The 55,698-nt window shown below is 74.2% G+C and carries 54 protein-coding genes (1 of these 54 cut by a window edge); 37 read left to right on the forward strand and 17 right to left on the reverse strand.

What is annotated here, in order from left to right; all coding sequences use genetic code 11:
* From FHR36_RS33250 to FHR36_RS33260, 3 genes are all read left to right on the forward strand, one after another.
* Positions 1-1,499, forward strand: the 3' portion of a protein-coding gene (locus tag FHR36_RS33250; protein WP_253803425.1) for a phosphatase PAP2 family protein. It extends 340 nt beyond the left edge of the window; the window shows 1,499 of its 1,839 coding nt (coding positions 341-1,839); its start codon lies off the left edge, out of view; it ends in the stop codon at positions 1,497-1,499.
* A 4-nt stretch (positions 1,500-1,503) separates the two neighbouring features.
* On the forward strand, positions 1,504-2,445 hold the full coding sequence (locus FHR36_RS33255) for a LysR family transcriptional regulator (protein WP_253803426.1): 942 nt from the start codon (positions 1,504-1,506) through the stop codon (positions 2,443-2,445).
* A gap of 125 nt (positions 2,446-2,570) precedes the next feature.
* On the forward strand, positions 2,571-3,458 hold the full coding sequence (locus FHR36_RS33260; protein ID WP_308199721.1) for a Gfo/Idh/MocA family protein: 888 nt from the start codon (positions 2,571-2,573) through the stop codon (positions 3,456-3,458).
* A gap of 43 nt (positions 3,459-3,501) precedes the next feature.
* Here FHR36_RS33260 and FHR36_RS33265 read toward each other — a convergent pair whose 3' ends face one another.
* Together FHR36_RS33265 and FHR36_RS33270 are read right to left on the reverse strand one after the other, a co-directional pair.
* Positions 3,502-4,713, reverse strand: coding sequence for an MFS transporter (locus tag FHR36_RS33265; protein WP_253803429.1), 1,212 nt, complete (start codon positions 4,711-4,713; stop codon positions 3,502-3,504).
* A 202-nt stretch (positions 4,714-4,915) separates the two neighbouring features.
* Positions 4,916-6,430 carry an alkaline phosphatase family protein gene (locus FHR36_RS33270; protein ID WP_253803431.1) on the reverse strand — a complete coding sequence of 505 codons (1,515 nt, stop codon included), beginning with the start codon at positions 6,428-6,430 and terminating at the stop codon, positions 4,916-4,918.
* Between the two features lie 196 nt (positions 6,431-6,626).
* Here FHR36_RS33270 and FHR36_RS33275 point away from each other — a divergent pair, with 196 nt between their 5' ends.
* The 6 genes from FHR36_RS33275 (at position 6,627) to FHR36_RS33300 (ending at position 10,753) form a co-directional block, all read left to right on the forward strand.
* Positions 6,627-7,394, forward strand: a complete 768-nt coding sequence (locus tag FHR36_RS33275) for a GntR family transcriptional regulator (protein ID WP_253803432.1) — start codon at positions 6,627-6,629, stop codon at positions 7,392-7,394.
* A 117-nt stretch (positions 7,395-7,511) separates the two neighbouring features.
* Positions 7,512-8,477: a phosphatase PAP2 family protein gene (locus FHR36_RS33280; protein ID WP_253803434.1), complete on the forward strand. Its 966-nt coding sequence runs from the start codon at positions 7,512-7,514 to the stop codon at positions 8,475-8,477.
* Positions 8,478-8,668: 191 nt separating this feature from the next.
* A complete protein-coding gene (locus FHR36_RS33285) occupies positions 8,669-8,995 on the forward strand; it encodes a WXG100 family type VII secretion target (RefSeq protein ID WP_253803436.1) in 327 nt (108 codons plus the stop codon).
* Positions 8,992-10,134 (forward strand): WXG100 family type VII secretion target, encoded by a 1,143-nt coding sequence (locus tag FHR36_RS39665; protein WP_308199710.1) that lies wholly within the window; start codon positions 8,992-8,994, stop codon positions 10,132-10,134. The genes FHR36_RS33285 and FHR36_RS39665 overlap by 4 nt, the downstream gene beginning before the upstream one ends.
* Positions 10,131-10,370: a hypothetical protein gene (locus FHR36_RS33295; RefSeq protein WP_253803438.1), complete on the forward strand. Its 240-nt coding sequence runs from the start codon at positions 10,131-10,133 to the stop codon at positions 10,368-10,370. Before FHR36_RS39665 ends, FHR36_RS33295 begins: the two co-directional genes overlap by 4 nt.
* Positions 10,371-10,429: 59 nt before the next feature.
* Complete coding sequence (locus tag FHR36_RS33300; RefSeq protein ID WP_253803440.1) at positions 10,430-10,753, forward strand: hypothetical protein; 324 nt, start codon at positions 10,430-10,432, stop codon at positions 10,751-10,753.
* Positions 10,754-10,756: 3 nt separating this feature from the next.
* Here FHR36_RS33300 and FHR36_RS33305 read toward each other — a convergent pair whose 3' ends face one another.
* Together FHR36_RS33305 and FHR36_RS33310 are read right to left on the reverse strand one after the other, a co-directional pair.
* Complete coding sequence (locus tag FHR36_RS33305; protein ID WP_407660877.1) at positions 10,757-11,518, reverse strand: class I SAM-dependent methyltransferase; 762 nt, start codon at positions 11,516-11,518, stop codon at positions 10,757-10,759.
* Between the two features lie 75 nt (positions 11,519-11,593).
* On the reverse strand, positions 11,594-12,325 hold the full coding sequence (locus FHR36_RS33310; protein ID WP_253803444.1) for an SDR family NAD(P)-dependent oxidoreductase: 732 nt from the start codon (positions 12,323-12,325) through the stop codon (positions 11,594-11,596).
* A gap of 95 nt (positions 12,326-12,420) precedes the next feature.
* Between FHR36_RS33310 and FHR36_RS33315 the strand changes: the two genes are divergently transcribed.
* The 5 genes from FHR36_RS33315 (at position 12,421) to FHR36_RS33335 (ending at position 19,829) form a co-directional block, all read left to right on the forward strand.
* Positions 12,421-13,272 (forward strand): LysR family transcriptional regulator, encoded by an 852-nt coding sequence (locus tag FHR36_RS33315; protein WP_253803446.1) that lies wholly within the window; start codon positions 12,421-12,423, stop codon positions 13,270-13,272.
* A gap of 129 nt (positions 13,273-13,401) precedes the next feature.
* On the forward strand, positions 13,402-15,090 hold the full coding sequence (locus tag FHR36_RS33320) for an acyclic terpene utilization AtuA family protein (protein ID WP_308199711.1): 1,689 nt from the start codon (positions 13,402-13,404) through the stop codon (positions 15,088-15,090).
* Positions 15,087-16,685 (forward strand): acyl-CoA carboxylase subunit beta, encoded by a 1,599-nt coding sequence (locus FHR36_RS33325; protein ID WP_253803448.1) that lies wholly within the window; start codon positions 15,087-15,089, stop codon positions 16,683-16,685. The genes FHR36_RS33320 and FHR36_RS33325 overlap by 4 nt, the downstream gene beginning before the upstream one ends.
* A gap of 11 nt (positions 16,686-16,696) precedes the next feature.
* Positions 16,697-18,619 (forward strand): acetyl/propionyl/methylcrotonyl-CoA carboxylase subunit alpha, encoded by a 1,923-nt coding sequence (locus FHR36_RS33330; RefSeq protein WP_253803450.1) that lies wholly within the window; start codon positions 16,697-16,699, stop codon positions 18,617-18,619.
* A gap of 43 nt (positions 18,620-18,662) precedes the next feature.
* Positions 18,663-19,829, forward strand: coding sequence for an acyl-CoA dehydrogenase family protein (locus FHR36_RS33335; RefSeq protein ID WP_253803452.1), 1,167 nt, complete (start codon positions 18,663-18,665; stop codon positions 19,827-19,829).
* Positions 19,830-19,857: 28 nt separating this feature from the next.
* On the opposite strand, the gene FHR36_RS33340 is transcribed toward FHR36_RS33335, so the two are convergent.
* Both FHR36_RS33340 and FHR36_RS33345 read right to left on the reverse strand, forming a co-directional pair.
* Complete coding sequence (locus FHR36_RS33340) at positions 19,858-20,481, reverse strand: class F sortase (RefSeq protein WP_253803454.1); 624 nt, start codon at positions 20,479-20,481, stop codon at positions 19,858-19,860.
* Positions 20,482-20,509: 28 nt separating this feature from the next.
* Positions 20,510-21,166: a hypothetical protein gene (locus FHR36_RS33345; RefSeq protein WP_253803456.1), complete on the reverse strand. Its 657-nt coding sequence runs from the start codon at positions 21,164-21,166 to the stop codon at positions 20,510-20,512.
* A gap of 243 nt (positions 21,167-21,409) precedes the next feature.
* Between FHR36_RS33345 and FHR36_RS33350 the strand changes: the two genes are divergently transcribed.
* The 5 genes from FHR36_RS33350 to FHR36_RS33370 all read left to right on the forward strand — a co-directional run bounded on the left by FHR36_RS33350 (position 21,410) and on the right by FHR36_RS33370 (position 28,640).
* A complete protein-coding gene (locus tag FHR36_RS33350; protein WP_253803458.1) occupies positions 21,410-23,038 on the forward strand; it encodes an AMP-binding protein in 1,629 nt (542 codons plus the stop codon).
* 41 nt (positions 23,039-23,079) lie between these two features.
* Positions 23,080-23,700, forward strand: a complete 621-nt coding sequence (locus FHR36_RS33355; RefSeq protein WP_253803460.1) for a TetR/AcrR family transcriptional regulator — start codon at positions 23,080-23,082, stop codon at positions 23,698-23,700.
* Positions 23,701-23,852: 152 nt separating this feature from the next.
* A complete protein-coding gene (locus FHR36_RS33360) occupies positions 23,853-26,327 on the forward strand; it encodes a SpoIIE family protein phosphatase (RefSeq protein ID WP_301331035.1) in 2,475 nt (824 codons plus the stop codon).
* Between the two features lie 119 nt (positions 26,328-26,446).
* Positions 26,447-27,049 (forward strand): hypothetical protein, encoded by a 603-nt coding sequence (locus FHR36_RS33365; protein ID WP_253803462.1) that lies wholly within the window; start codon positions 26,447-26,449, stop codon positions 27,047-27,049.
* A gap of 166 nt (positions 27,050-27,215) precedes the next feature.
* Positions 27,216-28,640, forward strand: coding sequence for an MFS transporter (locus FHR36_RS33370; RefSeq protein WP_253804125.1), 1,425 nt, complete (start codon positions 27,216-27,218; stop codon positions 28,638-28,640).
* A gap of 206 nt (positions 28,641-28,846) precedes the next feature.
* Here FHR36_RS33370 and FHR36_RS33375 read toward each other — a convergent pair whose 3' ends face one another.
* Positions 28,847-29,896 (reverse strand): hypothetical protein, encoded by a 1,050-nt coding sequence (locus FHR36_RS33375; RefSeq protein ID WP_253803463.1) that lies wholly within the window; start codon positions 29,894-29,896, stop codon positions 28,847-28,849.
* An 85-nt stretch (positions 29,897-29,981) separates the two neighbouring features.
* Complete coding sequence (locus tag FHR36_RS33380) at positions 29,982-31,694, reverse strand: FAD-dependent oxidoreductase (protein ID WP_253803465.1); 1,713 nt, start codon at positions 31,692-31,694, stop codon at positions 29,982-29,984.
* Positions 31,695-31,879: 185 nt separating this feature from the next.
* Between FHR36_RS33380 and FHR36_RS33385 the strand changes: the two genes are divergently transcribed.
* The 12 genes from FHR36_RS33385 (at position 31,880) to FHR36_RS33440 (ending at position 42,108) form a co-directional block, all read left to right on the forward strand.
* Positions 31,880-33,025: a SchA/CurD-like domain-containing protein gene (locus FHR36_RS33385; RefSeq protein WP_253803467.1), complete on the forward strand. Its 1,146-nt coding sequence runs from the start codon at positions 31,880-31,882 to the stop codon at positions 33,023-33,025.
* Positions 33,026-33,157: 132 nt separating this feature from the next.
* Positions 33,158-33,583 (forward strand): cupin domain-containing protein, encoded by a 426-nt coding sequence (locus tag FHR36_RS33390; protein WP_253803469.1) that lies wholly within the window; start codon positions 33,158-33,160, stop codon positions 33,581-33,583.
* Positions 33,580-34,845 (forward strand): beta-ketoacyl-[acyl-carrier-protein] synthase family protein, encoded by a 1,266-nt coding sequence (locus FHR36_RS33395; protein WP_253803472.1) that lies wholly within the window; start codon positions 33,580-33,582, stop codon positions 34,843-34,845. Before FHR36_RS33390 ends, FHR36_RS33395 begins: the two co-directional genes overlap by 4 nt.
* The gene (locus tag FHR36_RS33400; protein ID WP_253803474.1) at positions 34,842-36,059 is read left to right on the forward strand and encodes a beta-ketoacyl synthase N-terminal-like domain-containing protein; all 1,218 of its coding nucleotides are present in this window, start codon (positions 34,842-34,844) and stop codon (positions 36,057-36,059) included. Before FHR36_RS33395 ends, FHR36_RS33400 begins: the two co-directional genes overlap by 4 nt.
* Before the next feature lie 35 nt (positions 36,060-36,094).
* A complete protein-coding gene (locus tag FHR36_RS33405) occupies positions 36,095-36,349 on the forward strand; it encodes an acyl carrier protein (RefSeq protein ID WP_253803475.1) in 255 nt (84 codons plus the stop codon).
* Between the two features lies 1 nt (position 36,350).
* A complete protein-coding gene (locus FHR36_RS33410) occupies positions 36,351-36,806 on the forward strand; it encodes an SRPBCC family protein (RefSeq protein ID WP_253803477.1) in 456 nt (151 codons plus the stop codon).
* A complete protein-coding gene (locus FHR36_RS33415) occupies positions 36,803-37,144 on the forward strand; it encodes a TcmI family type II polyketide cyclase (protein ID WP_407660878.1) in 342 nt (113 codons plus the stop codon). Before FHR36_RS33410 ends, FHR36_RS33415 begins: the two co-directional genes overlap by 4 nt.
* 50 nt (positions 37,145-37,194) lie before the next feature.
* A complete protein-coding gene (accD, locus tag FHR36_RS33420; RefSeq protein WP_253803479.1) occupies positions 37,195-38,874 on the forward strand; it encodes an acetyl-CoA carboxylase, carboxyltransferase subunit beta in 1,680 nt (559 codons plus the stop codon).
* Positions 38,874-39,392, forward strand: coding sequence for an acetyl-CoA carboxylase biotin carboxyl carrier protein (locus FHR36_RS33425; protein WP_253803481.1), 519 nt, complete (start codon positions 38,874-38,876; stop codon positions 39,390-39,392). The genes accD and FHR36_RS33425 overlap by 1 nt, the downstream gene beginning before the upstream one ends.
* A 9-nt stretch (positions 39,393-39,401) precedes the next feature.
* Positions 39,402-40,763, forward strand: a complete 1,362-nt coding sequence (locus tag FHR36_RS33430; RefSeq protein ID WP_253803483.1) for an acetyl-CoA carboxylase biotin carboxylase subunit — start codon at positions 39,402-39,404, stop codon at positions 40,761-40,763.
* Positions 40,764-40,946: 183 nt separating this feature from the next.
* Complete coding sequence (locus tag FHR36_RS33435; RefSeq protein ID WP_253803484.1) at positions 40,947-41,348, forward strand: hypothetical protein; 402 nt, start codon at positions 40,947-40,949, stop codon at positions 41,346-41,348.
* 103 nt (positions 41,349-41,451) lie between these two features.
* Positions 41,452-42,108, forward strand: a complete 657-nt coding sequence (locus FHR36_RS33440; RefSeq protein ID WP_253803486.1) for a class F sortase — start codon at positions 41,452-41,454, stop codon at positions 42,106-42,108.
* Between the two features lie 54 nt (positions 42,109-42,162).
* Here FHR36_RS33440 and FHR36_RS33445 read toward each other — a convergent pair whose 3' ends face one another.
* On the reverse strand, positions 42,163-43,203 hold the full coding sequence (locus FHR36_RS33445; RefSeq protein WP_253803487.1) for a methyltransferase: 1,041 nt from the start codon (positions 43,201-43,203) through the stop codon (positions 42,163-42,165).
* Between the two features lie 130 nt (positions 43,204-43,333).
* Entirely contained in the window at positions 43,334-44,398 is a 1,065-nt protein-coding gene (locus FHR36_RS33450) for a right-handed parallel beta-helix repeat-containing protein (protein WP_253803488.1), read from the reverse strand.
* Between the two features lie 206 nt (positions 44,399-44,604).
* Here FHR36_RS33450 and FHR36_RS33455 point away from each other — a divergent pair, with 206 nt between their 5' ends.
* Together FHR36_RS33455 and FHR36_RS33460 are read left to right on the forward strand one after the other, a co-directional pair.
* Complete coding sequence (locus tag FHR36_RS33455; RefSeq protein ID WP_253803489.1) at positions 44,605-44,766, forward strand: hypothetical protein; 162 nt, start codon at positions 44,605-44,607, stop codon at positions 44,764-44,766.
* Between the two features lie 93 nt (positions 44,767-44,859).
* Positions 44,860-46,371, forward strand: coding sequence for an oxidoreductase (locus FHR36_RS33460; RefSeq protein ID WP_253803490.1), 1,512 nt, complete (start codon positions 44,860-44,862; stop codon positions 46,369-46,371).
* Here FHR36_RS33460 and FHR36_RS33465 read toward each other — a convergent pair whose 3' ends face one another.
* The 4 genes from FHR36_RS33465 to FHR36_RS33480 all read right to left on the reverse strand — a co-directional run bounded on the left by FHR36_RS33465 (position 46,372) and on the right by FHR36_RS33480 (position 49,883).
* Positions 46,372-47,982 (reverse strand): MFS transporter, encoded by a 1,611-nt coding sequence (locus FHR36_RS33465; protein ID WP_253803491.1) that lies wholly within the window; start codon positions 47,980-47,982, stop codon positions 46,372-46,374.
* Positions 47,979-48,533 carry a TetR/AcrR family transcriptional regulator gene (locus FHR36_RS33470; protein WP_253803493.1) on the reverse strand — a complete coding sequence of 185 codons (555 nt, stop codon included), beginning with the start codon at positions 48,531-48,533 and terminating at the stop codon, positions 47,979-47,981. Before FHR36_RS33470 ends, FHR36_RS33465 begins: the two co-directional genes overlap by 4 nt.
* 157 nt (positions 48,534-48,690) lie before the next feature.
* Positions 48,691-49,089 (reverse strand): cell division protein SepF, encoded by a 399-nt coding sequence (locus FHR36_RS33475; RefSeq protein WP_253803495.1) that lies wholly within the window; start codon positions 49,087-49,089, stop codon positions 48,691-48,693.
* A gap of 269 nt (positions 49,090-49,358) precedes the next feature.
* The gene (locus FHR36_RS33480; RefSeq protein ID WP_253803498.1) at positions 49,359-49,883 is read right to left on the reverse strand and encodes a DinB family protein; all 525 of its coding nucleotides are present in this window, start codon (positions 49,881-49,883) and stop codon (positions 49,359-49,361) included.
* A 105-nt stretch (positions 49,884-49,988) separates the two neighbouring features.
* On the opposite strand from FHR36_RS33480, the gene FHR36_RS33485 reads away from it, so the two are divergent.
* Positions 49,989-50,351, forward strand: a complete 363-nt coding sequence (locus FHR36_RS33485) for a YrdB family protein (protein ID WP_253803500.1) — start codon at positions 49,989-49,991, stop codon at positions 50,349-50,351.
* On the opposite strand, the gene FHR36_RS33490 is transcribed toward FHR36_RS33485, so the two are convergent.
* On the reverse strand, positions 50,341-51,027 hold the full coding sequence (locus tag FHR36_RS33490; protein ID WP_253803502.1) for a TVP38/TMEM64 family protein: 687 nt from the start codon (positions 51,025-51,027) through the stop codon (positions 50,341-50,343). The two genes, FHR36_RS33485 and FHR36_RS33490, sit on opposite strands and share 11 nt — an antisense overlap.
* Before the next feature lie 86 nt (positions 51,028-51,113).
* On the opposite strand from FHR36_RS33490, the gene FHR36_RS33495 reads away from it, so the two are divergent.
* Complete coding sequence (locus FHR36_RS33495) at positions 51,114-51,281, forward strand: hypothetical protein (RefSeq protein ID WP_253803504.1); 168 nt, start codon at positions 51,114-51,116, stop codon at positions 51,279-51,281.
* Here the strand turns inward: FHR36_RS33495 and FHR36_RS33500 are convergent.
* Positions 51,265-52,227 (reverse strand): deoxyribonuclease IV, encoded by a 963-nt coding sequence (locus tag FHR36_RS33500; protein ID WP_253803506.1) that lies wholly within the window; start codon positions 52,225-52,227, stop codon positions 51,265-51,267. The genes FHR36_RS33495 and FHR36_RS33500 overlap by 17 nt on opposite strands.
* A 110-nt stretch (positions 52,228-52,337) precedes the next feature.
* Here FHR36_RS33500 and FHR36_RS33505 point away from each other — a divergent pair, with 110 nt between their 5' ends.
* A complete protein-coding gene (locus FHR36_RS33505; RefSeq protein ID WP_253803508.1) occupies positions 52,338-52,985 on the forward strand; it encodes a class I SAM-dependent methyltransferase in 648 nt (215 codons plus the stop codon).
* Between the two features lie 201 nt (positions 52,986-53,186).
* Here FHR36_RS33505 and FHR36_RS33510 read toward each other — a convergent pair whose 3' ends face one another.
* Positions 53,187-54,374: an MFS transporter gene (locus FHR36_RS33510; RefSeq protein WP_253803510.1), complete on the reverse strand. Its 1,188-nt coding sequence runs from the start codon at positions 54,372-54,374 to the stop codon at positions 53,187-53,189.
* A 102-nt stretch (positions 54,375-54,476) separates the two neighbouring features.
* On the opposite strand from FHR36_RS33510, the gene FHR36_RS33515 reads away from it, so the two are divergent.
* Positions 54,477-55,667: an ROK family transcriptional regulator gene (locus FHR36_RS33515; protein WP_253803512.1), complete on the forward strand. Its 1,191-nt coding sequence runs from the start codon at positions 54,477-54,479 to the stop codon at positions 55,665-55,667.
* Positions 55,668-55,698 lie beyond the last annotated feature (31 nt).

The raw sequence follows: 55,698 nt of genomic DNA on the forward strand, positions 1-55,698 counted from the left end.
TGACGGTGGGGTGCATCGCGCTGGTGCTGGCGGAGATGGTGGGGGAGGGCCGCCGGCCGGGCGGGGTCGCGCTGGGGGTGGCGATCGCGGTGCAGCCGACGTTCGTGTTGTTCGCGGTGGTGCTGTGGTTGCGGCGCCGGCGGGGTGCGGCCGCGGTGGCGCTGGCGGTGGCGGCGGCGGTGCAGGGGGTGGTCTTCGGGGCGGATCCGGCGGGGGCGGCGGCGCGCTGGGAGCGGTTGACGGATGCGGCGGCGGATCTGGGCAATCAGTCGTTGCCGGCGGTGCTGTCGCGGCTGGGTCTGGCCGGTCCGGGTCTGGTGGCGGGCTGGCTGGCGCTGGCGGTGCTGGTGGCGGTGGTGGCGGTACGGCGGGCGCGGGTGTTCACCGCGGACGGTCAGCCGCTGCTGGCGCTGGGCGTGGTGGGGTGTGCGGCGACGGCGGCGGCGGCGTACGCGGGGCCGGCGGATCTGGGGTGGCTGCTGCTGGCGGCGACCGGACGGCTGGGGCGGCGTCCGGAGGACCGGGTGCTGTGGCCGGTGGCGGCGGTGATGGCGGCGCTGCTGCCGAGCAGCCTGTTCGATCCGCACATCGAGCCGGTGACGAGCTTCCTGCTGCGCAACACTCCGGCGATGGTGCTGCTCGCGGCGGCGGCGGTGCTGCCGTTCCGGCGGCGCGGGGATCCGCTGTGGGTGGTGCGGCGGGTGGCGGCGCCAGAGGTTGCGCGGCCGCCGTTCGGGCTGCGCGGCCTGCCGCTGCTGCCGGCCGGGCTGCGTCCGGTGTCGCGGCCGAACCTGCTGCTGGAGCTGCTGCTCATCCAGGTCGGGTACGGGATCTACACGTGGATCCGCAACGCGGTGCCGGACCGTACCGAGCAGGCGATGGCGCACGCGATGGCGGTGGTGCGGGTGGAGCGGATCCTGCACGTGGACGTCGAGCACCTGTTGAACGCGTTCGCGTTGCGGACGCGCTGGGTGCTGGAGGCGGGGCTGCAGTACTACAAGAGCCTGCACTTCACCGTTCCGCTGGCGGTCCTGGTCTGGCTGTACCTGTGCCACCCGGAGCGGTACCGCACCGGCCGGACGGTGCTCTTCGCGGCGACCGGGCTGGCCCTGCTCGGCTTCTGGGGCTACCCGCTGGCCCCGCCGCGGCTGACCCCGGGGGCGGGGATGAGCGACACCCTGCCCGGGAAGGTGGGCACCGCGCCGCTGGGCGCGCTCACGGCGCTGACCAACCAGTACGCGGCGATGCCGTCGCTGCACGTGGCGTGGGCGGGCTGGTGCGCGCTGGTGGTGGTGACCACCAGCCGCAGTCCGTGGGCGCGGGGGCTGGCCCTGACGTACCCCGTGCTGACGCTGTTCGTGGTGGTGTCGACCGCGAACCACTGGGTGCTGGACGCGGTCGGCGGGGCGGCGGTGCTGCTGGCCGGCGCCATGGTCCAGTACTCGCTCACCGGTCGGCTGCTGGTCGACCGGGCACCGCCGACCTGCTGGCAGAATTGAGCCCGTGATCGACGCACGACGGCTGCGGACCCTGCGGGCCGTGGCCGACCACCGCACCGTGACGGCCGCCGCGGCCGCGCTCTACCTCACCCCCTCGGCGGTCTCCCAGCAGCTCGCCGCCCTGGAGCAGGAGACCGGCCACCACTTGCTGCTGCGGGACGGCCGCGGGGTGCGGCTGACCGCCGCGGGCGAGATCCTGCTGGTCCACGCGGACGCCGTGCTGGCCCAGCTCGAACGGGCCGAGGCCGACCTCGCGGCGTACAGCGAGGGCGCGTCCGGCGAGGTGACCGTCGCCGCGTTCGCCACCGGCATCGCCCTGGTGCTCGCCCCGGCGATCGGCGCGCTCGCCGCGAGCGCCCCCGGGGTGCGGCTGAAGGTGCTCGACGCCGAGGGCGACGCCAGCCTGCCGATGGTGCTGGACGGGCGGGCGGACATCGCGGTCGCGGTCGAGTACCGGGGCGCGCCGCGCGCCGACGACCGGCGGATCACCCGGCTGCCGCTGTACGCGGAGCCGTTCGAGGCGGTTCTGCCGCTCGACCACCCGCTGGCCGCGGCCCCCGGGGCGGTCGCCGTGGCGGACCTGGCCGCCGAACCGTGGATCGGCCCCTACCCCGGCAACCCGTGCCACGACGTGGTGCTGCTGGCGTGCGAGCATGCCGGATTCCAGCCGCGCCTGGTGCACTCCTCCGACGACTTCCGTGCCGTGGTGGCGCTCGCCTCCGCCGGGGCGGGCGTGGCGCTGGTGCCCCGCTCGGCGCTGGGTGGCACCGACCTCGCCACCGTGGCGGTCCGGCCGGTGGACAGCGACCTGGCCACCCGCAAGGTGTTCGCGGCGGTGCGCAGCGGCGCCGAGGACCACCCCCTGATCCGGCCGGTGCTCGGTGCACTGGCCGCCGCGGCGGAACGGCTCGACCGACTCGAATCGGCCGATCTGACCGCATCCTGACTGCTCAGCAGCATGACTGGCATATGCTCCTGGCAGGCTCGGCCGGGCGACCGACCCGGCGGCATCCCACCCTCGCAGGAGCGCATCCGATGAGCGACCACCACCTCGACCTCGACGGCGCGACGATCCCGGTCGCCGTGATCGGCCTCGGCGACATCGCCCAGAAGGCCTACCTCCCGGTGCTCACCAGCCAGCCCGGGCTCGACCTGCGGCTGATGACCCGCTCCCGTGACAAGCTGGACCGGATCGGCGACGCGTACCGCATCCCGCACCGCTACACCGACCTCGACGAGGTCATCGGGAGCGGCATCCGGGCCGCCTTCGTGCACGCCTCCACCGACCAGCACGTGCCGATCGTGGAGCAGCTGCTGCTGGCCGGCGTCGACGTGTACGTGGACAAGCCGCTCGACCATCACCTGGCCGGCGCCCGGAAGCTGGTCGACCTCGCCGAGTCGACCGGCCGCTCCCTGCTGGTCGGCTTCAACCGGCGCCACGCGCCCGGCTACCTGCTCGCCAAGGAGCGGCCGCGCGATCTGATCGTGCTGCAGAAGCACCGCGAGGGCCTGCCCGAGGAGGCCCGCAGCCTGGTCTTCGACGACTTCATCCACGTCGTCGACACCCTGCGCTTCCTGGTCCCCGGCGAGATCGAGCACGTGGACGTCCGCTCGCGCAGCCGAGGCGGACTGGTCGAGCACCTCGTCCTCACCCTCGCCGGGGCGGGTTTCACCGCCCTCGGCATCATGAACCGGCTCTCCGGCTCCACCGAGGAGGTGCTGGAGGTCTCCGGCGGCGACTCCAAGCGGGTCGTGGTCAACCTCGCCGAGGTGATCGACCACCGCGGCCAGCCCACCGTCCGCCGCCGCGGCGACTGGGTCCCGGTCGCCCGCCAGCGCGGCATCGAGCAGGTCGTGCTGCACTTCCTGGAGGCCGTCCGCGCCGGCAAGACCCTCTCCGCCCGCGATGCGCTGCGCACCCACGAACTGTGCGAGCACATCGTCGAGCAGATCGGCTGACCCGCCGGCGGTCGACCCCGTCGGCTGGTTATCGGACGGCGGGTTATCGGACGGCGAGTTCCCGGATCCGGGCGCGGCCCCGGGTCCGGGCGGTGGCCGTCAGCGCGGCCAGCACCGGCGTCGCCGCCAGCGCCAGGCAGGCGGGCAGCGGCAGCCGGTCGGCGAGCAGGCCGACCAGGGCGGTGCCGGCCGAACCGCCCGCGTTGAAGGCCGCGTTGACCCAGGCGCCGGCCCGGGTGCGCTGCTCAGGACCGGCCAGCTCGTCGGTGAGCAGGTAGGCGGTGGTGAGGGTCGGTGCCACTGTCACCCCGGCCAGCGCGGCGACCGCCGCCAGCACCGGGAGCGTCGGGGCGAGCGCGGCCAGCGCCAGCGCGGTGCCGAGACCGCCGGTCAGCACGGCGAGCCGGATCCGGGCCGGCGCCCGCCAGTCGAGGGCGCCGAGCGCCAGTCCGCCGACCGCGCTGCCTCCGGCCAGGGCCGCCTCCACCCAGGCGGCGTCGGCGGGTTGGCCGTGCCGACCGGCGAACACCACCGTCAGCAGACCGAACGCGCCCAGCCCCGCACCCACCCCGGCGGCGGACGCCAGCGGCTGGCGGGTGCGCAGCAGCAGCCGCCACGGGCGCGAACGGCCGCCGCCGGCCGCGGAGTCGGCGCGGGCCGAGCCCAACTCGCCGCGGACGGACGCCGCCAACGCGAGCGTCCCGGCCAGGACCAGGACGGCGCCGAGCACCACGCCGAGCGCCGGACGGGCCGCCGCGGCGATCAGCCCGGCCACCAACGGGCCGGTGACGTACAGCAGTTCCTCGGCGACCGTGTCCAGGCTGTACGCCCGGCGGCGCAGGTCCGGATCGGCCAGCAGCGCGCTCCACAGCGCCCGGGTGACCGGTCCGAGCGGCGGGGCGAGCATCCCGGCCGCGGCGGCGAGGGCGAGCAGGACGGCGAACGGGACGCCCGGCCGCCAGGTGGCGGCGGCCAGACCGAGCAGCACCAGCGCGTAGCCCGCCGCCATCGGCGGCAGCGCCCGGCGCGGGCCGAACCGGTCGACCAGACCGGCCCGGACGGGGGAGAGCACCACGGTGGCGGTCGCGAAACCGGCCATCACCCAGCCGGCCCGCGCGTACGAGCCGGTGGTGCCGGTGACGGCGAGCAGCAGGGAGAGCGGGACGATGCCGTAGGAGAGGCGGCCGGTCAGGGCCGCGGCGAAGATCCGGGCGGCGCCGGGCGTGCGCAGCACCGTCGCATAGGACGTAGACATGGGAAGGGTTCCTCGGAAGCTGGCGCGCGGCGCGCGCCGGTGAACAGGGACGCCGAAGGACCGCACCGCCGTCGGGGCGCGGTCGCGGTCCGGGTCCTAGTCACGGATGAGGAACATGGAGGCGATGGTAGGGCACGCCCGGCCGGTGTCGCCACCGGCCGGCCGCGGAACTCTGGAGTCGGGTCGGGATCCGGACGGTGCGTCAGGAGGTGACGGCGACCTGGTCCACCGTCCAGAAGGCGCTGTTGGTGCCGGTGTAGCGGAACTGGAACTGCGCGGTCGTGGCGCCGGCCGGGACGGTGACCGGCAGCTTCTCGAAGCCGTTCAGGTCCGAGCGGTACGACTTCACCAGCTGCGGGGCGGAGTTGTCGAAGACCACGTAGACGTCGCCGGTCTGCGGGCCGTCCACCTTGTAGTCGGTGGCGAAGGAGAGGGTGGCGACGGCGCCGCCGGTGACCGGGTAGCGCGGGCTGACCAGGGTGGAGTCGAACTGCCCGGCGCCGTGCGCCTTGTCGTCCCACTCGTCGGAGTCGGCCACCGCGAAGACGTTGCGGGCGCGGACGTTGGTCTCCCGGGACTGGCCGAGCTGGGTGGCGGTCCAGAACTCGTCGGTGGCGAAGGCCCAGCCGCGCCACTCGGTGACCCCGCCGCTGGGCATCCGCGCGTTGTCGATGGACCAGCCGCTCGGCGGGGTGTGGGTGAAGCCCTTGATCGTGGACGCGATGCCGGTCTCGTCCACCCGGCTCTGCAGGGTCGGCCGCAGCGTGTCGAAGGCGTCCGGGGTGATCTCGTCGATCGGCCGGCCGTCCAGCCGCCAGGCCGGGTCGATCGCGGCGCCCTCGTGCTTGAGCACGGTCGGCGCGATGTCGACGAGCCTGACGTCCTTGCGGGTGGACCCGGCGGGGTAGCCGGCACCGTCGGCGATGACGAAGGTCTGCCGCTCGTTGGCGCTGTTGCCGCCGTGGCCGCCCGCGTCGGTGTGGCCGTGGTCGGTGGTCACCAGGATCTGCCAGTCCTCCGCGGCGTACGTCGGGCGGGTGCGCAGGGCCTGCACCACCTGGCCGACCAGGCCGTCCACCGCGTGGATGGCGGCGAGGTACTGGCTGGAGGCGCCGCCGTAGCTGTGGCCGGCCTCGTCGACCTCGTCGAAGTGCAGGAAGGTCAGGTCCGGGTTGCCGTTGGTGAGGTAGTCGGCCGCGTCGGCGGCGGTCCTGACGTCGTCCTCGCTCTCGGCGATCCGCACATCGGCCCGGCCGTTGAAGACGTTGGCGGTGATCGGGTTCCAGGAGCCGATGACCAGGGTGGCGGCAGCCGGGGCGGCGCTCTCCAGGCGGCTGGCGAAGTCCGGGTAGAGGTCGAAGTGCGAGCCGGCGAAGGTGTTGTCCTTGACGCCGTGCTTGTCCGGCCAGACGCCGGTGCCGATGGTCGACCAGCCGGGGCCGGACAGGGTCGGCGCCATCGGGTCGGCGTACAGGTTGGAGGTCGCGGTCATGCCGCCGGACATCAGCGCCTTGAGGTTGGGCGCATCGGCGGCGAGCAGCTTGTCGTACCGGGTGCCGTCGATGCCGATGACCAGCGTCTTGCTCTGCTTGGTCCCGTTCGGCAGGCCCCGGTACGGGCCGGTGGCGGCCGAGGCGTGAACGGCCGACACCGGCAGCAGCACGGCGGTGACGGTGGCGGCGGCGAGGGTGGTCCTGAGGGCGCGGGCGATGCGCACGGGGGCTCCCTGGGGAGAGGACGACGCGGTGCGGTTGCACCGGTGACGACGATGGGGCGGCCCGGCGAGGCGGAGCCCTCCGCGAGTCCACCGGCGCATGAACAGCCGCCGAAATTCAGTCCAGACCGGTTATCATTCCGTGACCTTGACGTCCGGTCGCACCGGCACCGCCGGCCCGTCCCGATAGGGTGTCGCGGTGAACCACGGGAGCCCGCAACCACCGGTCACCGCCGCCCGCTCGGGCGTCCCCGAGCACGGCCGGGTGCCGAAGTACTACCAGGTCAAGGCCCGCCTCGAGGACCTGCTCGCCGAGCTCGGCCCCGGCGGCCGGCTGCCCGCCGAACTCGACCTCGCCGCCCGCTACGGCGTCTCCCGGGCCACCCTCCGCCAGGCGCTGCGCGACCTGCTGCTCGAAGGCCGGCTGCGCCGCCACGGCCGTGGCACCGTGGTGGCGGGCCCGAAGATCGAGCAGCCGCTCTCCCTGGTCAGCTACACCGAGGGCGTCATCCGCCAGGGCATGCGGCCCGGCCGCACCCTGATCACCCTGGACCGGCTGCCCGCCGACCCCCCGATGGCCGAGCGGCTCGGCCTCGCCGTCGGGGAGACGGTCTGGCACCTGGAGCGCGTCCTGTACGCCGACGAGGAGCGGATCGGCCTGGAGAGCACGTACGTCGCCGCCGCCCGAGTGCCCCGGCTCGACCGCGACTTCGACCCGGCCGGCTCCTTCTATGCCTACCTGCGCGAGCAGGGCGTCCTGCTCGGCGGCGCCGACGAGCGGATCGAGACGGTGCTCGCGACCCCGCGCGAGGCGCTGCTGGTCGGCACCCCGCCCGCCCTGCCGATGCTGCTGCTGCACCGCCGCAGCCGGGACGCCGCCGGCGCCCCGCTGGAGCAGGTCCGCACCCTCTACCGCGGCGACCGCTTCAGCTTCACCCTCCACCTGGGCGCCCCGACCCCCGCGTAGACGGGGCCGACAACCGGCCTGGTGACGGGCCTACCCGGGAGCTGTCTGGGAATCCGCTGAGTGCGTGGGCGGACCACTTGAGGATTCTCAAAGACGGCGTTGCTAGCTTTGCCCGACATGATCGACCTGTCCAACCTGGCACCCCGCTCCCGGCTCCGGTTCCAGCCCCGCCTGCTGGCCTGGCCGCTCTTCGCCCTCGCCCTCCTCTGGTACCTGCACCGCTTCGGCCTGCCGTACCAGAACGACGTGGTCTTCTGCTGGCTGATCGGCGCCCTGATCGCGGCCTCGGTCCACAGCGGCGGCCGCACCGGCTGGCTGCGCGTCCTGCGCGACTGGCTGCCCGTGATGGCTGCCGTCTGGACGTACTCGCTGCTGCGCGGGTACGGCGCCCACACCCCCTGGGCGCCGCACTGGTCGCCGCAGCTCGCCTTCGACACCTTCGTCGGCGGCGGCGAGACGTGGACCGTCCGGCTGCAGCACTGGCTGTACACCCCCGGCCAGGTGCACTGGTACGACTACGCGGCCGTCGGCGTCTACATGTCGCACTTCTTCGCCACCTTCGTCCTGCTCGCCGTCCTGTGGCGCCGCCGGCACGACCGCTTCCGCGCCCTGCTCGCGCTCTACCTCGCGGTCACCTTCGCCGGCTTCGCCACCTATGTGCTCTACCCGGCCGACCCGCCGTGGCTGACCTCCGTCCAGGGCCACCTGCCCGAGGTCACCCGGATCGTCTCGGCCGTCCTGGACCAGATCGGGCTGCCCCGGGCCGGCTCGCTCTTCGAGAACGGCAGCCGCTTCGCCAACGACGTCGCCGCGATGCCCTCGCTGCACGCCGCGTACCCGATGATGCTGGCCCTGTTCTTCTGGCCGACCGCCGGCCGCGCCCTGCGGGTGCTGCTGGTCGCCTACCCGCTGGCGATGGCGTTCACCCTGGTCTACGGCGCCGAGCACTTCGTGATCGACATCCTGGCCGGCTGGACCTACGCCGTCGTGCTGTCCTTCGCGCTGCACCGTCTGGCCGCCCGCCGGCAGGCGAGAGCCACCGCCGCGCGCGCCGCGGCGTCGACCGCACCCGCCACGACCTGACGGTCGTCGCCCCCGCCGGACCGCGGCCCGGCCGGCGGGGGAGGAGTGCCACGTACCGCCGTCGTGCTCCCCGTATCTTCATACTCCCCGTACCTTCACCGACCGGTGACCGGGCCTTTGCCCTCGCATGGAGATCCCTTGCCCGGCCCGTCAGTACGGTGAGCGGGCCACCACGGGGAAACGGGGAGCGGATGAGCACGGGGCAGTTCCAGGTCCATCCCGGCGCGGTCAGCGCGCTGGCCGGACGGTTCGACAGCGAGAAGGGCGAACTGACCGGACGGACCGAGCAGTTCGCCGCCCGGGCCGGCCAGGTCGGCGAGGCCTTCGGACTGCTCGGGGTCTGCGACGGCGCCGCCGGGAAGTACGCGGACATGCTCGACGGCACCCTCAAGGCGCTCGGCCAACTGGCCCAGGTCCTGGACAGCGACGCCCAGCGCCTGCGAGCCAACGCCGCCGCCTACCGCCGCTCCGACGAGACCGCCCAGCAGCACGTGCGGGCCCTGGACGGTGCGGTGTGAGCGTCAACGACTGGATCGACGGCAAGGTCCTGGACATCCTCCAGGCCTTCGGCGTCGAACTGCCCGGCGGGGACGGCGACCGCCTCCGCTCCATCGCCGCGGCCTGGGACACCATGGGCGACGACCTCGCCGCCGTCGCCCGGGCCATCGACTCCGCCGTCACCGCCACCGACGAACGCGACTGGTCCGGCGACGCCCGCCAGGCCTTCGAGCAGCACTGGCAGCAGCAGAAGCAGACCGTCGACCAGGTCGCCGGCAACTTCCACCAGGTCGCCCAGGGCCTGCGCGCCTACGCCGACGAGATCGACACGATCAACAAGGCGATCATCGACATCTGCGTCCAGATCGCCGAGATGGAGGTGGCCGGCTTCGCGCTCTCCTTCGTCACCGCCGGCATCTCCGACCTGGTCGCCAACACCGCCGTCGCCGCCAAGGTCGCCAAGGTGGTCGACCTGGTCGAACTGTTCACCACCGCGGCCGAGAAGGTCGCCGCCCTCCTGGAACGCTTCCTCGGCCTCGTCGAGGAGACCGCCGCCACGCTCGGCAAGGTGCTCACCACCGTGGCGAAGTTCGGTGCCGACTTCGTGAAGACCACAGCCGAGAGCTTCGTCACCAACTTCGTCGCCGACACCGGCAGTGCCGTGGCCAACCAGGCGGTCACCGGCCAGCAGATCGACCTCGGTGCCGACGCGCAGAACGGCGCCCTCGCCGCCGCCGGTACCGCCGCCTTCACCGGACTCGGCGGCGCCGCCGCCCGCGGCGCCGGACTGACCGGCGGATTCGGCCGCTTCCTGACCGGCGAAGGCCTCGCCGGCACCGCGGCCAACGGCGCCGCCGGCAACATCGCCGGCGGCCTCGTCGTCGACGGCGCCAACGGCAAGGACGCCACCACCCTCTGGGAGGACGCCCTCACCAACGCCGCCACCGGCGCCGCCGGCAACGCCCAGAACCACGCGGTCGCGGGCCACCTGGAAGAGCACGGCATGCTCGGCGGCGAGAACCGCAGCGACCGCGCGAAGCTCGCCGACCGATCCTTCGAGGACGCCTTCGGGACCACCCTCAACACCGGCGTCTACGCGGCCGGTTCGGGCATCGAGTCGGACCTCCAGCAGCTCGCCGAGAGCGGGAGCGGCACATGACCCTGCTGGCCGCCGTCATCCACCCCTCACCGACCGACCGCCACGTCTTCGGCCTGCTCGACCTCCTGTGGGCCGCCGTCATCGGCATCGGCCTGCTCCTGATCGCCATCGGCGCCACCCTCGCCGCCAAACTCCGCGGCCGCCCCGGCCGCGGCCCCGGCGACCGCCTGCTCGGCCCGCTCTTCGTCGCCGCCGGCCTCGCCGTCGCCGCCGGCGGACTCCTGCTCATCCTCTGAGCCAAGGCGTGAGACAGTCGGGCAGCCGACCGCACCCGCGCCCCCGACCGGAGGTCCCCGTGACGTTCGAATCCCCGCTAGCGCGGGCCCTGGCCTCCGACCAGCGCCCGGCCTTCCTCGCCCGGCTCGGGTACGAGCTCGCCATGGCCGAGCGCTCGGCCTACCGCGACAGCGACCTGACACCCGAGCAGGCCCTGCGGCTGGTCGCCTTCCTCAACGAGGTCCGACTGGTGCTGGCGAACCAACTCGTCGCCGACACCACCGGCGCGCTGGTCGGCCACCCCGACGACGCACTGATCGAGCGCCTGGCCCAACTCGTCCACCGGGCCGACATGGGCCCGTTCTGGGCCCGTACGGTCGACCGGGCCGCCCGCCCCCGGTAGCGGCTACGCAACCCGCCGGGCGAGGTGGACGGTGAGGTCGGCGGCCAGCTCGATCCGTGCGGGGAGGACGGCCGCGATGCGCTCGAACGCCTGCTCCCGCGTGCGCGGTGGCAGCATCAGGTACGCCGAGACGGTCGACAGGTGGCCCACGTACGCGCGGGCGGTGACCGTCAGCCGCCGCTCCTGAACCGACTGCCGGACGTCGGTGAACCACGGGGAGCGCAGGAGCTCCGTGCCGGGCCACTGCATGGCACGGTCCGGCGGCGTCCCGTCCGGGGAGGGGATGTCGTCGCTGTCCAGGAACGGCGCCCGGGCCGTCCGGACGGCCTCCTCCACCGCCGGGTCGGCGGGTCGGACCGGGCCGCCGAAGGAGGCGAACACGCCACCGGGCTCCAGCAGTGCGGCCGTCCGCGACCAGCGGCCCTCGGGATCGGTCCAGTGCAGTGCCGCGGCCGCGTACACCAGCCCGTACGTCTCGTCCGGCCGGACGTCCTCGAACGCGGCCCGCACCGTCCGGACCTCCGCGGGCACGTGCCTGCGCAGCTCGGCGAGCATCGCCGGGTCGGGTTCGGTCGCGGTGACCGCGACGCCGCGTGCGGCGAACAGGCGGGTGGCCTTGCCCGTCCCGGCGCCGATCTCCAGCGCGGTGCGCAGCGGCCGCCCCGCGTACCCGGCGACCAGGTCGAACAGCTCCGGCGGATACCCCGGGCGGTACCGCTCGTACGCCGCCGCGATCGCTCCGAAGCTCCGTGCGCGCTCAGCCATGTGCAGCATGGTGGCACGGGCCGCCCGCCAACTGCGACCGTCAGCGACAGTTGGAGAGCCCCTCGCTGATCGACGTCACCAGGGCACTACGCCGGCGTCGTCGAAGAACTGGCCCGTCGGGCCGTCGTCGGGCAGCGTCGCGAGCTTAATGGCGATGGCCGCGCCCTGTTCGGGGGTGCGCACGCCCCGGAAGCCGTTGAGGTCGGTCGCGACGTAGCCGGGGCAGCCGGCGTTGATCAGGATGTTCGTGCCGCTCAGCTCCCGGGCGTACTGGAGGGTGACGGCGTTCAGGAACGTCTTCGACGGCGAGTACGCCACGGCCACCGGACCTGCGGTCAGCTCACCGGCGGTCCCCGACTGCAGGGTGAGGGAGCCGACACTGCTGGACATGTTCACGATCCGCGGTGAGGCGGAGCGGCGCAGCAGCGGCATCATCGCGTTGGTGACGCGGATGACGCCGATCACGTTGGTCTCCACGACCGTGCGGACGGTGGCGGGGTCGACGCGGGTGGGCTCCTGCGGCATGGTGCCGCTGATGGCGGCGTTGTTGACGAGCACGTCGAGGCGCCCGGCCTGTTCCTCGATCAGCCGTGCGGCGGCGGTCGCGCTCGCGTCGTCGGTCACGTCCAGCGGTACGCCGAACGCGTCGACGCCGGCCGCGCGCAGACTCTCCACCGCGGCCTGGCGACGCCGATCGTCGCGGGCACCGACGCCGACGCTCCAGCCGAGGGCGCCCAGGCCTGCGGCGATCTCGTAACCGATTCCCTTGTTTGCGCCGGTGACCAGCGCAATCGTTCGTTCGCTCATGGGGACCATGCTGCTCCCGGACCCCGGCGGTGGTCCAAGACCGATTGGGTGGGCAACGATACCTTCCAGGTATTGATCCGGAGTACCGTGGCCGGATGGAGACCAGGGAACTGCGCTACTTCGTCGCTGTCGCCGAAGAGTTGCACTTCGGGCGCGCCGCGCAGCGGCTCGGGATCGCACAGCCGCCGCTGTCACGGACGATCCAGCAGCTCGAACGCCGGCTCGGGGCAGCGCTGCTGGACCGGACGAGCCGCACCGTCACGCTGACCGAGGCCGGCTCGGTGCTGCTGGTCGAGGGCCGGGCGGCCCTCGACGCGGTCGAAGCGGCCGAGCGCCGGACCCGCCGCGCCGCCCTTCCCTCGACCGGCCGTCCCGGCCTGGTCCTGGTCACGAAGGCCAGTGCGTCCCGCGAACTGCTGGCGAACCTGCTGGACGCGTACGCCGCCGAACCCGGCGCCGTCCCCGTCGACGTCATCCTCTGCGGCCCGGGCGAGCAGGAACGACTTCTGCGCGAGGGCCGGGCCGACGTGGCGCTGCTGCACCGTCCTTTCGACTCGACGGCCGGGTTCCACACCGAGGAACTCGGCGCGGAGGGCCAGGTTGTGGTCCTGCCGGCCGGGCATCCGCTCACCGTCCGGACGCATGTGCACATGGCCGACATCACGGGGCTGCCCGGCCTGCCCCTGCCGCGCTGGCCCGACCCCGACGGCACCTACCCGCCCGGCCCCGGCCCGCAGGTCCGCGACCACGCGCAGCTGTTGCAGCTCGTCGCGCTCGGCCGTGCCTGCGCGGTCTCACCGGAGTCGTGCCGAGCTCAACTGCACGGTGACCTCGCCGCCGTACCCGTGCTGGACGCACCCAAGGTCACCACCGTGATCGCCTGGCCGCCGCACAGTCGGTCCAGAGCCGTCGCCGACCTGGTCCGGACTGCGACCCGTCTCCGGTAGTTCCCCTACGCCTGGCCAGGTTCCACCTGCCGTGTCCGGGCTCACTCGGCAAAAAACAAGCATGCACGCTTGATTTGTTCGGCGCCCGCTGCCAGGCTGCTGCCGAAGCCAGCGCAGGGGAGGCGTGCAGTGCTGCGGATCGGCAACGCGTCCGGGTTCTACGGCGACCGTTTCGCCGCGTTCCGGGAGATGCTCGAACAGGGGCCGCTCGATGTGCTCACCGGCGACTACCTCGCCGAGTTGACCATGTTGATCCTGGCCCGCGACCGGATGAAGGACCCGGGGCTCGGCTATGCCCGCACCTTCCTCCGCCAGGCGGAGGAGTCGCTGGCGCTCGCCCTGGAGCGCGGCGTGCGGATCGTGGTGAACGCGGGCGGGCTCAACCCGGCCCGGCTCGCCGCCGCGCTCGCCGAACTCGCCGACCGGCAGGGCCTGTCGGCCCGGATCGCCCATGTCACCGGCGACGACCTGCTGCCGCGCGCCGCCGAGTTCGGCCGTACCGACCTGCTGGCCGCCAACGCCTACCTGGGCGCCGGCGGCATCGCCGCCTGCCTGACGGCGGGCGCGGACGTGGTGGTGACCGGCCGGGTGACCGATGCCGCGCTGGTGGTGGGCCCCGCGATGGCGCACTACGGCTGGGGTCAGGGCGACCTGGACGCGCTGGCCGGCGCGGTGGTGGCCGGCCACGTGCTGGAGTGCGGCGCCCAGGCCACCGGCGGCAACTACGCCTTCTTCCGCGAGCACGACATCACCCGCCCGGGCTTCCCGATCGCCGAGGTGTACGCCGACGGCAGCAGCGTCATCACCAAGCACCCGGGCACCGGCGGCGCGGTGACCGTCGAGACGGTGACCGCCCAACTGCTGTACGAGACGGGCGGTCCGCGCTATCTCGGCCCGGACGTCACGGCCCGGCTGGACACCGTCACCCTCGCCGAGGACGGCCCGGACCGGGTCCGGATCGGCGGGGTGCGCGGCGAGGCGCCGCCGGCCACGCTCAAGGTCGGCCTCAACCGGCTCGGCGGCTTCCGCAACGAGGTGGTCTTCGTCCTCACCGGGCTGGACATCGAGGCCAAGGCCGACCTGGTCGAGCGCCAGCTGACCGCCGAACTGACCGACCCCCCGGCCGAGGTGCGCTGGACCCTGGTCCGGACCGACCGCGCCGACGCGGACACCGAGGAGACGGCCAGCGCCCTGCTGCGGCTGACCGTCCGCGACCGGGACGAGCGCCGGGTCGGCCGCGCGGTCACCACCGCTGCCGTGGAGCTCGCGCTGAGCGGCTACCCCGGCTTCCACGTCACCGCGCCGCCCGGACCCGGCAGCCCGTACGGCGTCTTCGAGTCGGTGGCGGTGGACGCCAAGAGCGTGGAGCACACCGCGGTGCTGCCCGACGGCACCCGCCTGCCGATCGATGCGCCGGCCGTGACGGCGACCACCCCGGACGAGGCGCCCGAACTGCCCGCGCTGCCCCGGCCGTTGCCGGAAGTGCCGACCCGCCGCGCCCCGCTCGGCCTGGTCGTCGGCGCGCGCAGCGGCGACAAGGGCGGCGACGCCAACCTCGGCGTCTGGGCCCGCAGCGACGCCGGCTGGCGCTGGCTCGCACACACCCTCACCACCGACCTGCTGCGCGAACTCCTGCCAGAGGCGGCCGAGTTGACCCTCGAACGCCATCTGCTGCCGAACCTGCGGGCGGTCAACTTCACCCTCGCCGGACTGCTCGGCGAGGGGGTGGCCGCGCAGGCCAGGTTCGACCCGCAGGCCAAGGCCCTGGGGGAGTGGCTGCGCTCCCGGTACGTCGACATCCCGGAGGTCCTGCTGTGACCGTCCTGCCCACCCGCCTGGACACCGGCGGCCCCGAGCACACCGCCAACCGCGCGGCGATGCTGACCAGGCTGGCCGACCTGGACACCGAGCACGCCAAGGCGCTGGCCGGCGGCGGCCCCAAGTACGTGGACCGCCACCGCGGTCGGGGCAAACTGCTGCCCCGCGAGCGGATCGAGCTGCTGATCGACCCGGACTCGCCGTTCCTCGAACTCTCCCCGCTCGCCGCCTGGGGCAGCGACTACCCGGTCGGCGCCGCCCTGGTCACCGGCATCGGGGTGATCGAGGGCACCGAGTGCGTGATCACCGCCAACGACCCGACCGTGCGCGGCGGCGCCAGCAACCCGTGGACGCTGCGCAAGGCGCTGCGGGCCAACGAGATCGCGCTGCGCAACCGCCTGCCGCTGGTCAACCTGGTGGAGTCCGGCGGGGCCGACCTGCCCAGCCAGAAGGAGATCTTCATCCCGGGCGGCGCGCTGTTCCGCGACCTGACCCGGCTGTCGGCCGCCGGAATCCCCACCGTGGCCGTGGTGTTCGGCAACTCCACCGCCGGCGGCGCGTACGTGCCCGGCATGTCCGACCACGTGGTGATGGTGAAGGAGCGGGCCAAGGTCTTCCTCGGCGGGCCGCCGCTGGTGAAGATGGCCACCGGCGAGGAGGCCGACGACGAGTCGCTCGGCGGCGCCGAGATGCACGCCCGCACCTCGGGCCTGGCCGACCACTTCGCCGTCGACGAGCAGGACGCCTGCCGGCTCGCCCGGCGGATCGTCCACCGCCTGCACTGGCGCAAGCAGGGCCCGGCGCCGCTCCACCCGGTCGAGCCGCCGCGCCACGACGAGGAGGAGCTGCTCGGGATCGTCCCCGGCGACCTCAAGGTGCCGTTCGACCCGCGCGAGGTGATCGCCCGGGTGGTCGACGGCTCCGACTTCGACGAGTTCAAGCCGCTGTACGGCGCCAGCCTGGCCACCGGCTGGGCCACCGTCCACGGCTACCCGGTCGGCATCCTGGCCAACGCGCAGGGCGTGCTGTTCAGCGAGGAGTCGCAGAAGGCCGCCCAGTTCATCCAGCTCGCCAACCAGCGCGACATTCCGCTGCTCTTCCTGCACAACACCACCGGCTACATGGTCGGCCAGGCGTACGAGCAGGGCGGCATCATCAAGCACGGCGCGATGATGATCAACGCGGTGGCCAACAGCCGGGTGCCGCACATCTCGGTGCTGATGGGCGCCTCGTACGGGGCCGGGCACTACGGCATGTGCGGGCGGGCGTACGACCCGCGGTTCCTGTTCGCCTGGCCGAGCGCCAAGTCGGCGGTGATGGGGCCGCAGCAGCTGGCCGGGGTGCTCTCGATCGTGGCCCGGCAGTCGGCGGCGGCGAAGGGGCAGCCGTACGACGAGGACGCGGACGCGGCGATCCGCGCCATGGTGGAGCAACAGATCGAGGCCGAGTCGCTGCCGGTGTTCCTCTCCGGGCGGCTCTACGACGACGGTGTGATCGACCCGCGGGACACCCGCACCGTGCTGGGTATCTGCCTGTCCGCGATCCACAGCGCCCCGGTCGAGGGTGCGCGCGGCTACGGCGTCTTCCGGATGTAGGGGGCTGTTCCATGATCACCCGACTGCTGGTCGCCAACCGGGGCGAGATCGCCCGGCGGATCTTCCGCACCTGCCGGGAACTCGGCATCGCCACGGTGGCCGTCCACTCCGACCCGGACGCCGGCGCGCCGCACGTGCGCGAGGCCGACACCGCGGTACGGCTGCCCGGCGCCGCCCCCGGCGACACCTACCTGCGCGCCGACCTGATCGTCCGGGCCGCGCTGGACGCCGGCGCCGACGCCGTCCACCCCGGCTACGGATTCCTGTCCGAGAACGCCGAGTTCGCGCGCGCCGTGGTGGACGCCGGACTCACCTGGATCGGCCCGCCCGCCGAGGCGATCGCCGCGATGGGATCCAAGACCGAGGCCAAGCGGCTGATGGCCGCCGCCGGCGTCCCCGTGCTGAGCGTCGGACCCGAACCCACCGAGGCCGACCTGCCGCTGCTGGTCAAGGCCGCGGCGGGCGGCGGCGGCCGCGGCATGCGAGTGGTGCACGCCCTCGCCGACCTGCCGGAGGCGCTGACCGCCGCCCGGGCCGAGGCCGCCCACGCCTTCGGCTCCGACGAGGTGTTCTGCGAGCCGTACCTGCCCAGCGGGCGCCACGTCGAGGTCCAGCTGATGGCCGACCGGCACGGCACCGTCCTCGCGGTCGGCGACCGGGACTGCTCGCTGCAGCGCCGCCACCAGAAGGTGATCGAGGAGGCGCCCGCCCCCGGCCTGCCCGAGGAACTGCGCACCGAACTGCACGCCGCCGCCGTCGCCGCCGCCCGGGCGATCGGCTACGAGGGCGCGGGGACGGCCGAGTTCCTGCTCGCCCCGGACGGCCGGTTCTTCTTCCTGGAGATGAACACCCGCCTCCAGGTCGAGCACCCGGTCACCGAAGCGGTCACCGGACTCGACCTGGTGGCTCTCCAACTGGCCGTCGCCGAGGGCGAGAAGCTGCCCGACCTGGCACCGGCGACGGTCGGCTGCGCGATCGAGGCGCGGCTGTACGCCGAGGACCCGGCCCGCGACTGGCAGCCCGCCACCGGCACCCTCCACCGCCTCGAACTGGCCGCGCCGTACCAGGAGTTCGAGGGCCGGGGGGTGCGGCTGGACGCCGGCATCGAGGCCGGCGGCGAGATCACCGTCCACTACGACGCGATGCTCGCCAAGGTGATCGCCTGGGCACCCACCCGGGCCGCCGCCGCCCGCCGGCTCGCCGATGCGCTCTCCCGCGCCCGGATCCACGGCCCGGCCACCAACCGGGACCTGCTGGTCCGCTCGCTGCGCCACCCGGCCTTCCTCGCCGAGCGGCTGCACACCGGCTTCCTCACCGAGCACGGCGGTGAACTCACCGCGCCGGACGGCGGATCCACCGGGCTCGCCGCGCTGGTCGCCGCCCTCGCGGACGCCGCCGCACGCCGTACCGCGCTGCCCTCCGGGTGGCGCAACCTGCCCTCCCAGCCGCAGGTCAAGCGCTACCGCGCGGCCGACGGTGGGGAGTCGGAGGTGCGCTACCGCCTCACCCGTGACGGGCTGCTCGCCGACGGACACTCGGGCACCGTGCTGGTGGCCGCCGCGCCCGAGGAGGTGACGCTGCTGGTCGACGGCCTGCGGCAGACCTTCCGGGTGGCCGCGTACGGCGCCGAGGTGCACGTGGACGGCCCGCGCGGCGCGGTCGCGCTCACCGCGCTGGAGCGCTTCCCGGACCCGGCCGCCCAGGTCGCGCCCGGCAGCCTGCTCGCCCCGATGCCCGGCACGGTGGTGCGGATCGCCGCCAAGGCCGGCGACAGCGTGACCGCCGGCCAACCCCTGCTCTGGCTGGAGGCGATGAAGATGGAGCACCGCATCACCGCCCCCGCCGACGGGCTGCTCACCACCCTCCACGTCACCCCCGGCGACCAGGTCACCCCCGGCGCCGTCCTCGCCGTCATCGAACCGGCCGGCCCCTGAGGCCTGTCTGACGGCTTTCGAACCGACCCGAAGGAAAGGTCCCATGTCCGCGAACCACCTTCTCGAGTCCACCGAGCAGAAGTCCCTGCGCCGCGCCGTCGGCGACCTCGCCCGCCGCTACGGCCCGGCGTACTTCCAGGCCAAGGCCCGGGCCGGCCAACCCGTGGAGGAGCTCTGGGCCGAGGCCGGAAAGCTGGGCTACCTCGGCGTCAACCTGCCGGCCGAGTACGGCGGCGGCGGTGCCGGCATCACCGAACTGTCGATCGTGCTGGAGGAGTTGGGCGCGGCCGGCTGCCCGCTGCTGATGATGATCGTCAGCCCGGCGATCTGCGGCACGGTGATCGCCCGGTTCGGCACCGAGGAGCAGAAGCGGCAGTGGCTGCCGGGCCTGGCCGATGGCAGCCGCCGGATGGCCTTCGGCATCACCGAGCCCGACGCCGGCTCCAACTCGCACCGGATCTCCACCGTCGCCCGCCGCGACGGCGAGGACTGGGTGCTCTCCGGCCGGAAGGTGTTCATCTCCGGCATCGACCATGCCGACGCCGTGCTGTTCGTCGGCCGCACCGAGGACGCCCGCACCGGCCGCCTCAAGCCCGCGCTGTTCGTGGTCCCGCGCGACACCCCGGGCTTCGAGTACACCGCCATCCCGATGGAACTCACCGCCCCCGAGAAGCAGTTCCAGGTGTTCCTGGACGACGTCCGGCTGCCGCCCGAGGCGCTGGTCGGCGACGAGGACGCCGGTCTGCTGCAGCTGTTCGCGGGCCTGAACCCCGAGCGGATCATGACGGCGGCGTTCACCCTCGGCATGGCCCGCTACGCGCTGTCCACCGCCGTGGAGTACGCCAAGACCCGGACGGTCTGGGACGCGCCGATCGGCGCCCACCAGGGCATCGCCCACCCGCTGGCACAGTGCTCCATCGAGGTGGAGCTGGCCCGGCTGATGATGCAGAAGGCCGCGCACCTGTACGACGCGGGGGACGACCTGGGCGCCGGCGAGGCGGCCAACATGGCCAAGTACGCGGCGGGGGAGGCGTCCTGCCGGGCGGTCGACCAGGCGGTGCACACGCTGGGCGGCAACGGCCTGACGCAGGAGTACGGGCTGGCGGCGCTGATCACCGCCACCCGGGTGGGCCGGATCGCGCCGGTGAGCCGGGAGATGATCCTCAACTACGTCGCCCAGCACACCCTGGGCCTGCCCCGGTCGTACTGAGGTGGACCGGGCCCCGGCGGGCGGAGCGTCAGCGAGCCGCGGTGAGGTGCGAGAACACCACGACATTCGACTGATAGCCGGTCTTCCTGTCGTACGTGCCGCCGCAGGTGATCACGTGCAGCTCCGCACGGTCGGTCGGCCCGTACACCAGGTCGGTCGGGACGGCGTCCTTCGGGAACAGCCGGACGCTGTCGACGGTGAACACCGCGGTCTTCCGGTCGCGGCGGACCACCTCGATGGTGTCCCCGCGGCGCAGCAGGCCGAGCCGGTAGAAGACGGTCGGCCCGGAGTGGTTGTCGACGTGCCCGACGGTGAGCGCGTTGCCCGCCGCGCCGGGGGTGGGGCCCTGGCGGTACCAGCCGACCAGGTTGCGGTTGTCCATCGGTGGGGAGGCGAGGTGGTCCTGGTCGTCCAGCCCGACGTCGGTCACCGGGGCGTCCACCTTGATGGCGGGGATCCGCATCCGGACCGGCGGCGAGGCGGGCAGCGGCGGGGCGGCGGGCACGCGGCTGCCGCCGGGGTCCGCCCCGGCCGAAGGGGTGCCCGTGTCCGCTGAGGGGCCCGGCTGCGGCGGGGCGGAGCCGGTCGACCCGTCGTTGATCAGCCAGGCCCCGGCGCACAGCGCGAGCGCCACGGCCCCGGCAGTGAGCATGCCGGAACCGTGGCGCGCACGGCGGGGATCAGGACGCGGCATTGCGCGCGGAGCGGCGGCGGGCGGCGCGCAGGCCCAGCCAGACGGCGACCGCCGTCAGCAGCGAGCCGGCGGCGATCTCCGCCACCTCGGGGCCGTGCACGCTGCCGCCACCGCCCGCCGCGACCCCGCCCGACGGCCCATGGCCGTGGCCCGGGACGGCCGCGGGGCTGCTGCCGCGGCCCGACGGCGAGCCGCCGGTCGGCGGGCCGGAAGGCGTGCTCGTGGGCGAGCTGCTGGCGCAGTCCACCATGAACACCTTCTGCTTGGCGTTGCCGTTCTCCCCGGTGAAGGTCCACTCCAGCTTGTAGTGGCCGGCCGGAAGCGAGTAGGTCGCCGTCCGGCCGGTGCCGCCGGTCAGCACGATCGCGCCGGCCAGCGCCAGGCCGTTGCCGGTGGGCGGCTGCTGCGAGACGGTCCAGGCGACCGACTGGACGGTGTCGAAGTTGAAGGCGTCGAGAAAGAACTGGCACACCTTCGGGTCGTCGCGCTGGTTGTCCTGCGCCGTGGTGCTGTCGTGGACCTTGACGTCCCCGTTGTCGCCGGGGGCCGCGTGCGCGACAGAGGTCGGGAGGGCGGCGAGCGCTGCGGTGCTCGCCAGGAGCGCGCCTGCGATCCGCAGGGCCGGCTGGTGCTGGGGGCTCATGAAGGGGACTCCAGGACGGGGACTCGGGACGGCCCGGTGGCGGTGCGCCGGACACGTCCAGAGTGGACACGGGGCGTGTCCGATCGATCACGACGCGCGCGTTCGTCTGATTTTGCGTCATTTTGGCCCAGTGTGCGGGCCCTCCCGTTCACCGCCCGGCCACCGAGGCCCTCTGGGCGGCCGCCCCGAATGGCGGCACGCTGTCACCAGCAGCGTTCAGCCCACCCCTTGCCGGAGGCATGCATGGTGTTCCGCAGCGACTACCCCGAGATCGCCCCGCTCGACCTGCCGATCCACGAAGCCGTCCTCGGCGGCAGCGCCGCCCACGCCGACACCCCGGCGCTGATCGACGGCATCACCGGCCGCAGCCTGAGCTACGCCGAACTCGACGCCGCCAGCCGCCGGATCGCCGCCGGCCTGGCCGAGGCGGGCGTCGGCCAGGGCGACGTGGTCGCGCTCTACAGCCCCAACACCATCGCCTACCCGGCCGCCCTCTACGGCATCACCCGGGCCGGCGCCACCGTCACCACGGTCAGCTCGCTCACCACCGCCGGCGAACTCGCCGGCCAGCTCCGCGACTCCCGGGCCCGCTGGATCATCACCATTGCGGCCTTCCTCCCGGTCGCCACCGAGGCCGCCGCCGCGCTCGCCGCCGACCCGAAGGCCGACAACGACGGCGACGACACCGCCGACGGGCCGGCCGGGATCGTCGAGATCTTCGTCTGCGACCAGGCCGAGGGCCACCGCTCGCTCGCAGACCTCCAGGCCTCCACCGCCCCCGAACCGACGCCGGTCATCGACCCGGGCGCCGACGTGGCGGTCCTGCCGTACTCCAGCGGCACCACCGGCCTGCCCAAGGGCGTGATGCTCACCCACCGCTCGGTGGCCACCAACCTGCTGCAGACCGACGCCGTGCACGTCACCGAGCCCGGCGAGCGGATCCTCGCCGTCCTGCCGTTCTTCCACATCTACGGCCTGACCGCGCTGCTCAACCAGCCGCTGCGCCGCGGCTCGACCGTGGTGGTGCTGCCCCGCTTCGACCTGGAGCAGTTCCTGCGCACCATTCAGGAGCAGCGGATCGAGGGCGTCTTCGTCGCCCCGCCGATCGCCCTCGCGCTGGCCAAGCACCCGCTGGTCGACCGCTTCGACCTCTCCTCGGTGCGGTACGTGCTGAGCGCCGCCGCCCCGCTGGACGCCGAGCTGGCCGCCGCCTGCGCCGCCCGCCTGGGCCTGCCGCACCTGCTGCAGGGCTACGGCATGACCGAGCTCTCCCCGGTCACCCACGTGGTCCCGATCAGCGACCCGACCCCGCCGCCCGGCGCGGTCGGCCGGCTGGTCCCCTCCACCGAGCTGCGGGTGGTCTCGCTCGACGACCCGGACACCGACCTCGGCGTGGGCGAGCGCGGCGAGCTGCTGTTCCGCGGCCCGCAGGTGATGAAGGGCTACTTCGGCCGCCCGTCCGAGACCGACGCGATGATCGACGCCGACGGCTGGCTGCACACCGGCGACATCGGCTACGTCGACGAGCGCGGCTACCTCTTCGTGGTGGACCGGGTGAAGGAACTGATCAAGTACAAGGGCTACCAGGTCGCCCCGGCCGAGCTGGAGGCGCTGCTGCTCACCCACCCGCAGATCACCGACGCCGCCGTGGTCGGCGTCACCGGGTCGGACGGCGAGGAGCGGCCCAAGGCGTACGTGGTGCGGGCTTTCGGCTGCGAGCTGGCCGAGCAGGAGGTGATCGAGTTCGTCGCCCGCCGGGTCGCGCCGTACAAGAAGGTGCGCGCGGTGGAGTTCCTGGACGCGGTGCCCAAGTCGGCGAGCGGCAAGATCCTGCGCCGCGAGCTGCGCGCCCGGGCCCCGCGCGAAGTCTGAGAGGATCGGGCCGACCCGCCACCCCCCGGCAGAGAGCACCCATGACCAGCACCCACGCCGCCTCCCGCACCCCGCAGCAGGACCGCAGCCGCGCCACCCGGCGCCGGCTGCTGGAGGCGGCCGTGGAGTGCCTGGCCGAACTCGGCTGGAACGGATCCACCGTCGCGGTGGTCGCCGAGCGGGCCGGCGTCACCCGCGGCGCCGCCCAGCACCACTTCCCGACCCGGGAGGACCTGTTCACCGCGGCCGTCGAACACGTCGCCGCCGAGCGGCTGGCCGCCGTGCGCAGCCACTCCGAGGCGCTGCCGGAGCCCGGCCCGGCTCGGACCGAGGCCGTGGTGGAGATGATCGTCCGGCTGTACACCGGGCCGCTGTTCCGCGCGGCCCTGCACCTGTGGGTGGCCGCCGCCACCGAGCAGCCGCTGCGCGAGCGGATCGTCACCCTGGAGAACCACGTCGGCCGGGAGGCCCACCGGGCGGCGGTGGAGTTCCTCGGCGCGGACGAGGCCACCCCCGGGGTGCGCGAGACGGTGCAGGCCACCCTGGACATGGCGCGCGGACTGGGCCTGGCCAACCTGTTGACCGACGACACGCCGCGCCGAACCGGTATTGTCCACCAGTGGTCCCACCTGTTGGACACCGCGCTGCGCGCGCCCCACTGAGCGCCGGCGCACGCCCCCGGGCCGGGCCGCCGTACGACTCCACTCCGCGGGTGCGCGCGGGTCGCCGGACCGCTCCGCTCCGTGCACTCTGGTGGAAGCCGGATTGGCCCGGCTTCCACCGGGAAGGTAACCGGGCAGGTGATTGGCTGATCATGCACGGCTTCGAGCACACCGCACCGCCCGGCCGCGACGCGGCGGGCGCCGCTTCCGCGCGCCTGGCCGGCCACCGCCTGGTGCCGCTGGCCACCGCGCTGGTCCAGGAGGACGGCCGGGTGCTGCACTGGAGCGAGGAGGCCGAGGCGCTCACCGGCTGGGCGGCCGAGGAGGTGGTCGGCGCCTACGTGGCCCGCTTCCTGGTGCCCGAGGGCGCCCGCAAGCGGGTGCTCGGGCTGTTCGCGGAGATCATGTCCGGCAGCGGCTGGTCCGGCATTTACCCTGTACGCCACCGTGACGGCCGGCTGATCGAGCTGGAGTTCCACACCTACCCCATCGCCGGCCCCGGGGACCGCCCGCTGCTGCTGGCCACCGCCTCCGACGTCCGGGCGCTGCGCGAGGTGGAGTCCGATCTGGCGATCCTGGACGGCTTCTTCACCCAGTCGCCGATCGGCCTCGCCGTGTACGACACCGAACTGCGCTTCGTCCGCCTCAACAACGCCCTCGCCCGGATCAACGGCCTGCCGGTCGGCGACCACCTCGGACGGCGGATCAGTTCCGTGCTGCCCGGCCTCAACAGCGCCGAGATCGAGGCCGTGATGCGCCAGGTGCTGAGCACCGGCCGGCCCGTGGTGGACGCCCGCTCGCACGGCCGCACCCCCGGCGACCCGCGCCGCGACCGGGCCTGGTCGGCCTCCTACTTCCGGCTGGAGGACTCCACCGGCCGGGTGCTCGGCGTCAGCTCATCGATCATCGACGTCACCGAGCGCTTCCAGGCCGAGGCCCGGGCCGCCCGCGCCCAGGAGCGGCTCGCCCTGCTGGCCTCCGCCACCGCCCGGATCGGCACCACCCTCGACCTGCAGCGCACCGCCGAGGAGCTGATCGAGGCGGTCATCCCGCGGTTCGCCGACTTCGCCACCGTCGACCTGCTGGAGCCGGTGCTGCGCGGCGAGGAACCCGCCCCGATCCAGCCGGACCGCCCGGTCCACGTCCGCGCCGTCGCCGTCGGCGAGGCGTACGGCTCCGGCCTGACCACGGTCGCCGACGCGGTCGGCGTCAGCTCCGAGTACGACGCCAAGCGGATCTACACCCAGTGCCTGCGCAGCGGCCGCCCGCTGCTCAAGCCGCACGTGGACGAGGAGGTGCTGCGCGGTCTGGTGCCCTCCTCCGACCGGGTCGACCCGGGGATCGCGGCCGGCATCCACTCGTACCTGATGGTGCCGGTGGTGGCCCGCGGCATGGTGCTGGGCGGCGCCGAGTTCGTCCGCACCCGCAACCCCGAGCCGTTCGGCGCCGCCGACGTCGCGCTCGCCGAGGAACTGGTCGCCCGGGCCGCCCTCGCCATCGACAACGCCCGGCTCTACCGCCGCGAGCGGGAGACCGCCCTCACCCTCCAGCGCAGCCTGCTGCCGCAGGAGATCCACCGCACCCTCGGCCTGGAGATCGCCCACCGCTACCTGCCCTCCAGCGTGGTCAGCGAGGTCGGCGGCGACTGGTTCGACGTGGTGCCGCTGTCCTGCGGGCGGGTCGTGCTGGTGGTCGGCGACGTGATGGGCCACGGCATCCGGGCCGCCGCCACCATGGGCCAGCTGCGCACCGTCGCCCGCACCCTGGCCACCCTCGACCTGCCGCCCGAGCAGGTGCTCACCCGGCTGGACGAGACCGCCTCCGCCATCGGCGAGGGACAGTTCGCCACCTGCATCTGCGCCCTGTACGACCCGGTGGACCGCACCTGGACGGTCGCCTCGGCCGGTCACCTGCCGCCCGTCCTGGTCGACCCGGACGGCACCTCCCGCATCATCGAGCTGCCGCCCGGCCTGCCGCTCGGCGTCGGTGGCGCCGGCTTCGAGAGCGTGGAGTTCACCCTGCCCGCCGGGACGCTGTTCGCGCTCTACACCGACGGCCTGGTCGAGCGCCGCGGCCGCGACCTCGACGAGGGCATCGACCTGCTGGCCCGCACCCTCGCCGCCCGCGGCCGCACCCTGGAGGAGAACTGCGACGCGGTGCTCGCCGCCCTGGTCACCGACGGCACCGACGACGACATCGCCATGATCATGGCCCGGGTGCTGCCCGTCCCCGCCGACCGGATCGCCACCCTGCACCTGCCCGGCAGCGGCCCGCTGCCCGCCAAGGCCCGCCGGTTCACCCGGACCACCCTGGAGTCCTGGGGCCTGTCGGCGCTCACCGACTACGCCGAACTGATGGTCAGCGAACTGGTCACCAACGCCCTGCTGCACGCGGACGCCCCGCGCCGGCTGCGCCTGTTCCGCGACCGCACCCTCACCCTCGAGGTGGCCGATGCCGGCAGCCAGTCGCCCCGGCTGCGCTCCTCCGCCGAGGAGGACGAGGGCGGCCGCGGCATCCACCTGGTCAGCGAACTCGCCCACCGCTGGGGCACCCGGCCCACCAAGGAGGGCAAGGTGGTCTGGGCCGAGATCGAGATCGACTACCACGCGACGCGCGGCCGGCTCTGACCCCGGTGACCGCCGACCGGGTGCCTGTGCGTGTCCGCTCGGCCGTGCCGGGTCGCCGCGGGTGGTGGGCTGACGGATAGTCGGTCCCAGATCCCGTTTCCCGGTTCGCAGGAGGACACATGCTCGGCAAGGCCCTCGGTGCTGTGCTCGCACTGGTCGCGATGGTGGCGGGGTTCCACCCGGCACCGGCGTCGGACGATCCACCGACCACCCCGCCCTCGCCGACCGCCTCGCCCAGCGCGGACCCGACCGCCCCGACCGCTCCGAGCGACCCGTCCGCGAGCCCGTCGCCCTCGCCGTCCCCGTCGCCGTCGCCGTCGCCGTCGCCGTCGCCCTCGCCGAGCCAGTCGGCCACCGCGCCGACCGTGGTCGCCATCCTCGGCGCGTCCATCGACCCCAAGCTGCCCGGCCGCGTTCGCGTCGACCTGACCTACACCTGCTCCTCCCCGGACGGCGAGAAGTCGCTCAACACCTCGGTGGAGCAGACCGACCCGAGCGACCCCGCCACCATCGCCTTCGGCTCCACCCGGTCCGCGCCGACCCTGGTGGTCTGCGACGGCACCGTGCAGACCCAGAGCGTGGTGGTCCAGTCGAAGACCAGCAACTGGATCGACGGCGTGGACAGTGTCGTGATCACCACCGTCTCCGACCTCGGCGCCACCCCGCCCGCGGCCGCCGACGCGCAGAAGATCCAGCTGAAGGTGCCGACCGCACTGAACTGACCGTATGCGCAGGACCGACCCGGCCGCGCTGCGCCGCCGGGTCGTAGTCCCCGGCGCGTCGTACGCCGCCGTCCGGCCGCGGGCCGGTCGCCGGTCGACACTGATGGTCCGGTTCGAGGCGACGGAGGGAGTCCGCGATGCGGCGGCAGGACGGCCGGGCCACCGGATGAGCGGGACGACCCGGTCGCAGGTACAGGAGCACGGCACGGACGGATCCGCCCGCCGGTGGCGGGCGCTGGCGGTGTGTCTGGTGGCGGGCTTCATGACGCTGCTTGACGTCTCCATCGTCAACGTCGCGCTGCCGTCGGTCCGCAGCGGCCTGCGGATGTCCGAGAGCGGCGTGCAGTGGGTGCTCTCCGGTTACTCGTTGGCGTTCGGCCTGGTGCTGGTCCCGGCCGGGCGGCTCGGCGACGCGATCGGACGGCGGCCGGTCTTCCTGACCGGCCTGGCCCTGTTCACCGCCACCAGCGCGCTGGCCGGCGCGGCCCAGAGCGAGACCTGGCTGGTCGGCGCCCGGCTGCTCCAGGGCCTGGCCGGCGGCCTGCTGGTCCCTCAGGTCTCGGGCTTCATCCAGCAGTTGTTCAGCGGCGAGGAGCGCGGCCGCGCGTTCGGCATGCTCGGGACCACCATCGGCTTCTCCACCGCCGTCGGCCCGCTGCTCGGAGGCCTGCTGATCGCCGTGTTCGGCGCCGCCGAGGGCTGGCGCTGGGTGTTCTACGTCAACCTGCCGATCGGCCTGGCCACCCTGCCCGTGGCGCACCGCCTGCTGCCGCCCCCGCCGCACCGGGACGCCGCCGACGCACCGCGCCGCGACTTCGACCCGCTCGGCGTGGTGCTGCTCGGCACCGGAACCGTCCTGCTGCTGCTCCCGCTGGTCCAGCAGCAGTGGCACGGCCCGACGAAATGGCTGCTGGCGGTGGCCGCCGTGGCGGTCCTGGCCGGCTTCGCGCTCTGGGAACGGCGGTACGGGCGCTCCCACGAGCCGCTGGTCAACCTGCAGCTGTTCGAGGCCCGCTCGTTCACCGTCGGATCGCTGGTCTCGCTGCTGTACTTCGCCGGATTCACCGCGGTGTTCTTCGTCTTCACCCTCTACCTGCAGAACGGCCAGCACTACACCGCCCTCCAGGCCGGGCTCGCCATCACGCCGTTCGCGCTGGCCTCGGCGATGGCCTCCACGGCGGGCGGCCGCCGGGTGCAGCGGTACGGGCGCAAGCTGATCGCCCTCGGCCTGACCGTGGTGGCGGTCGGCCTCGCGCTGGCGGCAGCGGCCGTCCACGTCTTCTCCGGCCCGTACGTCGGCTGGGCGACGGCGGGGCCGCTCCTGCTCGCCGGGGTGGGCAGCGGGCTGGTGGTCTCGCCCAACCAGGCGCTGACGCTCCGCGAGGTTCCCGTCGTCCGGGCGGGCAGCGCGGGCGGCGTCCTGCAGACCGCGCAGCGGATCGGCTCCGCGGCCGGCATCGCCGCCGTCGGCTCGGTCTTCTTCGCCCACCTCGCCGGCCCGAACGCCTGGGCCTCCGCCTTCCAGCTGAGCCTGGCGGTGGTGCTCGGCTTCGTCCTGCTGGCCCTGATCGCAGCCCTCAGCGACCGCTGACCGAGCGCCGGTCCTCCCGGCCGGGCGGCGGGCGGCCCTCCCGGGCGGGCCCGGTGACGGTCCGTCCGAGGGGCACGGGGGGACGAGCGTTGGAGGTTGCGCTGGTTGTCGGTGCGGCCGGTGGAGCCGTCCGTGCCGGGGATCCCGCGGTCGGGACTGCGTCATGCGGACGTCACGGTGGTCTGCCGGCGCGGCCGGCGGCCGGGTCAGGTCACCGGGGCCGGGTGGAGTCGGACGAGCCATGGGGCCAGGCGGCGGGCGCGGTCGCGGGCTGCGGCGGCGGCGTCGGGGTGTCCGCTGCGTTCGTGGGCCAGGGCCAGGGTGCAGGCGGCGTCGGCCGCGTCGAGCGGGGTGGCGGCGCGCCGGATCAGGGCCCTGGCCAGGCGTACCGCCTGTTCCGGCCGGGGCCCGAGGGCGGTGCTCAGGGCGCGGAGGTGGTCCTGGCGCCACTGCAGGCCGTAGGCGAGGCCGGGCGGGTCCTCGCCGACCGCGACCTTCGCCCGGCTCCGGGCGTCCTCCACCGGCAGCAGCCCGGCCTCAGCCGCGCGCAGCGCCGCGTCGGCGGCGAGCTGGGTCAGCCCGTGGCGACGTATTCGCGGCCGGCTCCGGCCGAGGGCGTCCTGGTAGACGTCGAGCACGTCCAGGTACTGGCCCGTCCAGTAGGTCATCAGGTCGAACCGGAGCAGGACGTCCTCGCCGTCCTCGGCCTGCCGCTCGATCTCCGCGAGCTCGCGCACCGCGGCCGCGTGGTCGCCGAGCCGCAGCCGCTTGGCCGCCATCTCGGCACGCAGCCGCAGCAGGCCGGTCGGCGAGTCGGCCTCGGCGGCCCGCGGCGGTCGGCGCAGCAGCTGCGCCCGGGACTGCCCGCGGCCGTCCGTGGTCGGGACGACGAACAGCGCGACCAGCCCGAACACCCCGCACAGCACCAGGTACCAGATCAGCGTCGACCCGTGGAGCACCGCGAGCCCGACCGCCGCGCAGAACGGGGACTCGGCGACGGACAGCAGGTTCGACGCCTGCTGGCGCCGGGCGTGGCCGGGGCGGACCGGCCAGTCGTACGTGAGGCGGAGCGCGATCGGCACCGGTCGGACCTCGAGGTAGCGCCGGGTGCCGCGGTGCCGGTGGAGCGGCGGTCCGACACCGACGACCGCGCTCAGGACCCCGACTCCCAACCCCCGCATCACCGCCGCGCCGACCAGCATCCACACCGTGCCGGCCGCGACGTACAGGGCGATGCACCCCACCACGCCGAGCATCCGCGAACCCCCCGTTCGGGCGGCCGTTCGGGCCGTGCCCGGCTGATACCCGCCCAGCCGGGCACGGGAAACGGCCCCGGGACGGCTACTCGAGCGCGAACACCTGACGCACCGCCGCCTCCAGCGCCTGCGGGTCGCCGTCGCCGCGCCAGGCGACGAAGCCGTCCGGCCGGACCAGCGAGGCGCCGTCCGCGCCGAGACCGTACGCGGCCGGCCAGGCCACCGGCGGCGCCCCGGCGGGCGGGCCACCGGCCGGCGCACCCCCGGTCGGCGGACCGCCGGCCGGGGGACGTCCGCCCGGGGCGGCGACGGGGGCCTCGGGGTGGAAGTCGGCGTCCGGCCCGTCGCCGAGGACGTGGCAGCGCAGCGGTACGCCGGTGCGGGCGGCCAGTTGCTCGGCGGCGGCCCGCCAGGCGGCAGCGGCCTCGCCCGCGGCGATCAGCAGCACCGGCTCCCGCTCGAACAGGTCGAGGGTGGAGATCCGCTCGCCGCCCCCGGCCGGACGCAGCCACAGGTGCGGGGCGCGGCTGCCGACCTCGCCGTCGGCGGTGAAGCGCTCGGGGATGACCGCGCCCTGCGGGTCGCCGCCGGCCAGCGCGCCGACCGGGTAGCGGTAACCGAGGGCGACCGCGAGGACGTTGGTCTGCCGGCCGCCGCCGGGCGTGGCGTCGAATCCGGGGTGCTTGTGCTCCACCGAACGCTCGGCGGCGCGGGCGGCGGTGTGCACGGCGACCGGCCGCCGCTCCTCCCCGTAGCTGTCGAGCAGCGCGGGCCCGGCCCAGCCGTCGAGGACGGCGGCGAGCTTCCAAGCGAGGTTGTGGGCGTCCTGGATGCCGGTGTTGGAGCCGAACGCGCCCGTGGGCGGCATCTCGTGGGCGGAGTCGCCGACCAGGAACACCCGGCCCGAGGAGTACTGGTCGGCCACCCGCTCGGCGGCGTGCCAGGGCGCCCGGCCGGTGATCTCGACCTCCAGGTCGGGGACGCCGGCGGCGGCCCGGATGTGGGCGATGCAGCGCGCGTCGGTGAAGTCCTCGACGGTCTCGCCGCGCTCCGGGTGCCACGGGGCGTGGAACACCCACTGCTCGCGGTTGTCGACCGGCAGCAGGGCGCCGGCGCCGTCCGGGTTGGTCAGGTAGCAGGCGATGAACAGCCGGTCGCCGACCACGTCGGCCAGGCGCTTGGCCCGGAAGGTGACGCTGATGTTGTGGAACAGGTCGCCGCGTCCGCTCTGGCCGACGGCGAGCCCGGTGCGTACGGGGCTGCGCGGCCCGTCGGCGGCCACCAGGTAGTCGGCCCGTACGGTGGTGGTCTGGCCGGTGGCCCGGTCCAGCAGGGTGCAGGTGACCCCGCCCGGGTCGGGCGTGAAGCCGGTCAGCTCGGTGCCGAAGCGGACGTCGCCGCGCTGCTTCGCGTGCCGCAGCAGCACCGGCTCCAGGTCGTTCTGGCTGCACAGGCACCACGAGGACGGGCTGAAGCGGGCCAGCGCCCCGCCCGGGTCGATCTCCCGGAAGAGCCACTCCTGCTCCACCCCGGCCAGGGTGTCGGCCTGGAGGATGCCGTGGTTGTCGGCCAGCACGGAGGCGGCGGCCCGGATGTCCGGCTCGACCCCGGCGACCCGGAACAGCTCCATGGTGCGCAGGTTGTTGCCCCGGCCGCGCGGGTGCCGGGAGGTCTCGGAGTGGCGCTCGACCAGCAGGTGCGGGACGCCGAGGCGGCCCAGGAACAGGGAGGCGGACAGGCCGACCAGCGAGCCGCCGGCGATGAGGACCGGGACGCGGCCGTCGATCTGTGTGTTCATCAGTTTCGCTCCATCCGTGCGGACACGGGTGTGCCCTGCCGTTGATGGATGCCCCGCCCCCGCTCGGACCCTCCGACCACAGAGGGTGCTTCGCTCGGATGGATGCGAACTCTCGCGCTGTCACCGGCGCGCCACCACGATCGTGCTGACCCAGTCCCCCTGTTCCGCACCCGACGGGAACCCCCATGACCTTGCTGTCCGAATCCACCGCCGACCGCCCCGACACCGAGAGCGCCCGGCTGCGCGTCATCCTGCTGCTGGACGTCATGGACGGCGCCCAGGAGCGCTTCCTGGACGCGTACGAGCAGCTCAGGTACCAGGTCTCGGCCGTCCCGGGCCACCTGAGCGACCAGCTCTGCCAGTCGATCGAGGACCCGTCCCGCTGGCTGATCACCAGCGAGTGGGAGAGCGCGGGCCCGTTCCTGTCCTGGGTGGACAGCCCGGAGCACCGCGAGATGGTCAAGCCGCTGCACGGCTGTGTCCGCGACACCCGTTCGCTGCGCTTCAGCGTGCTGCGCGAGACCGCCGGACGGGTCGCGGAGGACAGCTCGGTACGGCCGCTGGCGCCCGGTCAGACCCTCCCGGGGGTGCCGATGGCGCCCCGGCCCGGCCCGGACGGCGTCACCCGGCACGCCCTGACCTTCCCGGTGAAGCCCGGCAGCGAGGCGGAGGTGGCCCGGATCCTGGCCGACTACCGCCCGCCCAACGCCCAGGTGGACGCGGCCACCCGGCTGGCCCGCACCACTCTGTTCATGCACGGCAACCGGGTGGTCCGCACCGTCGAGGTGGTCGGCGACCTGGTGGCCGCGCTGCGGCACGTGGCCATGCAGCCCGAGGTCCGCGCCGTGGAGGAGGCGATCAACCCGTACCTGGAGGAGGCCCGCGACCTGGATGACCCGCTCGCCGCCCGGGACTTCTTCATGCGGGCGGCCCTGCCCGCCGTCCACCACCACGCCCGGTCGGCCGCACCGGCGGGCGAGGTCGGTCGGTATGCGGTCAACTACCCGGTACGGACCGGATGCGGTGCGGCCGTCGCCGAACTGCTGTCCCGTCAGGACGAGCAGGCCGTCGAGGACCACGCCTCACCGCTGGTGCGCTCCACCGTCTTCCAGCGCGAGGACCGGGTGGTCCGGCTGGTCGACCTGACCGTCGAGCCGGAGCGTGACCCGGCCGCCGCGCTGGGTCTGGCCGGACCGCGCGCCTCGGCCGTCCTGGCCCGGCTGGTGGAGATCGCCCCCGATCACCCGCTGCCCAGCGACGACGGGCTGCGCCACCTGCTGGAGGCCTGCCTGATGGCGCGGATCACCGACCGCCGCGCGCCCGGCCGCTGAGCCGGCGCACCACCGGACCGTCGGACCGCACGCCGCGTCGGACCCACCTCATGTCGGACCGTACGCGAGGTCCGACCGAACAGCCCGGGCAGCCGCCCGGGCACCCCGCTCACCGAGAGAGAGGCACAGATCGTGACCACGGAGCTCCCACGCGTCGTCCACGTCGACGACGCACCCCCGAACACCCGCCGCGGCGGTGACCTGCGCGCCATGCTCACCCCGACGGCGGTCGGCGCGACCAGCGGGTTCATGGGCGTGGCCATCGTCCGGCCGGGTGAGCGGATCGGCGAGCACTACCACCCGTACTCCGAGGAGTTCGTCTTCGTGGTCAGCGGTGACCTGGAGGTCGACCTGGACGGGGTGAGCCAGCCGCTGAAGCCGGACCACGGCCTGATGATCCCGATCGGGATGCGCCACCGCTTCCGCAACGTCGGCGACACCGAGGCCCGGCTGGTGTTCCACCTCGGCCCGCTGGCGCCGCGCCCCGACCTCGGGCACGTCGACACCGAGGAGACCCCGCAGTCCGGCCCGCCCGAACACCTGAAGGCGGTCTCGTGACCCGCCGGGTCGCGGTGACCGGGATCGGCGTGGTGGCCCCCGGCGGCATCGGCGTCCCGGCGTTCTGGGACCTGCTGACCTCCGGCCGGACGGCCACCCGGGGGATCACCCTGTTCGACCCGGAGGGCTTCCGCTCCCGGATCGCCGCCGAGTGCGACTTCGACCCGGCGGCGCAGGGCCTCGACCCGGAGCAGATCGCCCGCAGCGACCGCTACGTCCAGTTCGCCCTGGTGGCCGCCGCCGAGGCGGTCGCCGACAGCGGACTCGACCCGGCGGCCGAGGACCCGTGGCGGCTCGGCGTCTCGCTGGGCACCGCGGTCGGCGGCACCACCCGGCTGGAGCAGGACTACGTCCTGGTCAGCGCGTACGGCGAGGACTGGGCGGTGGACCACCGCCCGGCCGGCAAGTACCTGGAACGGGCCTTCCAGCCCAGCACGCTGGCCGCCGCGGTGGCCGAGCGGTTCGGCGCGGCCGGTCCGGTGCAGACCGTCTCCACCGGCTGCACCTCCGGTCTGGACGCGGTCGGGTACGCCGCCTGCACCATCGAGGAGGGCCGCGCCGACGTGGTGATCGCCGGTGCCTGCGACTCGCCGATCTCCCCGATCACGGTCGCCTGCTTCGACGCCATCAAGGCCACCTCGGCCCGCAACGACGACCCGGAGCACGCCTCCCGGCCGTTCGACGCCACCCGCGACGGCTTCGTGCTCGGCGAGGGCGGCGCCGTCCTGGTGCTGGAGGAACTGGAGCACGCCCGCCGCCGCGGCGCCCGGATCTACGCCGAACTCGGCGGCTTCGCCACCTTCGGCAACGCCTACCACATGACCGGCCTCACCCAGGAGGGCCGGGAGATGTCCGAGGCGATCGACCGGGCGCTGGCCCACGCGAAGATCAACGGCGAGGACGTCGACTACGTCAACGCCCACGGCTCAGGCACCAAGCAGAACGACCGGCACGAGACCGCCGCGGTCAAGCGCTCGCTCGGCGAACACGCCTACCGGACCCCGATGAGCTCCATCAAGTCCATGGTGGGCCACTCGCTCGGCGCGATCGGCGCGATCGAACTGGTCGCCTGCACCCTCGCCCTGCACCACGGCGTGGTCCCGCCCACCGCCAACTACCGTGAGCGCGACCCGGAGTGCGACCTCGACTACGTGCCGGGCGCCGCCCGCGAGCTGCCGCTGCGGCACGTGCTCTCGGTCGGCAGCGGCTTCGGCGGCTTCCAGTCGGCCGTGGTGCTCAGCCGGACGGAGGCGACGGAATGACGGGCCGCACTGCCGTACTGACCGGCATGGGCGTGGTCGCGCCCAACGGCATCGGCGCGGACGACTTCTGGAAGGCGACCCGGGAGGGCCGCTCGGTCCTCGCCCCGATCGACCGGGAGGGCTGCGACCGCTACCCGGTCCGGGTGGCCGGCCTGGTGCGCGGCTTCGACGCCGCGTCCTTCGTCGAGGAGCGCTACCTCGTCCAGACCGACCGCTTCACCCACTTCGCGATGGCCGCCGCCGGCCTGGCCCTGGACGAGGCCGGGCTCACGGTCGACGACCCGTTCGGGATCGGCGTGGTCACCGCAGCCGGCTCCGGCGGCGGCGCCTTCGGCCAGCGCGAACTGCAAGAACTGTGGAGCCGCGGGCCGCACCACGTGGGCCCGTACCAGTCGATCGCCTGGTTCTACGCGGCCTCCACCGGCCAGATCTCCATCCGCGGCGGCTTCAAGGGCCCCTGCGGAGTGGTCGCCTCCGACGAGGCGGGCGGCCTGGACGCGCTGGCGCACGCCGCCCGGGCGATCCGGCGCGGCACCGAGGCGGTGGTGGCCGGCGCGGCCGAGGCACCGATCGCGCCGTACTCGATGGTCTGCCAGCTCGGCTACCCCGGGCTGTCCACCGAGGAGCGACCCGAGCGCGCCTACCTGCCGTTCGCCCCCGACGCGCCCGGGTTCGTCCCGGCCGAGGGCGGGGCGATGTTCGTGGTGGAGTCCGAGTCGGCCGCGCGGGCCCGCGGCGCCCGGATCCGCGCCCAACTGGCCGGGCACGCCGCCACGTTCACCGGTGCCGCGCGCTGGGCGGAGTCCCGGGCCGGCCTCGCGCACGCGGTGCGCGGCGCCCTCGCCGAGGCCCGCTGCGCCCCGGACGAGATCGACGTGGTGTTCGCCGACGCGCTCGGCGTCCCCGAGGCCGACCGGGCCGAGGCCCTGGCCCTCGCGGACGCGCTCGGCGACCACAGCGCCCGCGTCCCGGTCACCGCCCCCAAGGCGGGAGTCGGCCGCGCCCACTGCGGGGCGCCGGTGCTGGACGTGGCCGCCGCCGTGCTCGCCCTGGAGAACGGCCTGGTCCCGCCCACCCCGAACGTCACCACCAGTGACCTCGGGCTCGACCTGGTCACCGGCTTCGCCCGGTCGGCCGAACTGCGCACCGCCCTGGTGCTCAGCCGGGGCCTGATGGGCTCCAACGCGGCGCTGGTGCTGCGCCGCACCCCCTGAACCACCCCGTTCAACCACCGTCCCTGGAGAACACATTGACCCCCGTACTGAGCTATGACGAACTCGCCGTGCTGATCAAGGCCCGGGCCGGCATCCAGGTCGACCCGATGGACCTGGAGCGCCCCGGCGCGAGCTTCGACGAGTTCGGCATCGACTCGCTCGGCCTGCTCGGCGTGGTCGGCGAGCTGGAGAACCGCCACGGCGTCCAGATCCCGGCCGACGCGGTCACCCACAAGACGCCGGCCGACTTCGTGGCCGCCGTCAACTCCGCGGTGAAGGCAGGTGCCTGAGATGCCCGGACACACCGACAACACCATCCTCATCAACGCGCCGGTCGACCTGGTCTGGGAGATCACCAACGACCTGGAGAGCTGGCCGCAGCTGTTCAGCGAGTACGCCTCGGTGGAGGTGCTGGCCCGCGAGGGTCAGCTCACCCGCTTCCGGCTCACCATGCACCCGGACGAGAACGGCCAGATCTGGAGCTGGGTCTCCGAGCGGGAGACCGACCGCGACGCGCTGGCCGTCCGGGCCCGCCGGGTCGAGCCCGGCCCGTTCGAGTTCATGGAGATCCGCTGGGAGTACCAGGACATGCCGCAGGGCACCGGCATGCGGTGGATCCAGGACTTCGCCATGAAGCCCACCGCGCCGATCGACGACGCCGGCATGACCGACCGGATCAACCAGAACTCCCGCGTCCAGATGGAGCTGATCCGCGCCAAGGTCGAGGCCCGGGCAGGCCGTTCGTGACCGGCGCGCACCGCACGCTGATCGTCGCCCGGATGCGGAAGCAGGACGCCGCCGACTCCATCGCCGACGTGTTCGCCGACTCCGACCGCGGCGAACTGCCCCACCTGATCGGCGTCACCGGCCGCAGCCTGTTCCAGTTCGGCGACGTCTACCTGCACCTGATCGAGTCCGAGCGGCCCGCCGGACCCGAGGTGGCCAAGTACGCCGCGCACCCCGAGTTCCGCTCCGTCAGCGAACGCCTCGCGGTGTACGTCGACGCGTACGACCCGGCGACCTGGCGCACCCCGAAGGACGCCATGGCCCGCGAGTTCTACCGCTGGGAACGCGCCGTGCGCTGAGCCGGGCACGGCCGCCGGACAAGCCGGGCCGAGGAGAGGAGAGACCCACCGTGAACCGAGACGAGCGGGACCCCGACTGGGTGCGCTGCGAAGGCTGCGCCGCCCTGGTCTACGGCAAACGCTGGGTCAGGAGCCTGCGGGTGTGCCCCGAGTGCGGCCGCCACGGCCGCCTCACCGCGCGCCAGCGCCTCGACCAGCTGCTCGACCCCGGCACCGCCGAACCGATCACCGCCGCCGCCGCGGTGCACGACCCGCTCGGCTTCGTCGACAGCCGCTCCTACCAGGAGCGGCTGGACGAGGCCCGCGCCGACACCGGCCTCGCCGAGGCGGTGCTGTGCGTCGCCGGACTGATCGAGGGCCAGCCCGCGATCCTCGCCGTGATGGACTTCCGTTTCCTCGGCGGCAGCCTCGGCTGCGGCGTCGGCGCCCTGATCACCCAGGCCGCGCACACCGCGCTGGCCCGGGGCGTCCCCCTGGTGATGGTCACCGCCTCCGGCGGCGCCCGGATGCAGGAGGGCGTGCTGTCCCTGATGCAGATGGCCAAGACCGCCCAGGCCCTCGCCGAACTCGACGAGGCCGGCATCCTCACCGTCTCGGTCATCACCGACCCGACGTACGGCGGGGTGGCCGCCTCCTTCGCCACCCTCGCCGACGTCATCATCGCCGAGCCCGGCGCCCGGATGGGCTTCGCCGGCCCCCGGGTGATCGAGCAGACCACCGGCGAACGACTCCCCGAGGGCTTCCAGACCGCCGAGTTCCTGCTGGAACACGGCATGGTCGACGACGTCGTCCCGCGGATCGGCGTCCGGCCGGTGCTCGGCCGCCTGCTCGGGCTGCGCCCGGCCGCCGCCCCGCCCCCCGAGAGCGGCAACGCGGAGGCCATCCTGCGGGCCGCCGACGAACTCACCGACCGGGACGCCTGGGAGAACGTCCGGCTCGCCCGCCACCCCGAGCGGCCCACCACCCTGGACTACATCCGCCGCCTGGTGGACGACTTCCAGGAACTGCACGGCGACCGGCTCACCGAGGACTGCCCCGCCATCGTGGCCGGCACCGGACGGCTGGCCGGCCTGCCGGTGATGCTGATCGGCCACCACAAGGGCGGCCCGGAACTCAGCGAGCGCCGCCGCCACCGCTTCGGCATGGCCGCCCCCTCCGGCTACCGCAAGGCCGCCCGGCTGATGCGGCTGGCCGCCAAACTCGGCCTGCCGCTGGTCACCCTGATCGACACCCCCGGCGCCAACCCCGGCCCCGACGCCGAGAGCGGCGGACAGGCCGCCGCCATCGCCGAGAACCTGCGGCTGATGGCCCGGCTGCCGGTGCCGATCGTCGCCGTGCTGATCGGCGAGGGCGGCAGCGGCGGGGCGCTCGCCCTGGCCGTCGCCGACCGGGTCCTGGTCAGTGCCAACGGCATCTACTCGGTGATCAGCCCGGAGGGCTGCGCGGCGATCCTGTGGAAGGACCCGCAGGCCGCTCCCACCGCCGCCGACGCGCTGCGGCTGCATGCTCGCGACCTGCTCCAGCTCGGGGTCGTCGACGGCGTCGTACCGGAGCCCCCCGAGGGCGCCCACCAGGACCACGCGGCCGCCGCCGGACTCCTGGAGGCCGCCCTGACCACCGCGCTGCACGAGCTCATCCCGTGGGACGTGGAGCAGCTGCTCGCCGAGCGCAGGAACCGGTTCCACGCCTTCGGGAACGAGGCCGTGGTGCCCGCCGAGAGGAGCGAGTGATGACTGTCGAGCTCAAGGGCGAGCCCGAACGGGACGGCAACGGCCACCGGGTGGCCCTGATCGGCACCGCGCCGCCCGCGGCCGACCTGGCCGAACTGTGCCGCAGCGTCGCCGAACTGGCCAGGGTGCGGGCCGAACCGCCCGCCCGGATCAGGCTGGAGCACCTCGGCACCGCCGTCGAGATCCAGTGGAAACCCGGCGAGGCGCCACCGGCTCCCGCGCCGGACGACCCGGACAAGGCGGCCGAACGGGCCGCCCCGCCAATCGACCGCGACGGCCCGCACCACGTCTGCGCCCCGATGCTCGGCACCTTCTACCACGCCCCCGAACCCGGCAAGCCGCCGTACGTCCAGGTCGGCGACACCGTCACCCCCGGGCAGCCGATCGGCATCCTCGAAGTGATGAAGATGATGACCCCGGTGGAGGCCGACGCGGCCGGCACCGTGGTCGAGATCCTGGTGGAGAACGCCACGCCGGTGGAGTTCCAGCAGCCCCTCATCGCCGTCGAACCCGCCTGAGGGGCCGCCGTGTTCTCCACCGTGCTGATCGCCAACCGCGGCGAGATCGCGCTGCGGGTCGCCCGGACCTGCCGCGAGATGGGCATCCGCACCGTCGCCGTCTACTCCACCGCCGACCGGGACTCGGCGGTGGTCCACTTCGCCGACGAGGCCGTGCACATCGGGCCGCCCGCCGCCCGCGCCAGCTACCTGCACATCCCGTCGGTCGTCGAGGCGGCGCTGCGCACCGGCGCCGAGGCGATCCACCCCGGGTACGGGTTCCTCTCCGAGGACCCCGACTTCGCCGAGGTCTGCGAGGCCAACGGCCTGACCTTCGTCGGCCCGCCGGCGCAGGTGATGGAGCGGCTCGGCGACAAGGCGATGGCCCGCCGGCTGATGGCCGAGGCCGGCCTGCCCGTGCTGCCCGGCTCCACCGGCGCGGTGACCGGCCCCGCCGAGGCCCGGGAGGTCGCCGAGAAGGTCGGCTACCCGGTCATCCTCAAGGCGGTGGCCGGTGGCGGCGGACGCGGCATGGCCGTGGTCCGCGACGGCGACAGGCTCGCCCACGCCTTCCAGGAGACCCGCGCCCACGCCCGCGCCGTGTTCGGCGACGACCGGCTCTACCTGGAACGGTACGTGGACGACGCCCGGCACATCGAGGTGCAGGTGCTGTGCGACCGGCACGGCAACGCCGTCCACCTGGGGGAGCGGGACTGCTCGGTGCAGCGCCGCCACCAGAAGCTGATCGAGGAGTCACCGGCGCCCAACCTGCAGTCCGGGCTGCGGGACCGGATCTGCGCCGCCGCCGTGCGCGGCGCCCTCGCGGTCGGCTACACCGGCGCCGGCACCTTCGAGTTCGTCCTCGCACCGGACGGCGCGTTCCACCTGATGGAGGTCAACTGCCGCCTCCAGGTGGAACATCCGGTCACCGAGATGGTCACCGGCATCGACCTCGTGCGCGAACAGCTGCTGGTCGCCGCCGGCCGGCACCTCGCCTTCCGGCAGGAGGACGTAGTGTTCCGCGGCGCCGCCGTGGAGGCCCGGGTCAACGCCGAGGACCCGGCGAGGGAGTTCGTGCCCACGCCCGGGCAGCTCACCGAATTCACCCCGCCGGGCGGCCAGTTCGTCCGGGTCGACACCCACGCCCGGACCGGCTGGACGGTCGGCCCCGACTACGACTCGCTGCTCGCCAAGACCATCGCCTGGGCCCCCGACCGGGAGCGCGCCATCGCCCGACTCGACCGCGCGCTGGCTGAGTTCCGGATCGACGGCCCCGGCGTGCACACCACCACCGAGTACCTGCGGCACACCCTCGCCGACCACCGCTACCGGGCCGGGCGCCACACCACCGGCCTGGTGGCGGAGATGGCCGCCGAAGCCGCCACCGTCTGACCCCCATCGGCAGGGCACCCGCCCGAGTCGACCAGTTCCACCCGAATTGCCCAGTGCCACCCCCGAGATGGCACACCCCGGTGGCAGCGCGGAGCGAACGGGCCCAGCGTGGAAGCGGCGCCCCGAGCACCAACCACCGGCACCGGGCCGGCCCTTCGGGGCAATCGAAAGGAATCGACCCTCATGCGTTCTGTACGCACCCTCGCGACCGGAGCGGCCGTCGCCGCCACCCTCCTCCTCGGCGCGCCCATGGCCTACGCCGACGGCATGCCGGACGCCGGCAGCCATCAGAAGGGCTGGGAGGACCACGCCACGGCCGACGCCAAGAGCGACTCCAAGAGTGACTCGAAGAGCGACGCGGCGGACTCCAAGAGCGACTCCCACGGCAAGCCGGACGCGAAGCCGGAAGGCTCGGACGGCAAGCACCAGAAGCCGCACGGCGGCGTCCACACCGGCGGCGGCGGCCTGGCGCTCTCCGGCGGCGGCGTCGCCTCCGGGGCGGCCCTGCTGGCCGGCGGCATCGGCGTCTCCGCGTACGCGATGCGCCGCCGCCGCAACACCGCCCGGGTCGGCCTCGCCGTCTGACCCGCGCACCCTCGGACGCCCTGCCGCCCCGCCGCACCGGCGGTGGAGCGGCAGGGCGTCCGGCCGACCGGAGCCGGTTCGTACAGGAAAGGCCACCGCACCGATGACCCAACCCACCCCGCCCGCAGGTGGCCGACTGCTGCGCTTCGGCCTCGCCGCGACCGCCCTCGGCGCCCTCGTGCTCTACAACTCGGTGGACGCCGCCCCAGCCACCACCGAGACCACCACCGCGGTCGCCGGGCCCTCCGCGAGCGCCGCCGTACCGAGCCCGGCACCCGTCCGGACCGCGAAGCGGGGCCCCGCGATGGCGCGCTCGGCGCCGACCCGGGTGAAGATCCCGCAGATCGGCGTGGACGCGCCCACCACCGAACTCACCCTCGACGCCAACGGACAGCTCAACGCCCCGCCGGCGACCGACCGCAACCTGGTCGGCTGGTACCGCGACGGCGCCAGCCCCGGCGAGCTCGGCAGCGCCGTCCTGGCCGGGCACGTGGACACCAAGACCGGCCCCGCCGTCTTCCTGCTGCTGAGCCTGCTGGTGCCCGGCAACACCGTCGAGGTGGCCCGCGCCGACGGCACCACCGCCGTCTTCCTGGTCGACTCGGTGGAGACCTTCGCCAAGAACGCCTTCCCCGACGACCGCGTCTACGCCGACACCCCCGACGCCCAGCTGCGCCTGATCACCTGCGGCGGCGTGTACGACCACAAGGCCAAGGACTACACCGCCAACGTGGTGGTCTTCGCCCACCTGAAGGCCTGACGTCCGAAGGGGCCGGGTCCGCCGAGGTGGCGGACCCGGCCCCTGCGCGCGGGCTCAGACCGTGCAGAGGAAGGCGTGCAGGTACGGGTTGACCGGCGCGACCGACTCCAGGCGCAGCCCGGACTCCTCGATCAGCCCGGTCATGCTCGCCTCGGTGTGCTTGGCACCGCCGACGTTGAGCAGCAGCAGCAGGTCCATCGCCGCCGTGAACCGCATCGAGGGGGTGTCGTCGACCAGGTTCTCCACGATCACCACCCGCGCCCCCGGACCGGCCGCCTTCCGGACGTTGGCCAGGGTGCGGCGGGTGGACTCGTCGTCCCACTCCAGGATGTTCTTGATCAGGTAGAGGTCGGCCCGGACCGGGATCGCGGTCCGGCAGTCGCCCGGCACCAGCTTCGCCCGGTCGGCGAACTCGCCGCCAGGGCGCAGCCGTTCGTCCGCCTGGGCGACCACCTTGGGCAGGTCGAGCAGGGTGCCGTGGAGCTCGGGGTGGCGCTCCAGCAGGCTGGCCAGGACCATGCCCTGGCCGCCGCCGACGTCCACCACCGAGGAGATGCCGGTGAGGTCCAGGAAGGCGGTCAGGTCGCGGGCGGACTGGCGGCTGGACTGGGTCATCGCCCGGTCGAACAGCGCCGCCGAGTCCGGGGCGTCGTTGTGCAGGTAGTCGAAGAACTCCTTGCCGAAGGTGTCCGCGAACACGCTCCGGCCGGTGCGCACCGCGTCGTCCAGGCGGCCCCAGGACTGCCAGGTCCACGGTTCGGTGCACCACAGGGCGATGTAGCGCAGGCTGCCCGGCTCGTCCTCGCGCAGCAGGCGGGAGAGCGGGGTGTGCGCGTACCGGCCGTCGCCGGTCTCGCTGAAGATCTCGTAGCAGGTGAGGGCGCGCAGCAGCCGGGCGAGCGGGCGGGGTTCGACGCCCAGGTGGGCGGCGAGCTCGGCCGGGGTGGCCGGCTCCTCGCCGAGGGCGTCGGCGACGCCGAGCCGGGCGGCGGCCCGCACCGCGCCCGCGCAGGCGGCGCCGAAGACCAGTTCGCGCAGCAGCATCGAGGGCGGGGCACCGGCGGTGTCGGAGGGGGCGGCGGTGGCGGTGGCCATGGGTACGGCCTTTCTCGGGTTCTGGCTTTCGCGGGTTCGGACTCCGGCCGAATCCGGCCGGGGAGTCCGCGGGTTCGAGCGGCCCGGCGCGCTCCGGCAGGGGTCGGCCGGCGCGCCGGGGGCGCGGGGGTCAGCAGTGCCCGGCGGGCTGCGAGACGCGGCAGGTGTTCGCGCTGAACACGTTGCCGGCGCCGGTGTCGCGGTCGGCGAGATCGGCCGGGCCGTTGTTCCACAGCAGGTTCCCGGTGACCGTGGCCCGGGCGTTGGGCGCGCCGACCAGGCTCCGGTACAGCACGATCCCGCCGGACATCGGCGAGGAACCGGAGTTGTCGCCGACCGTGTTGCCGACCACCCGGGTGTCCTCGGTGCCGGTCAGCAGGATGCCGGTGCCCTGGATGAAGTCCAGCCGCGGATTGGGCGCGCAGTAGCGGTTGTTGCCGGTCACCACGTTCGCCCGGACCTCCAGTGCGCCGGCCCGCGGCACCCCCTCGTCGCCGACCACGAACACACCGCCGCAGTTGTCGCTGATCCGGTTGCCCTCCACGGTCATGTCCCGGGTGCGGCGCAGCACCACGCCGATCCGGTTGCCGGTGAGGCGGTTGCCGGCGATCTCGGTGCCGAGGGTGTCGATCGCGCCGCCCTCCTGGTCCACCGAGTTGGCGACGAAGATGCCGGCCTGCCCGTTGTCCCGGGACTCGTTGCCCACCAGCACGGCGCGGGTGGACCGCTCCTGGCTGATGCCCTGCTGCCCGTTGTGGTGCGAGAGGACGCCTCGGACGGTGAGCGCGTCGGTGCCGGAGGCGTTCAGGCCGTTCTTTGTGAACCCGGTGAGCGTCAGCGACTCGACGCTCACCCCCCGGACGGGCCCGGAGACATCGCCGACGACGCACAGGCCGTGGCCCGCCCGGGCGCACGCCGAGGTGTCGGCCGGATCCGGTGTCAGGACGGTCGCGGCGCCCTGGCCGCGCAGGATCAGCCGGTCGGTGGAGACGGTGACGCTGCCGGGATAGGTGCCGGCCGCCAGCTCCACCACCTCACCGGGCGCGGCCGCGTCCACCGCGGCCTGGACGGACTCGCCCGGGTGCACCAGGTGCACGCTCGGGGCGGTGGGGGCGGCGGCGGTCGCGGGCGCGGCCGTCACGGTCAGCAGGAGGGCGGCGGCCGCAGTCGCGGCCGCACCGAGTCGAGCAGTCATGGTTCGGGTGACCCGCTTCGCGTCGAGTGGCGTGGGAACGGCGGCCCGTGAATGGGCCGCCCGTTCGACGCTAGGTACGGCTCCGGGTGCGCTGCCACTTCTGTACAGCCGCAAGGGCGTTCCCCGGACGGACGCCGTACACCCGATCGGAGTCCGCCACGGCCCGGCGACGGGCCTGCGCGGCCGATCGGCGCGACCATGGACCCATGGACACCAACACTGGACGGGTCATCGACGAGCAGACCGAACTCGCCCGCCTCCTGGAGGCCGGCGCCGAGACCGAAGCCGAATCGGAACCGTCGGAGACCGACGGCTGCACCGACCTCCACGGCGACTACGAGGACATCATCCTCCGCTCGGTCAACTGACCCGCCGCACCCCGTCCGAGACCCCCTCCCGCCGATCCGGGTGATCACCCTAGGATTCCGAGTCGTACGGGGTGGACACGGGGGAGGCACAGGGTGTCGGGGTACGCGTCGGGGTATGCGGGGGCGAACGAGGCCGAGGACCGGGTGTGGCGGGCCTTCGCGAGCGGCAGCCGGGTCGACCTGCGGGCCGGCGCCGACGAGGACGTCCGCGCCGGCGGCAGCTGGGGCGAGGAACGGACCGTACGGGCCGAGGTGCTGAAGGCCCTGCTGGTCGGCGGGCAGCCCGGCGCGCTGCGGCTGGCCGGCGCCCGGATCACCGGCGCGCTCGACCTCGGCGACACCACCGTGCCGCACGCCCTCACGCTGGACGGCTGCCACCTCGACCAACCGGTGGTGCTGCGCGGCGCCTCGCTGCGCTCCACCGAGCTGCTCCGCTGCCGGATACCCGGCCTGGACGGCTGGCTGGTGCGGGTCGACGGCAACCTCTTCCTCGAGGGTTCGGTGATCGAGGGGCGGCTCACCCTCACCCGCGCGCACGTCACCGGGGAGCTGCGGCTCAGCGGCGCCGAGCTGACCGCACGCGAACTCCTCGGTGAGGGCGCCGGCCCCGACGGCCCCACGCCCGACCCGGACGGCGCCGCGTGGGCGCTGTGGGCCGGCGGCATGGTGCTCGACGGCGGCTGCTTCGCCCGCCACGGCTTCACCGCGCGCGGCGGACTGCGCCTGGTCGGCGCCCAGTTCAACGGCGGCCTGTTCATGGAGGGAGCCACCGTCGTGAACCCGCGCGGCGACGCGCTGAGCGGCGACGACCTCACCGCCTCCACCGTGGTGCTCAGCGACGGCTTCACCGCCCGCGGCGCGATCCGGCTGCCCGGCGCCACCGTCCGCAGCCGGTTCACGCTCGACGGCGCCGTGCTCGACGGCGCACTGGACGCCCCCCGGCTGCGCGCCGGCGACCTCCGGCTCACTGTCGCCGCCGTCCCCACCGGCCCGGTCGACCTCCAGGAGGCGCAGGTCGGCGTCCTGCACGACAACGCCCGCAGCTGGCCCGCCGACACCCGGCTCGACGGCTTCGTCTACACCTCCATCGAGCAGCCCGCCACGGACGCCGCCGCGGTCGACCGGCGGCTCGCCTGGCTGGAGGCCCTGCCCGGGTACGCGCCGCAGCCGTACGAGCAACTCGCCGCCTGGTACCGGAGGATCGGGCACGACGACGACGCCCGGCGGGTGCTGCTCGCCAAGCAGCGCCGGCGCCGGCGCACCCTGCACCCGCTGGGGCGGCTGTGGGGCCGGCTGATGGACGTCACCGTCGGCTACGGCTACCGGCCCTGGCAGGCCGGGCTGTGGCTGCTGGTGCTCACCGCACTCGGCACCGTCCTCTTCCGCCACGGTACGGCCACGCCCGTCCAGGCCGGGCAGGGCGCGCCGTTCAACCCGCTGATCTACACGCTCGACCTGCTGATCCCGATCGGCGGACTCGGACAGCGCGCCGCCTGGTACTGGACCGACTACCACCAGTGGGTCGGCTACGGGCTGATCGCGGCCGGCTGGGTGCTGACCACCGCCGTGCTGGCCGGGGTCACCCGCTCGCTCAACCGCGGCTGATCAGCCGACGGGCTGCTGCTCCCGGTCGGCCCGGTGGTCCGGTACGGGGACGGCCGCGCCTCGGCGGCCGCGCAGCAGGTACCAGGAGAGCGCGGCGGAGGCCAGCAGCAGCCCGGCGGCCAGCCAGGCCGCGGTGTTCATCCCGTGGACGAACGCGCCCCGGGCGCCGGCCAGCAACTGCTCGCCGAGCGGACCGGGCAGCGTCCCGGCCACCTCGACCGCGCCGCCGATCGACTGGCGGGCCTGCTCGGCGGCGGCCGCACCGGTCCCGGCCGGGAGCGTCACCGCACCCGAGTACAGGGCGGTGACCACCGAGCCGACCAGGGCGATGCCGAGCGCGGTGCCCAGCTCGTACGCCGTCTCCGAGACGGCCGACGCCGCACCCGACTTGGCGGCCGGGGACGCGCCCAGCACCAGGTCGGAGGCGAGCGTGTACACCACGCCCTCGGCGGTGCCGACCGCCAGGAACGCCACACCCAGCAGCAGGTAGCCGCTGTCCTCCCGGACGAAGCCCAGCAGCCCGATGCCGACACCCATGGCGAGCAGACCCGCCGTCAGGGTGGCCCGGGCACCCGAGCGGCGGACCACCCGGGCGGTGAGCAGACCGCCCACCACGGCGCCCACGAAGGCGGGCATCTCCGCGACACCGGCCGCCAGCGGCGCGTACCCGCGGACCAGCTGCAGGTACTGCGACATGAAGAACACCACGCCGGACAGGCCGATCAGGGCGGTCAGCGATGCCACCACCGCGGCGGTGAACCGCCGGTCGGCGAACAGCCGGACGTCCAGCAGCGGGGTCTCCAACCGCAGCTGGCGGCGGACGAACGCGACCAGCGCGGCCGACCCCAGCACCAGCGCGACCGGGACCGTCCAGGAGTGCAGGCCCTCGGCGGCCAGCTCCTTGATCGCGTAGACCACGCCGATGACACCCGCCATCGACAGGAACACGCTCAGCACGTCCCAGCGGCCCGGGCGCGGGTCGCGGGACTCCGGCAGCAGCCAGGCGCCGAGCACCAGCAGCAGGACCAGCACCGGCAGGTTGAGCAGGAAGACCGAACCCCACCAGAAGTGCTCCAGCAGCAGGCCGCCGACCAGCGGGCCGAGCGCCGCGCCGGCCGTCGCACCGGCACCCCAGATGCCGATCGCGGTCGCCCGCTCACGGGCGTCCGGGAAGAGCGTACGGATGAGGGAGAGGGTGGCCGGCATGATCGTCGCGCCGGCCACGCCGAGCAGCGCCCGGGCGAGGATCAGCCAGCCCGGACCGGGCGCGTACGCCGCGAGGAGGGAGGCGACGCCGAACGCCGCCGAACCGACCAGCAGCACCCGCTTGCGGCCGACCCGGTCGCTGAGGGCGCCCATCGAGACCAGCAGGCCGGCCAGGACGAAGGAGTAGCTGTCGCCGATCCACAGCAGCTGGGTGCCGCTGGGACGGAGGGTCTCACTGATGGAGGGAAGGGCCAGGGACAGCACCGTCGCGTCGACCGCGACCAGGGTGACGGCCAGGACGAGCACGCCGAGGCCGACCCAGCGGCGGTCGGTTGCTCCGTGGGTGCTTGCTGGGTGAGTGGTTGCTCCGCGGTCGGTCGAGCCGGGGGCAGGGGTCTTGCTCATGGGGTATCGGGTCTCCGTAGGGCGCCGCCGAGGAAGAGCTCGGCGAGCGAGAAGGCACCGTCGCGCGGGGCCAGGCGGCCGTCCTGGACGGCCCAGCCGATGCCGGCCACCAGGTCGAAGAACGCCTCGCTGAGCCAGCCGGCCGACAGTTCGATCCGGAACACGCCCTGCTGCTGCCCGCGCAGGAACAGCGCGCGGACGCGGGCGTCCTGGACCTCCCAGAGGTCGTTGATCCCGGGGTCGTCGTAGAGCTGGTTCTCACCGGCCAGGAAGGCGCACAGCGCCGCGTCCGGTACGACCGCGTCCACCAGGCGGCGCAGGGCGGCCTGGGCGTCGCCCTCCTCGATCCGTGCCGTGTCCAGCGCGGCGGCGAAGCGGCGCAGGCCCAGCGTGCCCACCTCGCGGATCAGCGCCTCGCGGCCCGGGAAGATCCGGTGCAGCGTGGCCCGGCTGATGCCGGCGGCGCGGGCGATCTCGTCGAGATGCGCCGTCGGACGGCGGGAGAGCACGCCCACGGCGGCCTCGAGCACGGAGTCGCGGTCGGTTGCCATGAGCCGAGTGTAGAGCAGATGAGACGTTGATGTCTCATTCTATTGATCGGGATCTCAGGGGGCGGGCGGAGGGTCGGGGGAACGCGCGGAGGCCGGGGACCGCGGGTGGCGGTCTCCGGCCTCGGGTGTGCGCGGGGGGAAGGGGGTGGCGCGGGGGTCAGCTCTGGTTGTAGAAGCCGGACTCGTCGAGCGGGCGGTCGATGACCGTGACCTCGACGTCGGCGGGGGTCAGCAGGAACACCCGGCGGGCGATCCGCTCGATGCCGCCGCGAGTGCCGAAGATCAGGCCGGACGCGAAGTCGACCATGCGCTTGGCCTCGGCCTCCTCCATCTCGGTGAGGTCCATGACCACCGGGACGGCGGAGCGGATGTGCTCGCCGACCGTCCGGGCCGCCTCGAAGCCGGTCGGCCGCAGCGAGACGATCTTCGCCGGCGCGGCCGGGAGGGCGGTGGGGATGGTCTCCTCACTGTCCCACTGATCCTCGTACACGGCGGCCGCGTAGTTCCCGGAGGGCATCAGCCACCCGTTGTGGTGCTCGTCGCGAAGTGCTCCCATGCCGCGCCTCCCTGTCTCGTCCCGTACGCGTCCCCCGGATGTGCGCATCGTTTTGACACGTCATCCACTTGTTGGAACTGTCCGAGTATCGCACTGATCATCGCTCTGGTGCCCGCTCGCGACCGCCGGACGGGTTGTGGCGTGCGGGAAATCCTGGATTGTCCGGATATTCGGTGGGACGTCTCAGGTCTTCCGACGGTTGCGCGCGTAGACCATATCGGTGTCGATCAGGGAGTAGTTGACTGGCCGTCAACAATCATGTAACGGCTTCACTCCCCGGTGGCACCGTCGATGCGCTCCCGCAGCAGATCGGCGTGTCCGTTGTGCCGCGCGTACTCCTCGATCATGTGGACCAGGATCCAGCGCAGGGTGACGTCCTGGCCGCGGCGCTGCTTCTTGCCGACCACGTCCAGCGACACGCCGGCGGCGGCCGCGCGGGCCAGCTCCACCTGCTCGCGCCAGACGGCGAAGTCCGCCGCCGGGTCGGCGGAGTCGACGCCGTTGAAGTCGCCGTCCTCGTCCTCTTCGGTCCAGTAGAGCCCCTGGGGGCCGAGGTCCTGCCCGTCCAGGACCGACAGGAACCAATGCTGCTCGACCTCGGCCATGTGGCGGACCAGGCCGAGCAGCGACAGTGTCGACGGCGGGGTCGAGCGCTCGCGCAGCTGCTCGTCGGACAGGCCCTCGCACTTCAGGGCCAGGGTGGCGCGGTGGTAGTCCAGCCAGGCGGTCAGCATGGTGGTCTCGTCGGCGGCGTACGGCGGATCGAGGCGCGGGGAGGTGGTGTCGGAAGTCATGGCGGCCATGATGGTGTGCGGCCCGGGACGGTGCCAGTGTTTTTGCCGCGGTGCCTATGCTGGCTGCCGCCGAGGCGGTCGGTCCGTCAGGCCGGAGGGGGAGAGATGCGCAAGGCACTGGTCGGGGTGAACCTGGCGGTCCGTCTGCTGTTGGAGCTGGTGGCACTGGTCGCCCTCGCGGTCGGCGGCTGGCACCTGCCGGGGCCGTGGCCCGTACGGCTGCTCGCCGCGGTGGCGCTGCCGGGCGTGGCCGCCGTGCTCTGGGGACGGTATGCGGCGCCCCGGCGCAGCAGACCCGAGGCGGTCACCGCGTGGTACCTGAGCCAGCTGGTGGTGTGGGGCGGGGCGGTCGCCGCGCTCGCGCTGAGCGGGTACCCGCTGTGGGCGTGGGTGGTCGGCGTCGCGATGGGGGCCAACACGGTGATGCTGTGGGCGCTGGGGGAGTGGAGCCCGTCGATCAGGCGGTAGGGACGGCCACCGGTGCTGCCTCGGCGGGTGCGGCGTTCGTCTTCGAGCGGACCCGGACCCGCCAGAGCGAGACCGCGCTGAACACGCACATCGCCAGGATCACGCCCGTCGAGATCAGGAACGCGGGCGACCCCGGCGTGCCCGCGCTCGCCCCCGCGACCACGTACGCCGTCGTGGTCGGGACCACGCCGAGCACCGTCGCCGCCAGGTACGGCCAGAACCGGACCCCCGAGAACGCGCAGGCGAAGTTGCCCGCCTGGAACGGCGCACCCGGGAACAGCCGCAGCAGCAGCACGCTGCGGAACCCCTGCTCGGTCAGCCGGCGGTCGATCGCCGACAGGACCTTCGCCCGCAGCAGCGGGCGCAGTGCGTCCCGGCCCAGCGCCCGGCCCAGCGCGAACGCGCCGATCGCGCCCAACGCCGACCCCGCCACCGCCAGCGGCACCCCCCACACCGCGCCGAACAGCAGACCCATGGCGGCGTTCAGCGCCGGACGGGGCAGGAAGGCGATCGTGCCGAAGGCGTACGCGGCCAGTGCGACGGGCATCCGGTACGGCCCCGACGCGGCGGCCAGCACCTGCGCCGGATCCCACAGCAGCAGCGAGCCGGCCGCGGCGGCGAGCACCACCAGCAGCAGGGCGAGGCGCAGCCAGGGAGAACGGAGGAGTGCGGGCACCCGGTGAGCCTAGCCGCTGCGCTCGCCGGCCCCGCGGGCGGGCGGAGGAGGCTGCGTGGTCGCGTTCGGGTGCGCCGGATGCGGTGATGCTGCCTGCCCTGAGGGAGAGCGGCAGCTACGCCCGGGACACGGAGGCGGGCGGCGCGGTGGTCGTCGCCCCGGGGGACTCGCTGGGCACCGCGCCGATGGTGGAGCGGCGGGGCGGCTACTGCCTCGGGCTGGACGGGGGGAATCCGTTCACGTCGCCGCGTTGAGGGGCGTGTCGGTGGGCCGGGTGAGGGCCTCGGTGCGGAGGTGTTTGAGGAGGGTGATGTCGGCGGTGTGGCGGGCGCCCTCGATGCGGTCGGGGAGGTGGCGGCCGTCGGGCGTCTCGATGACGAGCGGGACGCCGGCGGTGGCCGGGTGGGCGAGGAGTTCGCGGAAGGGGTCGGCGCCGATGTGGCCTGCGCCGATGTTCTCGTGGCGGTCCTTGCGGGCGCCCGCGACGTCCTTGGAGTCGTTGGCGTGGATGAGGTGGAGGCGGTCCGGGCCGACCGCCTCGGTGAGGGCGTCCAGCATCGCGGTCACGCCGCCCGGGGCGGCGAGGTCGTGGCCGGCGGCGAAGGCGTGGCAGGTGTCCAGGCACACGCCGAGCAGCGGATGGTGGTCGAGGGCGTCGGCGTACGCGGCGAGGTCCTCCATCCGGGAACAGAGCGAACTGCCCTGGCCCGCCGTCGGCTCCAGCAGCAGCCGCGGCGCGTCCGGGCCGAGGGCGTCGAGTTCGTCGAGCAGTGGCAGGACGTCCGCGCGGACCTGGGCGAGGGCGTCGGCGCGGGAGCCGCAGAGCGCCGCGCCGGTGTGGACCACGGCGCCGCGCGCGCCGATCGCGTGGGCGCGGTGCAGGGAGTGGCGCAGCGACTCCGCCGAGCGTTCGCGGGTGGCGGGCGAATCGGAGCCGAAATTGATCAGGTAGGGCGCGTGGACGAAGGACGGTATGCCCTGCTCGGCGCAGGCGGCGCGGAACGCCTCGTCGTGGGCCGGACTGCCGGCCGGAGTCGCCCAGCCGCGGGGATTCGCCACGAAGACCTGGACCGTCTCCGCGCCCACCTTCGTCGCGTACGCCAGTCCGGTGCCGGCCAGGCCGCGGCCGGCCACCGGGACGTGCGCGCCGATCGGATTGCGCTGGCGGGGGAGGAGCGGAGTCGTGGTCGAGGTGGTCACGGCGGTGAGCATCGCACGGCGGGGCCGGTCCGGGGCAATTCGGTGCACGGTGCGGGCGAGGGCGGTGGATAGGGTCGCGCCGGGTGAGGTGAGCGGAGGAGGCGCGGCGGATGAGTGGCGAGCTGGGACGCGAGCAGCGGGCGCACTGGGAGCGGACGTACACCGCGTATCCCGGGATGTACGGCGAGCAGCCGTCGGAGGCGGCGGTGCGGGCGGCGGCCGTCTTCGCGGCGGGCGGAGAGGTCCTGGAACTCGGCGCCGGGCACGGGCGGGACGCCCTGTACTTCGCGCGCTCCGGGTTCGCGGTGCGGGCCACCGACTTCAGTCCGGTCGGCCTCGCGCAGCTCGCCGAACGGGCGGCTGCGGAGGGGCTGCCGGTGACCACCGCCGTCCAGGACGTACGGGAGCCGCTGGAGGTGGCGGACCGCTCGGTGGACGGGGTGTTCGCCCACATGCTGCTGTGCATGGCGCTCTCGACGGGGGAGATCGAGGCGCTGGTGGGAGAGGTGCGGCGGGTGCTGCGGCCGGGCGGGACCTTCGTGTACACCGTGCGGCACACGGGGGACGCGCACTACGGCGCCGGGGTCGCGCACGGGGACGACATCTACGAGCACGGGGGATTCGCCGTGCACTTCTTCTCTCGGGAGCTGGTGGGTCGGCTCGCGGGGGAGGGGTGGGAGTTGGTGGGGGTGGAGGGGCTGGAGGAGGGGGAGTTGCCACGGCGGTTGTGGTGGGTGGTGCAGCGGCGGGTGGGGTGAGGGGTGGGGGGTGGTTGGTGGGGGCTCGGGGAACTGCGAGGCCCGCTCCGGGAGTGGTGAGCGTGCTCGATTGTGGCCGACCCCGGGTGTGGGTGGCGGCCCGAGCGCCGCTCCCGGGGTTGACCGCTCCCGTACCTGAGCCGCTCCCGGGGTCGGCGTCGCGGTTCCCCGAGCCCCTGGTGGCCAATGTCGGCTCGCAGTTCAACGGGTGCGTTCGAGGGTGGGGGTGGTGGCGGGGGCCGTGGTGCGGTGGCGGAGGGCGATCGCGCTCGGGACGAGGGCGGCGGTGAGGGCGGTGACCAGGGCGAAGGAGACGGTGAGGGAGCTGGCCTGGGCGATGCCGCCGATGACCGCGGGGGCGATCAGTCCGGAGGTGTAGGTGATGGTGGCGACGCCGGCGATCGACTGGCTGGGGTTGGTGCCGGCGCGGCCGGCGGCGGCGAAGGCGAGCGGGACGACGGTGGCGATGCCGATGCCGATGAGGGCGAAGCCGGGGATGGCGAGGTACGGGGTGTCGGCGGCGATCACCAGCAGGCCGCCGGCGGTGGCGACGGCGCCGCCGATGCGGACGGTGCGGACCGGGCCGAGGCGGCGGACCACCAGGTCGCCGCAGAGCCGGGCGGCGGCCATGGTGGCCGCGAAGGCGGTGTAGCAGGCGGCGGCGGTGGAGGCGGAGGAGCCGGTGATGTCGCGCAGGTAGACGCCGCTCCAGTCCATCGAGGCGCCCTCGGCGAAGACGGCGCAGAAGCCGACCAGGCCGATCACCAGCGCGGCGCGCGGCGGCAGGGCGAAGCGCGGCGGGGCCTGTTCGCCGGCGACCGGGCGGACGTCGAGCAGGCCGCGGCAGACCGGCTGGGCGAGGGCGGTGAGGACCAGCGCGGCGACGCCGAAGTGGACCCGGGCATCGACGCCGGCGTGCGCGGCGAGCACGCCGAAGGCGGAGGCGACCAGGCCGCCGACGCTCCACATGCCGTGCAGGCCGGACATGATCGAGGTGCCGAGGCGCTCCTCGACCTCGACGCCCTGGGCGTTCATCGCGACGTCGGCCATGCCGGCCGTCGCGCCGTAGCCGAACAGGGCGAGGCCGAGCACCGCGAGGTTCGGGGCGAGGGCGGGCAGCGCCAGGGAGAGACACCAGAGGGTGAGCAGGCCCTGGACGGCGGCGCGGGCGCCGTACCGGTGGACGATCCGGCCAGCCAGCGGCATGGCCAGGGAGGCGCCGACGGCGGGACAGACCAGGGCGAGGCCGAGCTGACCCGGGCTCAGCGACAGGTGGTCCTGGAGCCACGGGATGCGGGTGGCGAAGGTGCCGGTGACCGCGCCGTGCACGGCGAAGACCAGGGCGACGCTCACCCTGGCGCGCCGGACGTCCTTCATCTGCTCGCCCATGGCGGGCTCCCCCTCTGCTGCGGTGGTGGTCGGGTGCGGGTGGGATGTGTCGATAAACTATCAGGAAGGGATCCTGATAGAAACCTCTGGAAGGATGCGGCCATGACGACCGCGCGTACGGCCACGCCGAGCACCGCCCGCGCCATCAACGACCGGCTGGCCCTCGACCTGCTCCTTGAGCAGGGGCCGCTGACCGCGTCCGAGCTGCGCACCCTGACCGGACTCTCCCGTCCCACCGTCGCCGACCTGCTGGACCGGCTCCAGCGCGGCGGGCTGGTCGCCGTCGCCGGGGAGAGCGCGGACGTCCGCCGCGGCCCCAACGCACGGGTGTACGCGCTGGTCGCCGACCGCGCCCACTTGGCCGGGATCGACATCCGCGCCACCGGCGTCTCGCTGGTCGTCGCCGACCTGACCGGACGCACCCTCGCCACCGCCGAGATACCGGCCGGCCCCGGGGACGCGGACGACCTCGCCGCCCGGACCGTCGAGACCCTGCTGGCCGCCGCCGAGCGGGCCGGCGCCGGACACCTGCACACCGTCGCCGTCGGCGCCCCCGGACTGGTCGACCCCGCGAGCGGGGAGCTCAACAACTCCGGCAAGCTGCCGCGCTGGCACACCGACCTGCTGGAGGCGCTGCGGGCCCGGCCGGGGACCGAGGTGATCCTGGAGAACGAGGTCAACCTGGCCGGCATCGCCGAGCACCGGGTGGGCGCCGCCCGCGACCGCGCCGACTTCGCGCTGCTCTGGCTCGGCCACGGCATCGGCGCCTCGGTGGTGCTCGGCGGCCGGCTGCGCCGCGGCGCCTCCGGCGGCACCGGCGAGATCGGCTTCCTGCCGGTGCCCGGCACGGTCGGCCTGCCGAGCGCCACCGGCTGCGAGGGCGGCTTCCACTCGGTGGTCGCCAGCGCCGCGATCTGCGCGCTGGCACGGCGGTACGGGCTGGCGGTGCCGGGCGGCGGGCCGCTGGAGGCGGCGGTGGAGCTGGTGGGGCAGGCGGTCCGGGGCGGCGCGGACGGTGCGGCGGACGGCTTTCTGGAGGAGCTGGCCGGGCGGATCGCGCTCGGCGTCTCGGCGATCTGCGTGGTGCTGGACCCGGGCTGCGTGGTGCTCGGCGGCGAGGTCGGGCAGGCCGGCGGCGCGGAGCTGGCGTCCCGGGTGGAACGGCGCCTGGCCGGGCTCAACCCGCTGCGGACCGAGGTGCGGGCCGGCACGGCTGGGGGCGGCGCGGTCCTGGCGGGCGCGGTGCTGACGGCGGGGGACGCGGTGCGCCGGGAGCTGTTCGGCGGGGTGTGAGCGGCGGTCCTGCGGCGTCGACCGGAGACGA

Origin of the sequence: Kitasatospora cinereorecta (genome assembly GCF_024172095.1) — a bacterium.
Classification (GTDB): domain Bacteria; phylum Actinomycetota; class Actinomycetes; order Streptomycetales; family Streptomycetaceae; genus Kitasatospora; species Kitasatospora cinereorecta.

Bases quoted from the DNA above. Each gene is read 5' to 3' on its own strand.
- FHR36_RS33265 (WP_253803429.1), bottom strand. From the start codon at position 4,713: ATGTCTACGTCCTATGCGACGGTGCTGCGCACGCCCGGCGCCGCCCGG.
- FHR36_RS33280 (WP_253803434.1), top strand. From the start codon at position 7,512: ATGATCGACCTGTCCAACCTGGCACCCCGCTCCCGGCTCCGGTTCCAG.
- FHR36_RS33285 (WP_253803436.1), top strand. From the start codon at position 8,669: ATGAGCACGGGGCAGTTCCAGGTCCATCCCGGCGCGGTCAGCGCGCTG.
- FHR36_RS33295 (WP_253803438.1), top strand. From the start codon at position 10,131: ATGACCCTGCTGGCCGCCGTCATCCACCCCTCACCGACCGACCGCCAC.
- FHR36_RS33305 (WP_407660877.1), bottom strand. From the start codon at position 11,518: ATGGCTGAGCGCGCACGGAGCTTCGGAGCGATCGCGGCGGCGTACGAG.
- FHR36_RS33310 (WP_253803444.1), bottom strand. From the start codon at position 12,325: ATGAGCGAACGAACGATTGCGCTGGTCACCGGCGCAAACAAGGGAATC.
- FHR36_RS33315 (WP_253803446.1), top strand. From the start codon at position 12,421: ATGGAGACCAGGGAACTGCGCTACTTCGTCGCTGTCGCCGAAGAGTTG.
- FHR36_RS33330 (WP_253803450.1), top strand. From the start codon at position 16,697: ATGATCACCCGACTGCTGGTCGCCAACCGGGGCGAGATCGCCCGGCGG.
- FHR36_RS33335 (WP_253803452.1), top strand. From the start codon at position 18,663: ATGTCCGCGAACCACCTTCTCGAGTCCACCGAGCAGAAGTCCCTGCGC.
- FHR36_RS33340 (WP_253803454.1), bottom strand. From the start codon at position 20,481: ATGCTCACTGCCGGGGCCGTGGCGCTCGCGCTGTGCGCCGGGGCCTGG.
- FHR36_RS33345 (WP_253803456.1), bottom strand. From the start codon at position 21,166: ATGAGCCCCCAGCACCAGCCGGCCCTGCGGATCGCAGGCGCGCTCCTG.
- FHR36_RS33350 (WP_253803458.1), top strand. From the start codon at position 21,410: ATGGTGTTCCGCAGCGACTACCCCGAGATCGCCCCGCTCGACCTGCCG.
- FHR36_RS33355 (WP_253803460.1), top strand. From the start codon at position 23,080: ATGACCAGCACCCACGCCGCCTCCCGCACCCCGCAGCAGGACCGCAGC.
- FHR36_RS33360 (WP_301331035.1), top strand. From the start codon at position 23,853: ATGCACGGCTTCGAGCACACCGCACCGCCCGGCCGCGACGCGGCGGGC.
- FHR36_RS33365 (WP_253803462.1), top strand. From the start codon at position 26,447: ATGCTCGGCAAGGCCCTCGGTGCTGTGCTCGCACTGGTCGCGATGGTG.
- FHR36_RS33370 (WP_253804125.1), top strand. From the start codon at position 27,216: ATGAGCGGGACGACCCGGTCGCAGGTACAGGAGCACGGCACGGACGGA.
- FHR36_RS33375 (WP_253803463.1), bottom strand. From the start codon at position 29,896: ATGCTCGGCGTGGTGGGGTGCATCGCCCTGTACGTCGCGGCCGGCACG.
- FHR36_RS33380 (WP_253803465.1), bottom strand. From the start codon at position 31,694: ATGAACACACAGATCGACGGCCGCGTCCCGGTCCTCATCGCCGGCGGC.
- FHR36_RS33385 (WP_253803467.1), top strand. From the start codon at position 31,880: ATGACCTTGCTGTCCGAATCCACCGCCGACCGCCCCGACACCGAGAGC.
- FHR36_RS33400 (WP_253803474.1), top strand. From the start codon at position 34,842: ATGACGGGCCGCACTGCCGTACTGACCGGCATGGGCGTGGTCGCGCCC.
- FHR36_RS33410 (WP_253803477.1), top strand. From the start codon at position 36,351: ATGCCCGGACACACCGACAACACCATCCTCATCAACGCGCCGGTCGAC.
- FHR36_RS33425 (WP_253803481.1), top strand. From the start codon at position 38,874: ATGACTGTCGAGCTCAAGGGCGAGCCCGAACGGGACGGCAACGGCCAC.
- FHR36_RS33435 (WP_253803484.1), top strand. From the start codon at position 40,947: ATGCGTTCTGTACGCACCCTCGCGACCGGAGCGGCCGTCGCCGCCACC.
- FHR36_RS33440 (WP_253803486.1), top strand. From the start codon at position 41,452: ATGACCCAACCCACCCCGCCCGCAGGTGGCCGACTGCTGCGCTTCGGC.
- FHR36_RS33445 (WP_253803487.1), bottom strand. From the start codon at position 43,203: ATGGCCACCGCCACCGCCGCCCCCTCCGACACCGCCGGTGCCCCGCCC.
- FHR36_RS33450 (WP_253803488.1), bottom strand. From the start codon at position 44,398: ATGACTGCTCGACTCGGTGCGGCCGCGACTGCGGCCGCCGCCCTCCTG.
- FHR36_RS33455 (WP_253803489.1), top strand. From the start codon at position 44,605: ATGGACACCAACACTGGACGGGTCATCGACGAGCAGACCGAACTCGCC.
- FHR36_RS33465 (WP_253803491.1), bottom strand. From the start codon at position 47,982: ATGAGCAAGACCCCTGCCCCCGGCTCGACCGACCGCGGAGCAACCACT.
- FHR36_RS33470 (WP_253803493.1), bottom strand. From the start codon at position 48,533: ATGGCAACCGACCGCGACTCCGTGCTCGAGGCCGCCGTGGGCGTGCTC.
- FHR36_RS33475 (WP_253803495.1), bottom strand. From the start codon at position 49,089: ATGGGAGCACTTCGCGACGAGCACCACAACGGGTGGCTGATGCCCTCC.
- FHR36_RS33480 (WP_253803498.1), bottom strand. From the start codon at position 49,883: ATGACTTCCGACACCACCTCCCCGCGCCTCGATCCGCCGTACGCCGCC.
- FHR36_RS33485 (WP_253803500.1), top strand. From the start codon at position 49,989: ATGCGCAAGGCACTGGTCGGGGTGAACCTGGCGGTCCGTCTGCTGTTG.
- FHR36_RS33495 (WP_253803504.1), top strand. From the start codon at position 51,114: ATGCTGCCTGCCCTGAGGGAGAGCGGCAGCTACGCCCGGGACACGGAG.
- FHR36_RS33505 (WP_253803508.1), top strand. From the start codon at position 52,338: ATGAGTGGCGAGCTGGGACGCGAGCAGCGGGCGCACTGGGAGCGGACG.
- FHR36_RS33510 (WP_253803510.1), bottom strand. From the start codon at position 54,374: ATGGGCGAGCAGATGAAGGACGTCCGGCGCGCCAGGGTGAGCGTCGCC.
- FHR36_RS33515 (WP_253803512.1), top strand. From the start codon at position 54,477: ATGACGACCGCGCGTACGGCCACGCCGAGCACCGCCCGCGCCATCAAC.